47 protein-coding genes and 6 pseudogenes (2 of these 53 running past the window's edge) are annotated in these 57,671 nt (G+C 63.1%); 35 read left to right on the forward strand and 18 right to left on the reverse strand.

Annotated elements, in window-relative coordinates; translation table 11 throughout:
* From ACFQDL_RS02065 to ACFQDL_RS02135, 16 genes and pseudogenes are all read left to right on the forward strand, one after another.
* Positions 1-550 carry the 3' portion of a FemAB family XrtA/PEP-CTERM system-associated protein gene (locus ACFQDL_RS02065; RefSeq protein WP_379907577.1) on the forward strand. The gene continues 473 nt to the left of window position 1, outside the view, so only the last 550 of its 1,023 coding nucleotides appear in the window; its start codon lies off the left edge, out of view; its stop codon occupies positions 548-550.
* A complete protein-coding gene (gene xrtA / locus ACFQDL_RS02070; RefSeq protein WP_379907578.1) occupies positions 547-1,518 on the forward strand; it encodes an exosortase A in 972 nt (323 codons plus the stop codon). The genes ACFQDL_RS02065 and xrtA overlap by 4 nt, the downstream gene beginning before the upstream one ends.
* Before the next feature lie 13 nt (positions 1,519-1,531).
* Positions 1,532-2,086: an exosortase C-terminal domain/associated protein EpsI gene (locus tag ACFQDL_RS02075; protein WP_379907579.1), complete on the forward strand. Its 555-nt coding sequence runs from the start codon at positions 1,532-1,534 to the stop codon at positions 2,084-2,086.
* A gap of 28 nt (positions 2,087-2,114) precedes the next feature.
* Entirely contained in the window at positions 2,115-3,731 is a 1,617-nt protein-coding gene (locus tag ACFQDL_RS02080) for an acyl-CoA ligase (AMP-forming), exosortase A system-associated (RefSeq protein WP_379907580.1), read from the forward strand.
* A gap of 273 nt (positions 3,732-4,004) precedes the next feature.
* Positions 4,005-4,397: pseudogene (locus ACFQDL_RS02085) on the forward strand (pyridoxal-dependent decarboxylase, exosortase A system-associated); the annotation flags it as partial.
* A gap of 172 nt (positions 4,398-4,569) precedes the next feature.
* Positions 4,570-4,956, forward strand: a complete 387-nt coding sequence (locus ACFQDL_RS02090; RefSeq protein WP_379907581.1) for a type III PLP-dependent enzyme domain-containing protein — start codon at positions 4,570-4,572, stop codon at positions 4,954-4,956.
* Positions 4,957-5,300: 344 nt separating this feature from the next.
* A complete protein-coding gene (locus ACFQDL_RS02095) occupies positions 5,301-6,692 on the forward strand; it encodes a TIGR03013 family XrtA/PEP-CTERM system glycosyltransferase (RefSeq protein WP_379907582.1) in 1,392 nt (463 codons plus the stop codon).
* Positions 6,693-6,703: 11 nt separating this feature from the next.
* On the forward strand, positions 6,704-7,762 hold the full coding sequence (locus tag ACFQDL_RS02100) for an NAD-dependent epimerase/dehydratase family protein (protein ID WP_379907583.1): 1,059 nt from the start codon (positions 6,704-6,706) through the stop codon (positions 7,760-7,762).
* Positions 7,763-7,883: 121 nt separating this feature from the next.
* On the forward strand, positions 7,884-8,930 hold the full coding sequence (gene galE, locus ACFQDL_RS02105; RefSeq protein ID WP_379907584.1) for a UDP-glucose 4-epimerase GalE: 1,047 nt from the start codon (positions 7,884-7,886) through the stop codon (positions 8,928-8,930).
* 312 nt (positions 8,931-9,242) lie between these two features.
* Positions 9,243-9,698: pseudogene (locus tag ACFQDL_RS02110) on the forward strand (TetR/AcrR family transcriptional regulator); the annotation flags it as partial.
* Positions 9,699-9,819: 121 nt separating this feature from the next.
* Positions 9,820-10,890, forward strand: coding sequence for an efflux RND transporter periplasmic adaptor subunit (locus ACFQDL_RS02115; RefSeq protein ID WP_379907585.1), 1,071 nt, complete (start codon positions 9,820-9,822; stop codon positions 10,888-10,890).
* Between the two features lie 50 nt (positions 10,891-10,940).
* Positions 10,941-13,945: pseudogene (locus tag ACFQDL_RS02120) on the forward strand (efflux RND transporter permease subunit).
* 15 nt (positions 13,946-13,960) lie between these two features.
* Positions 13,961-14,956, forward strand: a pseudogene (locus ACFQDL_RS02125) (TolC family outer membrane protein); the annotation flags it as partial.
* Positions 14,957-15,030: 74 nt separating this feature from the next.
* Positions 15,031-15,270 carry a TolC family protein gene (locus tag ACFQDL_RS32900; protein ID WP_465264008.1) on the forward strand — a complete coding sequence of 80 codons (240 nt, stop codon included), beginning with the start codon at positions 15,031-15,033 and terminating at the stop codon, positions 15,268-15,270.
* Positions 15,271-15,684: 414 nt separating this feature from the next.
* The gene (locus tag ACFQDL_RS02130; protein WP_379907586.1) at positions 15,685-15,915 is read left to right on the forward strand and encodes a hypothetical protein; all 231 of its coding nucleotides are present in this window, start codon (positions 15,685-15,687) and stop codon (positions 15,913-15,915) included.
* A 23-nt stretch (positions 15,916-15,938) separates the two neighbouring features.
* Positions 15,939-16,484, forward strand: coding sequence for a hypothetical protein (locus ACFQDL_RS02135; RefSeq protein ID WP_379907587.1), 546 nt, complete (start codon positions 15,939-15,941; stop codon positions 16,482-16,484).
* 176 nt (positions 16,485-16,660) lie between these two features.
* Here ACFQDL_RS02135 and ACFQDL_RS02140 read toward each other — a convergent pair whose 3' ends face one another.
* From ACFQDL_RS02140 to ACFQDL_RS02160, 5 genes are all read right to left on the reverse strand, one after another.
* Complete coding sequence (locus ACFQDL_RS02140) at positions 16,661-17,302, reverse strand: hypothetical protein (protein ID WP_379907588.1); 642 nt, start codon at positions 17,300-17,302, stop codon at positions 16,661-16,663.
* Positions 17,303-17,331: 29 nt separating this feature from the next.
* Entirely contained in the window at positions 17,332-17,898 is a 567-nt protein-coding gene (dcd, locus tag ACFQDL_RS02145; protein WP_379907589.1) for a dCTP deaminase, read from the reverse strand.
* A 235-nt stretch (positions 17,899-18,133) separates the two neighbouring features.
* A complete protein-coding gene (gene apbC / locus ACFQDL_RS02150) occupies positions 18,134-19,225 on the reverse strand; it encodes an iron-sulfur cluster carrier protein ApbC (protein ID WP_379907590.1) in 1,092 nt (363 codons plus the stop codon).
* Between the two features lie 205 nt (positions 19,226-19,430).
* Entirely contained in the window at positions 19,431-20,222 is a 792-nt protein-coding gene (locus ACFQDL_RS02155; protein WP_379907591.1) for an AMP-binding protein, read from the reverse strand.
* Positions 20,222-22,651 carry an MFS transporter gene (locus ACFQDL_RS02160; RefSeq protein WP_379907592.1) on the reverse strand — a complete coding sequence of 810 codons (2,430 nt, stop codon included), beginning with the start codon at positions 22,649-22,651 and terminating at the stop codon, positions 20,222-20,224. Before ACFQDL_RS02160 ends, ACFQDL_RS02155 begins: the two co-directional genes overlap by 1 nt.
* 153 nt (positions 22,652-22,804) lie before the next feature.
* Here ACFQDL_RS02160 and ACFQDL_RS02165 point away from each other — a divergent pair, with 153 nt between their 5' ends.
* Complete coding sequence (locus tag ACFQDL_RS02165; RefSeq protein WP_379907593.1) at positions 22,805-23,272, forward strand: hypothetical protein; 468 nt, start codon at positions 22,805-22,807, stop codon at positions 23,270-23,272.
* Positions 23,273-23,412: 140 nt separating this feature from the next.
* On the opposite strand, the gene trmA is transcribed toward ACFQDL_RS02165, so the two are convergent.
* The 3 genes from trmA to ACFQDL_RS02180 form a co-directional block, all read right to left on the reverse strand.
* Positions 23,413-24,501, reverse strand: coding sequence for a tRNA (uridine(54)-C5)-methyltransferase TrmA (gene trmA / locus ACFQDL_RS02170; RefSeq protein WP_379907594.1), 1,089 nt, complete (start codon positions 24,499-24,501; stop codon positions 23,413-23,415).
* Between the two features lie 254 nt (positions 24,502-24,755).
* Positions 24,756-25,454 carry an HDOD domain-containing protein gene (locus tag ACFQDL_RS02175; RefSeq protein WP_379907595.1) on the reverse strand — a complete coding sequence of 233 codons (699 nt, stop codon included), beginning with the start codon at positions 25,452-25,454 and terminating at the stop codon, positions 24,756-24,758.
* Positions 25,454-26,005: a response regulator gene (locus ACFQDL_RS02180; RefSeq protein ID WP_379907596.1), complete on the reverse strand. Its 552-nt coding sequence runs from the start codon at positions 26,003-26,005 to the stop codon at positions 25,454-25,456. The genes ACFQDL_RS02175 and ACFQDL_RS02180 overlap by 1 nt, the downstream gene beginning before the upstream one ends.
* A gap of 134 nt (positions 26,006-26,139) precedes the next feature.
* Here ACFQDL_RS02180 and metG point away from each other — a divergent pair, with 134 nt between their 5' ends.
* The 7 genes from metG to ACFQDL_RS02215 all read left to right on the forward strand — a co-directional run bounded on the left by metG (position 26,140) and on the right by ACFQDL_RS02215 (position 34,322).
* Positions 26,140-28,182: a methionine--tRNA ligase gene (metG, locus tag ACFQDL_RS02185; RefSeq protein ID WP_379907597.1), complete on the forward strand. Its 2,043-nt coding sequence runs from the start codon at positions 26,140-26,142 to the stop codon at positions 28,180-28,182.
* Positions 28,183-28,573: 391 nt separating this feature from the next.
* A complete protein-coding gene (locus ACFQDL_RS02190) occupies positions 28,574-29,101 on the forward strand; it encodes a rhodanese-like domain-containing protein (RefSeq protein WP_379907598.1) in 528 nt (175 codons plus the stop codon).
* A 458-nt stretch (positions 29,102-29,559) separates the two neighbouring features.
* Positions 29,560-30,573 carry an amino acid ABC transporter substrate-binding protein gene (locus tag ACFQDL_RS02195; protein ID WP_379907599.1) on the forward strand — a complete coding sequence of 338 codons (1,014 nt, stop codon included), beginning with the start codon at positions 29,560-29,562 and terminating at the stop codon, positions 30,571-30,573.
* A 106-nt stretch (positions 30,574-30,679) separates the two neighbouring features.
* Positions 30,680-31,867 carry an amino acid ABC transporter permease gene (locus ACFQDL_RS02200; protein ID WP_379907600.1) on the forward strand — a complete coding sequence of 396 codons (1,188 nt, stop codon included), beginning with the start codon at positions 30,680-30,682 and terminating at the stop codon, positions 31,865-31,867.
* Between the two features lie 18 nt (positions 31,868-31,885).
* On the forward strand, positions 31,886-32,986 hold the full coding sequence (locus ACFQDL_RS02205; protein ID WP_379907601.1) for an amino acid ABC transporter permease: 1,101 nt from the start codon (positions 31,886-31,888) through the stop codon (positions 32,984-32,986).
* 19 nt (positions 32,987-33,005) lie between these two features.
* Positions 33,006-33,767: an amino acid ABC transporter ATP-binding protein gene (locus ACFQDL_RS02210; protein ID WP_379907602.1), complete on the forward strand. Its 762-nt coding sequence runs from the start codon at positions 33,006-33,008 to the stop codon at positions 33,765-33,767.
* Positions 33,768-33,980: 213 nt separating this feature from the next.
* Complete coding sequence (locus tag ACFQDL_RS02215; protein ID WP_379907603.1) at positions 33,981-34,322, forward strand: HopJ type III effector protein; 342 nt, start codon at positions 33,981-33,983, stop codon at positions 34,320-34,322.
* 164 nt (positions 34,323-34,486) lie between these two features.
* Here the strand turns inward: ACFQDL_RS02215 and dinB are convergent.
* Positions 34,487-35,555, reverse strand: a pseudogene (dinB, locus tag ACFQDL_RS02220) (DNA polymerase IV).
* Positions 35,556-35,669: 114 nt separating this feature from the next.
* On the opposite strand from dinB, the gene ACFQDL_RS02225 reads away from it, so the two are divergent.
* The 11 genes and pseudogenes from ACFQDL_RS02225 (at position 35,670) to ACFQDL_RS02275 (ending at position 44,312) form a co-directional block, all read left to right on the forward strand.
* Positions 35,670-35,843 carry a hypothetical protein gene (locus ACFQDL_RS02225; RefSeq protein WP_379907604.1) on the forward strand — a complete coding sequence of 58 codons (174 nt, stop codon included), beginning with the start codon at positions 35,670-35,672 and terminating at the stop codon, positions 35,841-35,843.
* A gap of 120 nt (positions 35,844-35,963) precedes the next feature.
* Positions 35,964-37,703, forward strand: coding sequence for a bifunctional ornithine lipid synthase OlsF (olsF, locus tag ACFQDL_RS02230; RefSeq protein WP_379907605.1), 1,740 nt, complete (start codon positions 35,964-35,966; stop codon positions 37,701-37,703).
* A 121-nt stretch (positions 37,704-37,824) separates the two neighbouring features.
* Positions 37,825-38,529, forward strand: coding sequence for a vWA domain-containing protein (locus tag ACFQDL_RS02235; protein ID WP_379907606.1), 705 nt, complete (start codon positions 37,825-37,827; stop codon positions 38,527-38,529).
* A gap of 59 nt (positions 38,530-38,588) precedes the next feature.
* Complete coding sequence (locus ACFQDL_RS02240) at positions 38,589-39,314, forward strand: DnaJ domain-containing protein (protein WP_379907607.1); 726 nt, start codon at positions 38,589-38,591, stop codon at positions 39,312-39,314.
* A gap of 200 nt (positions 39,315-39,514) precedes the next feature.
* Entirely contained in the window at positions 39,515-40,303 is a 789-nt protein-coding gene (locus tag ACFQDL_RS02245) for a capsular polysaccharide export protein, LipB/KpsS family (protein ID WP_379907608.1), read from the forward strand.
* The gene (locus ACFQDL_RS02250; protein WP_379907609.1) at positions 40,300-40,779 is read left to right on the forward strand and encodes a capsular polysaccharide export protein, LipB/KpsS family; all 480 of its coding nucleotides are present in this window, start codon (positions 40,300-40,302) and stop codon (positions 40,777-40,779) included. The genes ACFQDL_RS02245 and ACFQDL_RS02250 overlap by 4 nt, the downstream gene beginning before the upstream one ends.
* A pseudogene (locus ACFQDL_RS02255) lies at positions 40,767-41,548 on the forward strand (SDR family NAD(P)-dependent oxidoreductase). The gene ACFQDL_RS02250 and the pseudogene ACFQDL_RS02255 overlap by 13 nt, the downstream one beginning before the upstream one ends.
* Positions 41,549-41,576: 28 nt before the next feature.
* On the forward strand, positions 41,577-42,032 hold the full coding sequence (locus tag ACFQDL_RS02260; protein WP_379907610.1) for a hypothetical protein: 456 nt from the start codon (positions 41,577-41,579) through the stop codon (positions 42,030-42,032).
* 116 nt (positions 42,033-42,148) lie between these two features.
* Positions 42,149-43,087 (forward strand): LTA synthase family protein, encoded by a 939-nt coding sequence (locus ACFQDL_RS02265; RefSeq protein ID WP_379907611.1) that lies wholly within the window; start codon positions 42,149-42,151, stop codon positions 43,085-43,087.
* Complete coding sequence (locus tag ACFQDL_RS02270) at positions 43,084-43,695, forward strand: hypothetical protein (RefSeq protein ID WP_379907612.1); 612 nt, start codon at positions 43,084-43,086, stop codon at positions 43,693-43,695. Before ACFQDL_RS02265 ends, ACFQDL_RS02270 begins: the two co-directional genes overlap by 4 nt.
* 23 nt (positions 43,696-43,718) lie before the next feature.
* Positions 43,719-44,312 (forward strand): M28 family metallopeptidase, encoded by a 594-nt coding sequence (locus ACFQDL_RS02275; protein WP_379912819.1) that lies wholly within the window; start codon positions 43,719-43,721, stop codon positions 44,310-44,312.
* A gap of 140 nt (positions 44,313-44,452) precedes the next feature.
* On the opposite strand, the gene ACFQDL_RS02280 is transcribed toward ACFQDL_RS02275, so the two are convergent.
* From ACFQDL_RS02280 to pgi, 9 genes are all read right to left on the reverse strand, one after another.
* The gene (locus ACFQDL_RS02280) at positions 44,453-45,238 is read right to left on the reverse strand and encodes a methionyl-tRNA formyltransferase (protein ID WP_379907613.1); all 786 of its coding nucleotides are present in this window, start codon (positions 45,236-45,238) and stop codon (positions 44,453-44,455) included.
* A 27-nt stretch (positions 45,239-45,265) separates the two neighbouring features.
* The gene (locus ACFQDL_RS02285; RefSeq protein WP_379907614.1) at positions 45,266-46,624 is read right to left on the reverse strand and encodes an aminotransferase class I/II-fold pyridoxal phosphate-dependent enzyme; all 1,359 of its coding nucleotides are present in this window, start codon (positions 46,622-46,624) and stop codon (positions 45,266-45,268) included.
* Positions 46,621-47,790, reverse strand: coding sequence for a beta-ketoacyl reductase (locus ACFQDL_RS02290; RefSeq protein WP_379907615.1), 1,170 nt, complete (start codon positions 47,788-47,790; stop codon positions 46,621-46,623). The genes ACFQDL_RS02285 and ACFQDL_RS02290 overlap by 4 nt, the downstream gene beginning before the upstream one ends.
* A complete protein-coding gene (locus ACFQDL_RS02295; RefSeq protein ID WP_379907616.1) occupies positions 47,676-49,571 on the reverse strand; it encodes a zinc-binding dehydrogenase in 1,896 nt (631 codons plus the stop codon). Before ACFQDL_RS02295 ends, ACFQDL_RS02290 begins: the two co-directional genes overlap by 115 nt.
* Positions 49,469-54,382, reverse strand: a complete 4,914-nt coding sequence (locus tag ACFQDL_RS02300) for a beta-ketoacyl synthase N-terminal-like domain-containing protein (RefSeq protein ID WP_379907617.1) — start codon at positions 54,380-54,382, stop codon at positions 49,469-49,471. Before ACFQDL_RS02300 ends, ACFQDL_RS02295 begins: the two co-directional genes overlap by 103 nt.
* Positions 54,383-54,495: 113 nt before the next feature.
* Complete coding sequence (gene cpsG, locus ACFQDL_RS02305) at positions 54,496-55,932, reverse strand: phosphomannomutase CpsG (RefSeq protein WP_379907618.1); 1,437 nt, start codon at positions 55,930-55,932, stop codon at positions 54,496-54,498.
* Positions 55,933-55,999: 67 nt separating this feature from the next.
* Complete coding sequence (locus ACFQDL_RS02310; protein WP_379907619.1) at positions 56,000-56,719, reverse strand: UDP binding domain-containing protein; 720 nt, start codon at positions 56,717-56,719, stop codon at positions 56,000-56,002.
* Entirely contained in the window at positions 56,719-57,285 is a 567-nt protein-coding gene (locus tag ACFQDL_RS02315) for a hypothetical protein (RefSeq protein WP_379907620.1), read from the reverse strand. Before ACFQDL_RS02315 ends, ACFQDL_RS02310 begins: the two co-directional genes overlap by 1 nt.
* A 29-nt stretch (positions 57,286-57,314) precedes the next feature.
* Positions 57,315-57,671: the end of a glucose-6-phosphate isomerase gene (pgi, locus tag ACFQDL_RS02320; RefSeq protein ID WP_379907621.1), read on the reverse strand. The gene runs 1,278 nt beyond the window's last position; 357 of the gene's 1,635 nt are visible here — the last part of the coding sequence; its start codon lies beyond the right edge, outside the window — the gene reads right to left on this strand; its stop codon occupies positions 57,315-57,317.

The raw sequence follows: 57,671 nt of genomic DNA on the forward strand, positions 1-57,671 counted from the left end.
GATTGGTAATGAACATACCGCGGCCATCGAGCCGGACCTCGATCGGTTTTTTCACATATATTCCACCAGTGTCAGGAACCTGGGAACACCGGTGTTTTCCCGGCGTTTCTTCAAGGCCCTGCAGGCGGTTTTCAAGCACGACTGCGAGGTACTCAGCGTCCATCACCAGGGCCGGCCGGTCTGCAGCCTGATGAGTTTTTATTTCCGTGATGAGGTGCTGCCCTACTATGGCGGGGGACTGCCGGAATCCCGCAGCCTGAAAAGCATGGATTTCATGTACTGGGATCTGATGCAACGGGCCACGACCAGGGGGATTGGCATCTATGACTTCGGCCGCAGCAAAATTGACAGTGGCCCCTATCACTACAAGCGGCACTGGGGTTTCGTCCCTGAACCGCTGTGCTACGAATACCACCTGGTCCGGGCCACCCAGCTACCGAATCACAGTCCCAGCAACCCCAAATACCGCTACTTCATCAAGCTCTGGCAACGCCTGCCGCTGTGGTTGACCCAGCAGCTCGGTCCCTATCTGTCGAAGAACCTGGCATGACCACTCTCGATCCCGCCATGAACCGCGATACGGCGAGCCCCAGGCGTGAACAACGCAGAGCATTGTTGATGCTGATTCTGCTGATGCTGGTCTATGCGGCGGTCTTCTGGCCCAGCCTGGCCTCCATGGCGGCGATCTGGTGGCGTTCCGAAACCTATGCCCACGGGATGCTGATCCCGCTGATCTCCGTCTGGCTGATCATCCGCAAGCGTTCGCAATTGACCAGGCTCGATATGGGACCTGATTGGACGGCGCTGATTCCATTGCTGGGGTTGTGCCTTGTCTGGTTGCTCGGGCTGGCCGCCGATGTGCTGGTGGTGGAGCAGATGGCCACCACTTTGATCCTGATTACGCTGGTGATTGTCGCCCTGGGCAGAGCGGTCGCCCGGACACTGGCATTTCCCCTGGCCTATCTGATCTTCGCCGTCCCATTTGGCGATCAATTAACGCCATTTTTGCAACAGATCACGGCCGACATTACGGTCCAGGCGCTGCAGCTCAGCGGTATACCGGTCTATAACAACGGCCTCTTTATCGAAATTCCCAGCGGTCGCTTCGAAGTCGCCGAGGCCTGCAGCGGGCTCCGTTACCTGATCGCCTCGGTTGCCATCGGGACCCTTTATGCCCATCTCACTTATCGTCGTCTGCGCAGCCGCCTGGTCTTTATCGCCGCATCCGTGCTGGTGCCGGTACTGGCCAACGGCATCCGTGCCTACCTGATCGTGTTGATCGCCCACCTGTCCGATATGAAATACGCCACCGGGATCGACCACCTGATTTATGGCTGGTTTTTTCGGCCTGGTCATGCTGCTGATGTTCTGGGTGGGCAACTGGTGGCGAGATCCCGAGCCGGCAATGGGTCCGGTGCAAAACACCCGTTCCATGGGGCGCCTGCCGGAGGCGCGGCCGCGTTATCCGGACTATGCGACTTTGGCTGCCGCGCTGGTGATTTTACTTCTGATCTATAACTGGGGTCAGTTGGTGAAGCAGACGTCACAGCTTTCGTCCCTGGTCGAACAGCAATTTTCCCTGTTCCCCTGGGTCCGGCAACCCGCCGATGCGCTGGACTGGCGCCCGAACTTTGTCGGTGCCGACCGGACTTTCAAAGCCTCGTATCGATTGGACCACGGCCCCGCCGTCGGTCTGTACATCGCCGATTATCAGTCCGAACATCAGGGCAAGGAACTGATCAATGATATGAACCGGTGGTATGGCGCGAATGCCTGGACACCGGCGGGACGTGGCACTCGGACGGTCCCGGTCGGTTCCGACCGACTCGATGTCAAGGTGCTCGAACTGAGGGCACGGGATGGCAGCATGCGACGTATCTGGTACTGGTATCAAGCTTACCAGCAGCCGGTCGCCAATCCGCTACTGGTAAAATTGTTCCAGGCCCTGAACAAGCTGAGCGGTGCCCAGGACGTCGCCAGCGCTTACGCCCTGGCGGTGGATTACGAGGACAGTCGGTCCGCCGATGCCGTCCTCACCCGCTTCCTCAGTGACAACTGGCCCAAACTGGCGACTTCCACACCCTGACTTTGCTGGATAGATGATGGATACGCGCATGCACTATCTCCTGCATCACCTGATCGAAACCCGGGCCGCGCTTGCGCCTGCACAGCCCGCCCTGTATCACAGGCAGGAGCAGCTCTGTTACGGCGAGCTCTTTGCCCGGGTACAGCAGGTTGCCGGCGGTCTGCGGGTACTGGGCCTGCAGCGTCAGGAGCGAGTTGCCATCTACCTGCCCAAGCAGCACGAAACCGTAATCAGCCTGTTCGCCTCCGCCCTGGCGGGCGGGGTCTTCGTGCCCATCAATCCCGTATTGAAGCCGCCACAGGTCCAGCATATCCTCGCCGACTGCAATGTCCGCATTCTGATCACCAGTCGCACACGACTGCAGCAGTTGTCCCCCGTTCTGGCGCACCTGCGCGATCTGAAGCAGGTGGTTCTGGTTGATGATGCCCCGCCCGCAAGTCATGCCCCCTACGCCCTTGCCGACTGGCGCCAGCTACAGGATGCACCGGCCTGCAGCACGCCCCCCGCCTCCCTGACCGACAGCGATATGGCAGCCATCCTCTATACTTCGGGCAGCACAGGGAAACCCAAGGGCGTGGTGCTGTCTCACCGCAATCTGATGGTCGGCGCCCAGAGCGTTGCGGGCTACCTCGGCAACCAATCGGATGACCGAATCCTGGCCGTGCTGCCGCTGAGCTTCGACGCCGGCCTCAGCCAGATCACGACGGCGTTTGAGGCAGGTGCCTGCTGTTATCTGATGGACTTTCTGCTGCCCAAGGATGTGCAACATCAGGTCGCCCGACACCGGATAACCGGTATCACAGCGGTGCCTCCGTTATGGAGCCAGATCGCCTCGCTGAACTGGAACGAAGAAATGACAGGCTCGGTGCGCTATTTTGCCAATACCGGCGGACATATGCCGCGTTCCCTGCTGACCCGGCTGCGCACCCTGTTTCCCGACGCACGCCCCTTTCTGATGTACGGTCTGACCGAAGCCTTCCGCTCCACCTATCTGCCACCGGATGAGGTCGATAACAGACCCGGATCCATCGGCAAAGCGATCCCCAACGCCGAGGTGCTGGTGCTGCGAGAAGATGGAACGCCCTGTGAACCCCATGAACCCGGGGAACTGGTGCATCGCGGCCCACTGGTGAGCCAGGGTTACTGGAACGACCCGGAAAAAACCCGCACGCGTTTCAGGCCCTTTCCCGGACAGGCGGCGGGGCTGGTGTTCAGGGAGCTGGCGGTCTGGTCGGGCGATACCGTCATCCGGGATGAAGAAGGGTACCTGTATTTTGTCGGTCGCCGGGACGACATGATCAAGACCTCCGGTTACCGGGTCAGCCCCAACGAGATCGAAGAGGTCGCCTACCAGAGCGGGCTGATCCGGGATGCCGTCGCCATCGGCGTGCCCCATGCGACGCTGGGGCAGGCAATCCTGCTGATCGTGACGCTTCCGGCAACGACGGACGCGACGGCGTCCTGCGTCGACATCCTGCTGCAACGCTGTCGTGAACAGCTGCCGAACTTCATGGTACCGCGCAAGTGTTTCATTGAAGCCGAACTGCCGCGCAACCCCAACGGCAAGATAGACCGTCGCGCACTCGCCGAACGCCACGCGGATTTTTTCGATGATCATCCGGAGCCACCCCATGCCGAAGGTTAACCTGCCCCCAGGTCACAGCACCCAGTGGCCGGACATCCGTCACAACGAACTCCATATTGGCGGACTGCCCTTGTCCCGGCTGGCCGCGCAAATGCCCCAGACACCTTTCTACGCCTACGACCGTCGGTTGATTGCCCGGCGTATTGCCGAACTCCGCAGCCTGCTGCCTGGCGGCATCCAGCTGCACTATGCGCTCAAGGCAAACCCGATGCCGGCGCTGGTGGATTACATTGCCCCCTGGTCGACGGTTTCGACGTGGCATCGCACCGGGAGATGCTGGCTGCAATCAATAGCGGCAAAGCGGCCACCGAGATCAGCTTTGCCGGTCCCGGCAAGACCTGGCGCGAAATCGAAGCCGCCGTTGCCGCCGGTATCGTCATCAATGCCGAGTCTCTCACTCAGATCGAGCAGGCAGCGCAGGCCGGTGCTGCCCTGGGGATCTCGCCCCGAATCGCGGTCAGGCTGAATCCGGAGTTCGAGTTGAAAGCCTCCGGCATGCGCATGACCGGCGGCGCTAAACCGTTCGGGATCGATTCCGAGCAGTTTCCCGAACTGGTCGAGAGGATGCGGGAGCTGGGCCTGGAGCCGGAAGGGCTGCACCTGTATACCGGCTCCCAGAACCTGAATGCGGCCGCCATCTGCGAAGCGCAACAGGCGGCCATCGACCTCGCCTGTGAGCTGATCGAACGTTTCACGCTCGAGTTGCGTTTTATCAATATCGGGGGGATTCGGCGTTCCGTACTTCCCGGGAGAGCGCCCCCTGGACCTTTCCGGCATCAGCGACCAGCTGTATCGCCTGCAACGACAAACCCGGCAGCTTTCCCCAAAGACCTCACTGGTGCTCGAGCTGGGGCGTTACCTGGTGGGAGAAGCGGGAATCTATGTCTGCAGGGTGCTGGAGCGCAAAAGCTCCCGCGGCACGGTCTACCTGATCACGGACGGCGGTCTGCACCATCACCTGGCCAACTCCGGCAACTTCGGCCAGGTGCTGCGCAAGAATTATCCTGTACTGATCGGCAACCGCGTAGCGGGCGAAGAGCAGGAAACGGTTACCATCGTCGGGCCACTCTGCACCCCGCTGGATATCCTTGCCGAGAAAGTGATGCTGCCGAAAGCGCAACCGGGGGATTGGGTGGTCGTTCGCCAATCGGGCGCCTACGGCCTGACCGCAAGTCCACAGCAATTTTTGAGTCACCCTACGGCAACAGAAGTGCTGGTCGGCTAAAGGGATGGTGTTCGACGCTGTCAGGCAGAAGCCGACCGGCACCCTTGCGGCAGCCCTCCAGGGAAGCTGCTGTCGCCATTGGAGCCACATCGAACATAGACGATATTTCCGAATTTGGGCAGAAATTTTCTGTAAATCTTTTCACGCATTAAGGACGAGTCGTCGCTTGAAGGCTACTGACTCGACTTCTAGAATTTCCGATGTCGTGATAAGGATCATCCGATGTCGGCCCCGAACCCGCCGAAGCCGCGGGTTGGGACGAGGTGACAGCGGTGCGAAGTTGCCACCAGCATGCTATCGCTGAAATCTGGCTTAGTACAGACTAAGGACAGGGAGCAGTGAGCATGCCTGGTTATCCAGTCGGCAAGTTATCCGTTAAACACTCTTATGCTCTGTTGGCGATCAGCGAAGCCATTGCGATGTTGGCCTGCCTGTTCTTGAGCATGAAGGACGCTGGGCACAATTTTTTTGATCATCTGTTGTGCCTGGGCTGTATCGTCTTTGTCATCATAGGCTTTCTCAGCATGGCGGCCATGGGACTTTATCGCTCCCAACAGCGCGGCACCTCCAGTGAACAGGCGGCGCGTATCTTCCTGAGCTTCACCCTGGCATCCATCGCAGAGGGGGTGATCTTCTCCATTGGTCCGATGACCGAATTGCAGCCCAAGGTCGTCTTCATGGCGCTGGGTCTGTCGTTCATTACGGTATGCACGCTGCGCTATCTTTTCAACAAGCTCCATACCACCGACCTGTTCAAGCACCGTGTACTGGTGCTGGGCACCGGGGAGCGGGCCAACTTTATCCAGGACAGGTTGCGTCGCACCTCGGACCGCAAAGGCTTCAACCTCTTGGGCTACATCAGGATCGAAGGCGATACGCCCTGCGTCCCGCCAGAATATCAATTGTCTGTCGATCTCCGCCACTTGGTGGATTTCGCCGGACGACACGGGGTCAAAGAACTGGTCCTGGCTGCCGACAAGCACCAGGATCACCTGCCCATGCACGAACTCCACGAGTGTCGACTGGCCGGAATCAACGTCATCGACATCGCCAGTTTTATCGAGCGCGAGAGTGGAAAAATACCGTTGCGAATGATGCCCCCGAGCTGGATGGCCTATGGCCAGGGCTACCGGATCGGCCGCCAGTTCGTACGTATGGGCAAAAGGCTTTTCGACATTCTGATCAGCCTGCTGTTGCTGATGCTGGTCTGGCCGATCATGCTGATGACAGCCTTGCTGATCCGGCTTGAAGGTGGCCGCGGGAGCCCTGTCCTGTACCAGCAAACCCGAGTGGGTCTTCGGGAAAAACCCTTTAAAATCTATAAGTTCCGTAGCATGAAGGTCGATGCCGAAGCCAACGGGGCTATGTGGGCCCTAAAATGCGACCAGCGCGTGACCGCTACCGGATCGTTCATTCGCAAGTACCGTATCGACGAACTGCCCCAGCTCTTCAATATACTTCGCGGCGACATGAGCTTTATCGGTCCGCGCCCCGAACGTCCCGAGTTCGTCGAGACCCTCGCCCTCTCCCTCCCCTACTACCATGACCGCCATAAAGTCAAACCGGGACTGACCGGTTGGGCACAAATATGCTACAGCTACGGCAGCAGCGAAGAGGATGCCCTGGAAAAACTCCAGTATGACCTCTACTACGTCAAGAACTTCAGTTTCCTGCTGGACACCATGATTCTGATACAAACCGTCGAGGTGATCCTGTTTGGCAAGGGAAGTCGCTGAGTGAGGCCACCATGACCCGCTACCAACAGATTCAAGATGAACTCGGAGCCAACCCGAAAGTCTGGCTGATTACCGGCGTCGCCGGGTTCATCGGCTCAAACCTGCTGGAAACCCTGCTCAAGATGAAGCAATACGTCATCGGCCTGGACAACTTCGCCACCGGCTACCAGCACAACCTCGACGAAGTACGGTCCCTGGTTTCGGCCGAGCAATGGTCCGGCTTCCACTTCATCGAGGGGGACATCCGCAATCTGGAGGATTGCCGCCGCGCCATGCGTCACCCCACGGCCGGGTCCGGCGCTGCGGATTACGTCCTCCACCAGGCCGCTCTCGGCTCTGTCCCCCGGTCTGTCGCCGACCCGATTACCAGCAACGCCACCAATGTCACCGGCTTCCTCAACATGCTGGTGGCGGCACGCGATGCCGAGGTCAAAAGCTTCACCTATGCGGCATCGAGTGCCACTTACGGCGATCACCTGACGCTGCCCAAGGTGGAAGAGAACATTGGCAAGCCGCTGTCGCCCTACGCGGTTACAAAGTACGTCAACGAACTGTACGCCGACGTTTTCGCCAGGGTCTACAGCTTCAAGACCATCGGCCTGCGCTACTTCAACGTCTTCGGCAAACGCCAGGATCCGAACGGTGCCTATGCCGCCGTGATCCCCAGATGGACAGCCGCCATGATCGAGGGCAACGAGGTCCTCATCTATGGCGATGGCGAAACCAGCCGGGACTTCTGCTTTGTCGATAACGCCGTGCAGATGAATATCCTGGCCGCGATGGCGCCGGAAGAGGCCAGGAACGAGGTCTACAACGTCGCCCTGGGTGACCGAACCAGTCTAAACGTACTATTCAATGCCCTGAAAACAGCGCTGGGAAACTGCGGCGTGAGCTATGATAAACATCCAAGCTACCGTGATTTCCGCATGGGAGACGTACGCCACTCTCAAGCAGATATCAGCAAGGCCCGAACCAGGCTGGGATACGCTCCCCGGCACCGCATTTACGACGGCCTGGATCAGGCCATGCCCTGGTATGTGCAGTCTCTTGGCAGCCGTAGCCTGGAATGAGTCAAAGGCGAATTCCGGAGACAGTTTCGAATTCGCCCCTTCGGGGCTCCACCGACAATTGCTCCTGCATTGCCGGTACTTCCACCGTCCATGGCGGTCATTCCAATCGACAAGGAGATTTATGAATATACTGGTGACCGGCGGTGCCGGCTATATCGGATCACACACCCTGGTCGATCTGCTGAATGCCGGCCACGAAGTGGTGATGCTGGACAACTACTGCAACAGTTCGCCGCTGGCACTGGAGCGGGCAGCGCAGATCGCGGTCGATTGTCATCGCCGCGCACCGCAACTGCATGCCGTCGAAGGCGATGTCCGCGATCGGGCATTGCTGGATCGGCTGTTTGCCGAGTTCCGAATTGACGGCGTCATCCATTTCGCAGGTTTGAAGGCCGTCGGCGAGAGCATGGCGCAGCCACTGGCCTACTACGAGAACAATGTCACCGGCACCCTGACCCTGTGTCAGGCCATGCAGGCCGCCGGGGTATTCAACCTGGTGTTCAGCTCCTCGGCCACGGTCTACGGCGAGCCCGCCGAGATGCCGATCCGTGAGGACTTTGCCACCGGCGTGCCGGCCAATCCCTATGGCCGATCCAAATTGATGGTCGAGACGCTGCTGCAGGACCTGGCCCACTCGGATCCACGCTGGGCAATCGCCCTGCTGCGTTACTTCAACCCTGCCGGCGCGCACGCCAGTGGCCTGCTCGGCGAGGATCCGCAGGGCGTCCCGAACAACCTGGTCCCCTATATAAGCCAGGTGGCGATCGGCAAGCGTGAAAAGCTTTTCGTGTTCGGCGGCGATTTCCCGACGCGCGACGGCACCGGGGTGCGCGATTATATCCATGTGGTGGACCTGGCCCTCGGTCACCTCGCGGCGCTGAACTGGATACAGACACATCGAGGCGTGGGTATCTGGAACCTCGGCACCGGCCGGGGCTATTCGGTACTGGAGATGGTAAGGGCATTCGAGGCTGCGAGCGGTCAGGTGGTGCCGTACGAGATCGTTGCGCGCCGCCCCGGTGACATCGCAGAATGCTGGGCCGCCCCGCACCGGGCCGAACGAGAGCTGGGCTGGAAGGCGGTACGCGGGGTCGAGGAAATGATGGCCGATACCTGGCGCTGGCAGTCGATGAACCCGATAGGGTATGGCAAGCCGGGTGACGCCTGACGCGTCAAAAGCCGAAGAGCCGGCATGCCGAACTCTCTCGGCCATTGTCGGGTTTCAGCCCTCCGGGCTTCTTCCCAACTGCCTACGATCTACACGTCACGCGTAACGCGTAACCTTCTACACCTCAGCTGTCACGCCTGACCTTCTTGTCAGTCACGCCTACCGCCCCCACACAAAACCTCAATCTTTACGGGTTTAAATGAACCGGCGTTACCGCTAAAATGACCGCCTTATTTTGGAACGACCGGTCTAGTTAAAATGACGCGAGGGCGCAAACCCGCACACAACCGGGAACGGATTCTGGAAATGGGCATGGAGCTTTTCGAACGCAACGGCTATCACGGCACCGGACTGAAGGAAATTCTCGACGCCTGCCAGGTGTCCAAGGGTTCCTTCTACAATTTTTTCGGCAGCAAGGAAGAGTTCGCCATCGAAATGATCAGCCATTTCCAGGAAAAGGCCTTCGACAGCTGGAACCTCGCACTCGAGCACCCTCGCACCAGCTACGCCCAGCTGCTGCGTAGCAAGATCGAAAGCGAAATCGACGACAACCAGACCCACTGCTTTCGCATGGGCAGCCTGCTTGCCAACCTGTCCGGCGAAATCGGCGCGGCTTCCGATGCCTTCCGCCACTCCATCCTGGAAGCCACCGAGCGCATCATCGCCGCGATCGAGCTGGACATGCAGATCTGCCAGCAGGAGGGCACGGTACGCACGGACCTGTCGCCGCGGCAGCTGGCCGAGCTGATCTGGAACTGCTGGCAGGGCGCACTGCTGCGCATGCAGGTGCAGGATTCCACAGCCCCCTTGAGGACAGCGGTCCGCCTGCTCTGGGACCAGATACTGCCTCCTTTCAACAACCCCCTCATCAGGACACGAGTTCATTACCATGAAACCAAAACACCTGATTCTGCCACTGCTGCTGATGCTGCCTACCCTGCCGCTCAGCGCCCTGGCCGACGAACAGCCCCAGGACAAGCCCCGCGGATTGCCGGCCGAAGTCATCCACCTTCGCCCCGCGCCGTTGACGCCAACGATCGAGGCGGTCGGCAACCTGGAAGCCAACGAGCGGGTGATGATCCGCCCGGAGCAGGCGGGCCAGATTCGCGATATCCGCTTCGAGGAGGGGCAGTCGGTCAAGCGCGGCGAGCTGCTGTTCGAACTCGAGGCCTCGACCTACGAGGCGGCGCTGCAGCAGTCCCAGGCCCGGGTCAACCTGAGCCTGCTGGAGTACCGCCGTGCCGAAAGCCTGCTGCAGCGCAAGGTGGGCTCCCAGAACGACCGCGACACCGCGCTCGCGCAGCTGCGCGTCGACGAGGCCGAAGTGTCCCTGGCTCAGACCCGGCTCGCCAAGATGAGCATCCGCGCGCCCTTCGACGGCGTTGCCGGCCTGCGCATGGTCAGTCCCGGCGACTATGTCAGCGTCGGCCAGGACCTGGTCGAGCTGATCGACAGCGCCAGCATGAAGGTCGATTTTCGCATCCCGGAGATCTATCTGCCGGCGGTCGCCCCCGGCCAGCACATCAATGTACAGGTCGACGCCTATCCCGGCCGCCGCTTCGCCGGCGAAGTCTATGCGATTTCACCCAGCGCCGACGCCCGGGCCCACAACTTCGAACTGCGCGCCCGCATCCCCAATCCCGACGGAGTGCTGCGCCCCGGTCTCTTTGCCCATATCGAACTCGCGGGTGAAACCGACAACGCCGCACTACTGATCCCGGAGCAGGCGGTGATTCCCCAGAACGGCCAGGCCGCGGTGATGCGCGTCGACGACCAGAACAGTATCGAGGTGGTCAGCGTGGAGCTGGGCCAGCGTCGCCCGGGACAGGTCCAGGTGGTCTCGGGTCTTGCTGCGGGCGATGTCATCGTCACCGCCGGCCAGCTCAAGCTGCACCCCGGCATGCCGGTCACGCCGATCTTCGTTGACGGTTCCAACAGTACCGCCGGTCGGGAGCAGTAATCATGGTCCTCTCCGATATCAGCATCAAGCGCCCGGTACTGGCGACGGTCATGAGCCTGTTGCTGCTGCTGATCGGCCTGATCAGCTATGACCGCCTGACGGTGCGCGAATACCCCAAGATCGATCTGCCGGTGGTCACCGTCGAAACCACCTATCCCGGCGCCAGCGCCTCGATCATGGAATCCCAGGTCACCCAGGTGATCGAGGACTCGCTGTCCGGTATCGAGGGCATCGACTTCATGAATTCGATCAGCCGCACCGAGCAGAGCCAGATCACCATCACCTTCCGCATGGACCGGGACCCGGACGAGGCGGCCAACGACGTGCGCGACCGCGTCGGCCGGGTACGCGGCATGTTGCCGGACGATATCGACGAACCGGTGGTCTCGAAAACCGAAGCCGACGCCCAGCCGATCATCTACCTGGCCTTCTCGTCCGATCGCCACAACCCGATGGAGATCACCAGCATCGCCGACCAGCGGGTCAAGGACCGGCTGCAGACGGTACCGGGCGTGGCCAACGTGATGATCTTCGGCGAGCGGCGCTACTCGATGCGCATCTGGCTCGATCCCTTCCGCATGGCGGCCTACAACCTGGTCCCCCAGGATATCGAGGAGGCACTGCGGGCGCAGAACGTCGAGATCCCGGCCGGGCGCATCGAAAGCCAGGATCGCGAGTTCACCATTCTGACCCGCACCGATCTGAACCAGGTCGAGGAGTTCGAGCGCATCATCGTGCGCAATATCGAAAACTACCCGGTACGGATCCGCGATGTCGCCCGGGTCGAGATCGCCCCGCAAAGCGAGCGCATCATCACCCGCTTCCGTGGCGAAAGCGCGGTGGCACTGGGTGTCGTCAAACAGTCGACCGCCAACCCGCTCGACGTCTCCAGCGGCATCCGCACCGAGCTCGCCGCACTCGAGGCCACGCTGCCGGAAGGCATGGAAGTCGAGATTGCCTACGACTCCTCGGTGTTCATCGACGAATCGATCAACTCCGTCTACCAGACCCTGCTGCAGGCCGGTGCCCTGGTGGTGCTGGTGATCTTTTCTTCCTGCGCAACCTGCGAGCGACCCTGATACCGGTCGTGACCATCCCGCTGTCGCTGATCGGCGCCTTCGCGATGATGTGGCTGTTCGGCTTCACCATCAACACCCTGACCCTGCTGGCACTGGTGCTGGCAATCGGCCTGGTGGTGGACGACGCCATTGTCATGCTCGAGAACATCTACCGCCACGTCGAGGACGGGCTGGACCCGATCCAGGCCGCCTTCAAGGGCAGCCGGGAGATCGCCTTCGCGGTCATCGCCACCACCCTCACCCTGGTCGCCGTGTTCGCGCCGGTTGCCTTCTCCGAAGGCCGCTCCGGCCGCCTGTTCACCGAGTTCGCCCTGACCCTGGCCGGTGCCGTGGTAGTGTCCACCTTCGTCGCGCTGACGCTGTCGCCGATGATGGCGTCCCGCACCCTGCACCACGAAACCCGGCACTCGGCGGTCTTCAACCTGATCGAAGGCTGGCTGCTGGGCCTGACCCGCGGCTACAAGACGCTGCTCGGACGCGTCCTGCACTCGCGCCTGCTGACCCTGGCGATCATGGCCGCGAGCATCGCCGGCGGCAGCTTCTACTACATGCAGCTGCCCCAGGAACTGGCACCCTACGAGGACCGCGGCACCATCATGACCTTCACGATCGCCCCCGAAGGATCGACGCCGGCCTACGTCGACCGCTACGTGCGCCAGATCGAGGAGATCATCAGCGGGGTACCGGAGCAGAATCGCTACTTCACCGTGATCGGCTTCCCGACCGAAACCAACTCGCTGACCTTCGTCGGCCTCAAGCGCTGGGAAGACCGGGAACGCAGCCAGCAGGCGATCACCGAATCGCTGACGCCTCAGCTCTACGGCGGCGTCACCGGTACCATGTCGTTCGCGATGAACCTGCCGTCCCTGGGGCAGAGCCCGATTTCACGCCCGGTGGAATTCGTGATCAAGAGCCAGGCCGACTATGCCGAACTCAAGCGCATCAGCGACGAGCTGATGACGCGGGTGCGGCAGAACCCGGGCTTCATCCAGCCGGACTCCGACCTCAAGCTCAACAAGCCGGAGCTGCAGCTCGAAGTCGACCGCAACAAGGTGTCCGATATCGGCCTCGAGGTCGATACTATCGGCCGGGCGCTGGAAACCTACATGTCCGGCCGCAACGTCACCCGCTTCAAGCGCGATGGCGAGCAGTACGACGTTATCGTTCAGGTCGAGGACCGGCAGCGCCGCACCCCGGGCGATCTCACCGATGTCTATGTGCGCAGCCCCGACGGCGCCATGATCCAGCTGGCCAACCTGGTAACGGTCAACGAAACCGTGGCACCGAAGGAACTGAACCATTTCGACAAGGTGCGTGCCGTCAAGCTGCAGTCGGTACTGGCGCCCGACTACAGCCTCGGCGAGGCGCTGAGCTTCCTCGAGCAGAACCTGGCCGAGATCGCCCCCGAAGCGGGCTTCGACTACACCGGCCCCTCGCGCGAGTTCAAGGAGTCGAGCGCCAGCCTGCAGGTGATATTCGGCCTGGCGCTCTGCTTCATCTTCCTGGTGCTCGCGGCCCAGTTCGAGAGCTTCAAGAATCCGCTGATCATTCTGCTGTCGGTGCCGCCGGCACTGTTCGGCGCACTGCTGGCGCTCTATTACAGCGGCGGCTCCCTGAGCGTCTACAGCCAGATAGGGCTGATCACCCTGGTCGGCCTGGTGACCAAGCACGGCATCCTGATCGTCGAATTTGCCAACCAGCTGCAGGACCAGGGCGTGGAGCTGCGCGAGGCGATTCTCAAGGCCGCGGAGCTGCGTCTACGCCCGATACTGATGACCACCGGCGCGACGGTGCTCGGCGCCCTGCCGCTGGCGATCGCCTTCGGCGCCGGCGCGGAATCGCGCCAGCAGATCGGCTGGGTCATCGTCGGCGGCATGCTGTTCGGCACCCTGCTGACCCTGTTCGTCATTCCGACCGTGTATAGTTATCTGGGCAAGCGCACCTTCAGGGAAGTCGCGCCTGCTTACAACCTTTAAGAAAGGACGACAAGTGTGAAACCACTTCTCCCGCGCAAAACACTGCTGGCGCTCGGCATCTGCCTGGCGACCGGCACCGTCCAGGCCGGCAGCCTTGTCGAACTCTACGATCTGGCATTGAGCAACGATCCGCAGCTCAAGTCCGCCGAAGCTGCGATGCGCGCAGGCAAAGAAGCCCTGCCGCAGGCCCGCTCGGCGCTGCTGCCCAACCTGCAGCTGGGTGCCGACTCGACCTGGACCGATACCGACAACGCCGGCAGTTTTCACAGCGAAGGCGTCACCCTGAGCCTGAACCAATCGGTCTACTCCGCGGCGCGCTGGTACAACCTGCGCCGGGGCGAATCGCTGTCCGAACAGGCGGGCCTGGTGTTCGACCAGGCCCAGCAGACACTGATACTGCGCACGGTCAGCGCCTATCTCGACGTGTTGCGGGCGATGAACAACCTCAACAGCGCCCAGGCCGAGGAACGGGCGATTCAGCGTCAGCTCGACCAGGTCAATGCCCAGTTCGAGGTCGGCCTGATCGCCATCACCGATGTACAGGAAGCCCAGGCCAGCTACGACAACTCGGTGGTTCGCCGGATCGAGGCAGTGGGGGAGCTCGACAACAGCTTCGAGGCGCTGGACCGTCTCGCCGGCCAACCGTTTCGCACCGTCACGCACCTCAAGGCCGATTATCCCATCGACAGCCCGCAGCCGGCCGCACCGGAGCCCTGGCTCGAAAAAGCCTGGCAGAACAACCTGGGCCTGCTGATCGCCGACAGCAGCATCGAAGCGGCGCGCCGCAGCGCCCAGTCGGCACGCGCCGGCCACTACCCCACCCTGGACCTGAATGCCAGTTACGACACCAACGGCGGCAGTCTCGGCGTCACCGACCCGGGGGACACCAGCATTGTCGGCCTGTCACTGAATCTGCCGCTGTACCAGGGCGGTCTGACAAGCTCCCAGAGCCGGGAAGCCGAAGCCTTGCTGGACCAGGCGATGCAGGATCGCCAGGACAACCTGCTGGCCGTCACCCAGCAGACCCGCAGCTGCTGCGCAGCCTCAGAACCAATGTCGAGAGCGTCAAGGCGCGCGCCCAGAGCATCCGCTCCAGCGAAACCGCGCTCGAAGCCACTCAGGAAGGGTTCAACGTCGGCACCCGCAACGTGGTCGACGTGCTCAACGCCGAGCGCACCCTCTACTCCGCCCAGCGCGACTATGCCAACGCCCGGCTCGACTACATCACCAATCTGTTTAGCCTGAAGCAGCAGCTCGGCACCCTCAACCCGGATGACCTGGCCACCCTGGATCGCTGGCTGGAAGAAGATAACGGAAATGGGTGACAGGTGACGGGAACATCGTAGGGTGCCGGTGAACGGAGTGAACCGCACCGCCAGTCGCATCCGGGGCGGTGCGCCGGCATTTGCTCCTGCAAGGCCGGTCTTCCCGCCATCCATGGCGGTCGCTTCGCTTACCAGCACCCTACAGGTAACTCGTAACGCGTCACCAGCGAAAAACCGGCGCAGCGGCGCCGGTTTTTGATATCATGGGAACACTCAGTTTTCAGACAGCACGTAAACGCTGCCATCCTCGTCGTCATCGGGCGCAAGTCCGCGCCAAGGCATGATCATCGAGAACCCCTGCAGTGAAATGATCGCGCCCAAGACCGCTTGAGCGCATACTGAAGGCAATCGAAAGGTTGCATTGAAACCATAGCCGATTTTTCGAACCTTGGCCCCGGCAGCCGGAGGAACCTTATGAGCGATCTGCTGACCCGAATACTGGAAAAGGTGCGGGTCGCCTACGTGCAGGCCATGCAGGACGGCGAACATCAGCAGCCGTACCTGACGGCAGAGCGCCTCTGCCATGAGCAACTGCATATCGATGCCGACGCCCTGGCCCGCATTATCGACGAAGACCCGACCCTTCTCGCAGCCCGCGCCGGCGACCTGATCCAGGACCCCGCGAGAGCGACAACCCCTCGGTAGGTACGATCATCTGCTGCAACATCATGGCCGCCGCGCTCGACGGACTGCTGACGGTGGCGGTCGAACACGACTGGCTCGACGTCGACGAAGAGGGCAACGTCCTGGTCGACGACGATGAACTGGGCGAACAGTCCCCCAAACCACTGCAGGTCGACTACAGCCGCTCCGCCCAGGCCCTGGAGAACGCCGGCCAGCCAGGCGCAAGCCGCCTGACCCAGCTTTTCCAGGTTGCAGAGGCGGAATATGCCCGGTTGCTGGAAAACGAAGTTCATGATGCCTATCAGCTGGCACTGCGAACCTCGTCGGATTATGCCGTATTCGCACCCGAGGACATCGCGCCGCTGGTCGCCGAAAATCCCCTGCTGCTGGGACTGAGACCGGACGGCCTGGTGGACCCGGACCTGTTCGAAGGCGATCCCCCCGCCGGCATCATCATCAGCAGTCACCTGACCCACATGCTGCTGCAGCAGCTGCTGGAACTGGCCTCCGAACGCGGCGCCCTGGCACGCGACAGCGCCGGCCACCTGATCCTGCCGGACGACAACGAAACCAAGCCGCAGCTGCATTGAGGAGAGTGAGCAGCGGGCAGTTTACAGTCCGTAGGTTGGAATGAGTCCCGAAGGGCCGAATTCCGACGCTTGGTATCGGGTTACCACTATGCTTCGAAGGTTTAGCCCCGGAATTCGCCTCCGGCTCATTCCAGGCTACGGGCTTGCGCGTAACCCGCCACGCGTAACCCTTCAAATCAATGCATGGTGATACCGATCGGATGGACGCCGTGCTTTTCCTGGTCGAAAACGTCGCGCAGCTCGCGTAGCGGGCGCAGGCCATAGTCGCCCGGATCTTTCGGCAGCTCCAGCCAGTCGAGGGTCCAGATGCGCGTCATCAGCTCGTACTCGCCGATCAGCGCATCCAGAAATATCATCACCGCCTCGACCCGCGGATCGAGGTCCAGCTCCTTCGGCACATCCTCGAGGTAGACCTCGAGGCGCAGCTTGCCGTCGACCTGACGCAGCGCGAACCAGAAATCGCGCAACTCGCAGTACTCGTCACCGACGCTGATATGACTCGGCACCGGATCGTAGCGGTGATTGAAGGCCTTGAATTGAATCCCGCTGAGCTGGGGCGCGGCGCCCACCAGGTTCAGCACCGAGCCGATCGATTCTGGGTAGCCGTCACAGCCGAAGATCATCTCCACCGGCCCCTCGTCTTCATCGCGCTCGAAATGGAACGTCAGGTTGCGGTCGATCTTGCGCAGAATGTCGTTGTACTGGCTCAACAGCGCGTCGGCCTCGAAGTGGCTCTCCTGCTGACTGTGCAGCAGCAGGTCGATGGTCTGTTCGACCTGCTGCCAGAACTCGTGGATCTGTTTTCGATTCGGCTTCATCTAATCTGTCGGCTGGGCTGCATCGGGGGTCAGGTACGGGGTACCACGACCCCGGTCTGTCCCTGGTATTTGCCCTTGCGATCCCGGTACGAGGTTTCGCAAACCTCATCGGCACCGAGGAACAGCATCTGGGCAACGCCTTCGTTGGCGTAAATCTTCGCGGGCAGCGGGGTGGTATTGGAAAACTCGAGCGTCACGTGGCCTTCCCATTCCGGCTCGAGCGGCGTGACATTGACGATAATGCCGCAACGGGCATAGGTGCTCTTGCCCAGGCAGATGGTCAGGACATCTCGCGGAATGCGAAAGTACTCGACGGTACGGGCCAGAGCAAAGGAGTTCGGCGGAATGATACAGACTTCGGACTGCACATCAACGAAACTGCCCTCGTCGAACGCCTTGGGGTCGACGATCGACGAATTGATGTTGGTGAAGATCTTGAATTCGTCGGCGCAGCGCACGTCGTAGCCGTAGCTCGAGGTACCGTAGGAGACGATGGCGCCGTCGCCCGTGTGGCGTACCTGGCCCGGCTCGAACGGCGAGATCATCTCGCACTCTTGCGCCATGCGGCGAATCCAGCGATCGGATTTGATGCCCATAGGTTGTCCGTAGTTCGTAATATCTGAATGGCGCGCCATTCTACCGTTTTGCAACTGCGCTGGGTAGGGCAGTGAACTGATTGTGGGAGCGGCTAAAGCCGCCCCACGGAAATTTCGGCACCCGCCGTAGGAGCGCCGCCCCGGTGCGAACAGGTCCAGCTCGATGCCATCCCAATTCGCCGGGAGGCCCGGCTCCTACGGCCGGTGGAGACGTGACGCTGTTCGCTAACGACTGCTAATCGTTCTCGACCGAGATATTCGGGAAGGCCGGGCCCTGCGCCACATTGCGCACCGCCACCCGGCCGGCGATACGGCGGGCGATATCGAGATAGGCCTGCGCCGCGGGGCCCTGAGGATCGGCCACGACCGTCGGCATGCCGGCATCGGTCTGCTCGCGGATCTGCAGGGAAAGCGGTAGCGAACCGAGCAGCTCGGTATCGTACTGGGCCGCGATGCGCTCACCGCCGCCGGCACCGAAAATAGGCTCCTCATGCCCGCAATTGCTGCAGATATGGGTGCTCATGTTCTCGACCACTCCGAGCACCGGTATGTCGACCTTGCGGAACATCTCGATACCCTTTTTCGCATCCAGCAGCGCAATGTCCTGGGGCGTGGTGACGATCACCGCGCCGGTCACCGGCACTTTCTGCGACAGGGTCAGCTGAACGTCGCCGGTACCCGGCGGCATGTCGATAAAGAGATAATCCAGATCGTCCCAGAGGGTCTGGGTCAGAAGCTGCTGCAGGGCACCGCTGACCATCGGACCGCGCCAGACCATCGGCGTGGTCTCGTCGATCAGGTAGGCCATCGACATGGTCTGCAACCCCAGGGCCTGGATCGGCTTGAAATACTTGGCATCGTCGGATTCGGGATGGGTACCCGACGCGACACCGACCATCAGCCCGAGACTGGGGCCGTAAATATCGGCATCGAGCACCCCGACGCGGGCACCGGCGTGCGCCATGGCCAGCGCCAGATTGATGGTGGTGGTCGACTTGCCGACCCCGCCCTTGCCGGATGCGACCGCGACGATATTGCGCACGCCGTCGAGGTTGCGCAGATTGCGCTGCGCCCGGTGCGGCTGGATCTGCTGGCGAATCTCGACCTGCACGGAGGTGCCGGTTTCGTCGCCGATCAACCGGGCCAGCGTTTCGCCAAGTCCCGCGCTGATATCGGCACAGGGATAGCCCAGGGTCAGCACCACCTTCAAGACGCCGCCCTCCTCCTGCACATCCGTCAGGACCCCGGCACTGCGCAGATCCGTTTCCAGCCAGGGATCCCGATACCGACTCAGGGCTGCTTCGATGCGTTCACGATACTGCTGCATGACTGATTCCGCTCCTGTCGCCTGCCGGCGGCCAAATAATTTCTCAAACACCCGGCGCCTCCCGGTACTGAAACTGCTCGATCCAGGACAAGGGAAATAGGGGACAGACCCCAATTGGGGTCTGTCCCCTATTTCCTAGTTAATTGGTCGGGAATTATTGCTGTTTTCACCTCCAGCGTCCAGTACCGGGACGACACCGGCCCACTCAAGGCCGACATTCCGTCGCCACAGCAAGGTCCGCCCTCCGCTCGCCGGCTGCGTCAGAGCGCCAATCTCGATCGACAATCGTCAGGAAGCCATCGTCATCGAGAAAGCCCCTGTCGCCGGTTTTGTACCAGCGCAGACCGTCGCGCTGGATCAGTGCGCGGGCGCTGAGTTCAGGGTCATTGAGATAACCCTTCATGATCTGAGTACCGCCGATCAGCACCCGCCCGGCCTCGCCGTTCGGCAAGGCCTCCAGGGTCTCGGGATCGACAATGCGGAATGTCGAGCCCGGCAGCGCCAGTCCGACGGTACCGGACTTGCTGCCGGTCTGCACCGACCACCAGCGCGTATCCAGATGATCGGGCAGGTTGACGCTCGCCACCGGGGTGGTTTCGGTGCAGCCATAGCCTTCCAGCACCGGCACATGGAAGCGCAACTCGAAATCCCGCGCCACCGCAGCATCCAGCCGCCCGGCACCGGTCACCACCAGCCGCAGCGGGCCGAACATCAGCGGATGCAGACGCGGATGGCCGCTGTAGAGACCCAAGAGTGTCGAGGTGCCGCACATCAGCGTCGCCCGGTAGCGCGCCACCGCCTTGCCGATCCCGACGGCATCGGCGGGGTCCGGATGACAGACGACCGGAACACCCTCGACCAGCGGCATCAGACAGGTCACCGTCAGGCCGAAGGCCTGATACAGTGGCAGCGTCGCCATCCAGCAGTCATCGTCGCGCACGTTCAGCACATCGCCGATCTGGCGGATATTGGCGATAAGATTTCGGTGGCTCAGCATCACGCCCTCGGCGCCCCGTCGCTGCCGGACGAAAACAGGATCGCCGCGGTATCCCCGATCGCCCGACGGCGGCACAGCCAGTGCTGCAGCAGCCCCAGCGGCAGCAGCCGCACCGCCACCTGCATCGCCAGCGACCCGACGCGGCCGGACGAGGCTTCCAGATCCTCCAGATAAACGACCCTGCGCCCCTCCAACAGTGCAGCCAGCCCGGGGCCGCCGCCCTCGAGCCTTTTCACAAAGGCGCGTGCGGTGACGATCGTCCCGATGCCGGCCTGCTCGGCTGCGCTTTGCAGAACGGCCGGCGCGGCAGTAAAGTCGAGATTCACCACCGTTTTGCCCGCCATCAGCGCCGCCATATTGGCCATGGCACCGGCACTGGAAGTCGGCAGCAGCAGCCCCAGATTCCGCCCCGACAATCGCCGCAAACGCCGACTGAGGAGCGCACAGGCGCAGAGCAGCCACGGGTAGCTCAGCGGCGACCCGGTGCTATCACCGATGGCCCAGTGCGCCGGGGCCTGCCCGGCGGTGCGCACGAAGGCCCGCGGCACCGTCTCGAGACCGTCGGCATAGCGATTCCAGGCATGGATCGACAGTTCGAACACCCGCTTCTTGACCTGCCCAGCCCGGCTGTCGAGGGGCATCGGCGCACCGAAGGCTACGATCAGATCGCGCTTGAGCCCCATGCGCCGGCGCGCCTGCAGGCGGCTGCCGGAGCGCGAAAAGCGGCTGCCCCAGAGCCCGCGCAGATAAAAGGGCACGATCTTCGCGCCCGAGCCCCGGGCCACGGCAGCGCAGGCACGTTCGAAACCGCGTCTGAAGCTGCCCAGTTGCCCGGTATGACTGATGGTACCCTCGGGAAACAGACAGACCACCTTGCCGGCCTCGAGCAAACGCGCCACTCTTTGCAGCGCTTCGCGACTGTTGCCCGACGAGATCGGAATAACGCCGAACAGATCAAGAAATCCACGCAGATACCAGCGTTCGTAGATACTGCGCTCCATGACGAAATGCACATGGCGCGGACAGGCCATCTGGATCATCGCCCAGTCGAGCCAGCTGATATGATTGCCCAGCAGCAGGGTGCCGTGCCCCTCTTCCGGCAGGTGCTCGAAGCCCAGCACCTGCAGGCGATACTTGCCCCTCAGCACCGCGGCCACGAGCAGCCGGATCAGTGCCTCCGGTAAGAGCAAAATTGCCGCCAGGGCGCCGACCGTCGCGATGGCCGCCAGACCATACAGCAGCCAGTGACCGGGAATATCCCGGTAGGCGCTGATCACCGTCAGCACCAGGAAGCCCAGCATAGCGACGTTCTGAATGAAATTATTGCCCGCCAGTACTCGTCCGCTGGCGTGATGCTCGGCATTGAACTGGATCAGGGCATTGAGCGGAATCACCATCAGGGCGCCGCTCAAGCCAATCAGCAGAAACAGCAGTGCCGACAGGCCTAGGTGCGGAGCCCCCGGCAGCAGCAGCAACCCCAGCGCCACACCGCAGGCGCCGAGCGGAATCAGGCCGACATTGATATGGTGGCGCGACAGCCGGCCGGCCAGCACGGACCCGACCATGATACCGACGCCGGCCAGTGCCATGGCCCCCTGAATCACGAAGGTATTGAGCTCGCCCAGCTGCGCCTTGGCAAATGCCGGGAACACCGCCAGCATCACCTGGCTGATGGACCAGAACGCCGCCAGGCCGAGGATCGACAGCCAGATCGGACGGATCGAGACGATATGGCCGAGATTGCGCGCGAGGATGCACCCGCGCCGGTAACCCGGCCAGTCGAAGCGAAGGCGGCTATCGGTCTCGCTTCTGGCCGGCAGCCGGTGCGCCAGCCAGGTCTCCAGACAGGCGCCGGCAACCAGAAACCAACCCAGCGGCGCGATCTGCTGCACCAGCTCCGACGGGGACCGCGCCATGTCGCCATTTCCCGCCAGGCGCATCTCGAACAGCAGCGAAAATACCAGGATTCCGGACAGGATCGCGACCATGGTGGCCGCCTGCACCCAGCCATTGCCTTCGCTCAACTGGTCGGTTCCCACCAGCTCGCGGATGTAACCGTACTTCGCCGGCGAGTAGAGGGCGCTTTGCAGTGCGAGCACGAAGGTCAGGCCAAAGGCCGGCAGAAACCAGCCGAGGTAGTAGCAGCCCGTGATCATCAGCGTCACGACAATCGCCGCCCAGGCCGAAATGCGCATCACCCGATGTTTGGGATATTTGTCCGAAACATAGCCGGCGGGGGTGAACAGCAGAATAAAGGGCAGCAGAATCAAGCCATTGACGATCGCTGTCAGCAGGATCTGCTCGTTGCCGTCGTAGCTCTTGAAGAGACTGTTCTGGATGATGACCTTATGACCCAGGTCGACAAAGGCATTGATAAAGGCCACCGCGACAAAGGCGAGAAAACCGCGGACCTTCATAAGCTCGCTCATGACTACACCTCCCTGCCACCCACCCAGCCGCAAGATAGTGATACATTTGATGACTTGATTTCAAGCGCCGAAAACCTGTAAATTTTGCCAAACTCCCTCCATCGAGATTCGGCCCGGCCTGCGGCCGCCGACCTCCTTAAAAGCCGGTAATTGATGAGCGACGACAAAATAACAGAGTGGTTGCTGTCCTTCAGCATGGAAGAACTGCTCGATCTCGAGAAAAAACTCAAGCAGAAAATCCGGGCCCTGGCACGGGAACGCGCCAGGGAAGAGGAGCGGCGGAAACAGGCGGCCGAGGCAGAACGCCTGAAAGCCGAAGCACAGTCCGAGGCCGAGCGTCTGAAAGCCGAAGCGCGGGCCGAGGCCGAACGGCTGAAACAGGAAGCCGCCGAAGAGGAAGCCCGCCGGCAGCGGGAAGCGCAGGAACGTGACGCCCGGGAGCAGCCCGCACCGCAACGCCCGAAACCGCTGCCCACCAATCTCTACGCCAGCGTCGATCAGCTGGCCGCCAGCCAGGGCCTCGATATCAGCGGCCTGATGTCGGAAATCGCCAAGAAAACCGCCAAGAAGCCGGCCACGGGAAAACCGGTTCCCGGCAAGGGCGGCAACGGCCGCAGGTGATGTGCAAAGCAGGCGGCCGGATCGTTCAATGACACCGTCCGCTCTCCGGGTGCCGGTTAATTTCGTCAAGGTGACGCGTTACGCGTTACCTAGCGCAGGCGCTTTTTTCCCGTCACGCGTCACGCGTCACGCGTAATCCGTCACCGTTTTACCAGATAAACTCCGCATTCCAGATGATGCGTGTAGGGAAACTGATCGAAGATCGCGAAGCGTTCGATGCGATGGGTACGGGTCAGGTCCGTCAGGTTCTCGTTCAGGGTCTCCGGGTTGCAGGAGATATAGACGATATGCTGATATTCGCTGACCTGTAAAACCGTATTCGGATCAAGACCCGAACGGGGCGGGTCGACCAGCACGGTGGTGAAATCGCAACTCGCAAGATCGAGATGGGCGGTACGGCGCGCTTCGCGCTCACCTTTCAGTACCTGGGAAAAATCCTCCGACGACATCCGCACCACGTCGATATTGTCGATGCCGTTTTCGGCGATATTGAACTCCGCTGCACGCACCGACACCTTGGCGATCTCGGTGGCGACGACACGGCGGAAGTTCTGCGCCAGCGGCAGCGTAAAATTGCCGTTGCCGCAATAGAGTTCGACGAGATCCCCGCCGGCGTCCCGGGTCACGTCCAGTGCCCAGCCAATCATCGAACGGCAGACTTCGGCATTGGGCTGGGTAAAGCAGTTTTCCACCTGCTTGTAGCGATACTCCCGGCCGTTGATATCCAGGCGTTCGATCACAAAATCGCGGGACAGGACATGCTTGCTCTTGCGCGAACGGCCGATGATGTCGATATCGAAGCGTTCGGCGAGGACGCGGGCCCTGGCTTCCCAAACCTCGTCCAGCGGGCGGTGATACAGCAGCGTGACCAGCAGATCGCCGGACAGGGTGCTGAGGAAGTCCACCTGGAACAGACGGAAGCGCAGCGCGGGATCCGGACGGATGGCATCCAGCAGCGCGAACATCACCTCCTGAATGCGGCGAGACACCATCCGGCACTCACTCAGTGGCACCGGTGCGTGCTTGTTGCCGGGCTCGAACATCACATAGTCGAGATCATCACCGTCATGCCAGACCCGGAACTCGGCCCGCATCCGGTAATGCTCGGCCGGGGATTCGAATACCTCGATGGACGGAAGATCGAAAGCCGCAAACGCCTCGCGCACATGGTCGCGTTTCTCGGCGAGCAGCGCCTGGTACTGTGTAGGGTCAACGTCGGGTAGGGCCATCTTGAGTTATATCCGCAGATCTCTGAGGTGCCGGAACAGAGGCTGCCCGGGCGGGAAAAGCGCGGCATTTTATCAGGCAAGGGCGCCGGGGCAAAGAAAGCCAACGACACTGTTTATCGTTTATGGATCAGCAGTGACGCGTGACAAGGTTCGGTTCGGTGCGGTTCGTTCACTCCGTTTACCGGCACCCTACGGCAATCTCCGGGAAATAGCGGAAAATAGGGGTCTGTCCCCTATTTCCTCATAATTCCAAATCAGGCCGACCGCTTGCCCTGCTGCTGCAGCTGCAGCCGGTACTCATTGGCCATCATCTGCCAGCGGGACAGTTGCGTGTGCACACCGATTCGCTCCAGGTAGGATTCACTGAGGCGGCAGGAGAAATCGGCACCAAGACTGTTGGCGAGCGGCGGCAACAGCGCATCAGCCAGATGTACCGCACTGAGCGGCTCGAACCCGGTGGCCGGCGAGGTCCCCGGGAAATGATGCAGCAGCACCGCCTCGACCACTTTGAACGGCAGGTTCCAGAGGCCCAGCATGAAGGCGGCGGCTTCAGCATGGGTCAGCCCCAGCCGCATCTTTTCCATCGCATAGACCGGTTGCGACAGGCAAACCGATTCCGCCATCAGCGCCTGGTAGTCTTCCGGGTCCTTGTTGGCCAGCACCGCGATACCGAAATCGTGCAACAGGCCCGCCAGAAACGCCTGCCCCTGCAGGTTGCGGTCGAGGCCGGCGTCGGCCCCGATTTTCTGCGCCAGACGCGCCACCAGCATCGAACGCTGGTGAAGCTTGGCAAAGGAAAATGCAGTCCACTGTTCGCGCTGCCGGTAGCGGCTGAACAGATGCGTGGCCAGCATCAGGTCGCGAATCATCCTGACCCCGACAACGGTCACGGCCTCGTCGATCCGACTGATCTGGCGCCGCAGCCCGAACAGCGCCGAGTTGACCAGCTGCATCAGCTTGGCGGCAATGGCCGGATCCTGTTCGATGATGCGGGCGATATCCTGGCGTCCGATACATCGGAATTGAGGGCCTCGTTCAGCGCCCGGTAGGCGGTCGGCAGCGTCGGCAGACGGCCGAGACCGCTGACATAGTCGCGGATCGCGGATTTGTGCACCAGCGCCTCGATTTTCAGGGCGTACTCGATGGCGGCGACCAGTTCGGCACCATTGACGGTATCGGGCAATATGCGGTGGGCGACCTCAAGTGCCCGGGCAGAGCTGGCCGGCGTCATGTAGCCGCTGACCAGGATACGCACCACCCCGGGTTTCTCCTCCATCACCCGCTGCAGCAGTTCCAGGGCGCGGTAAGGTTGCTGCTGTGCGACGACGATCAGCACATGACAGCCGAACTGCCTGAGCTGCGACAGCACCTGTGTCTCATCGTCGAGGTTGAGCAGATCCCAGCCTTCATGCGCCCCGGCTTCATAGGCGATGGCGCGATGACTGGCCCGGGGATCGCAGAACAGGATCCGACAGGGCAGACAGGCTCTCGATGCCGTGCTCATAAAATCCCTCTTATTTTTGACGTTCGCTTCTCGGCAAGCTTGCAGTCAGCCGGACATCGGTTCATAAGACCGCGTAAAAGGCGTAGAATTCAGCCTCTTTAGTCTTCAGTCTATCAGGTTTCATTAGCCGAATTATGACCAACAGCAAGCGGAAGATCCTCGTTACCAGCGCCCTGCCCTACGCCAACGGCCCGATTCACCTCGGCCATCTGGTGGAATATATCCAGACCGACATCTGGGTACGCTTCCAGAAGCAGCGCGGCCATGACTGCACCTATGTCTGCGCGGACGATGCCCACGGCACACCGATCATGCTGAAAGCGGACCAGATGGGCATCAGCCCGGAGCAGCTGATCGCCAAAGTCAGCGAGGAGCACCAGCGGGACTTCGCCGGATTCATGGTCGGTTTCGACAACTACTACTCGACCCATTCACCCGAGAACCGCGAGTTCGCCTCGCTGATCTACCGGCGCCTCGATGACGGCGGCCATATCGCCCGCCGCACCATCACCCAGGCGTTCGACCCCGAGAAAAAGATGTTCCTGCCGGACCGTTTCGTCAAGGGCGAATGTCCCAAGTGCGGCGCCGCCGACCAGTACGGCGACTCCTGCGAAGCCTGTGGCGCGACCTACAGCCCCACCGAACTGAAGAATGCCTATTCGGCCGTCTCCGGCGCGAAGCCGATCGAGAAAGAGTCCGAGCACTTCTTCTTCAAGCTGGCCGATTTCGAACAGTTCCTGCGCAGCTGGGTCGACAGGCACGTGCAGGAGCAGATGATCCACAAGCTCAACGAGTGGTTCGACGCAGGCCTGCAGCAGTGGGACATCTCCCGTGACGCCCCCTACTGGGGCTTCGAGATTCCCGATGCGCCGGGCAAATACTTCTATGTCTGGCTCGATGCGCCGATCGGCTACATGGCCAGCTTCAAGAACTGGTGCGACAAGCAGGGTCTCGACTTCGACGAATACTGGAACGCCGCCTCCGATACCGAGCTCTATCACTTTATCGGCAAGGACATCGCCTACTTCCATACGCTGTTCTGGCCGGCGATGCTCGAGGGCGCCGGGTTCCGCAAGCCCAACGGGGTCTTCTGTCACGGCTTCCTGACCGTCAACGGCCAGAAGATGTCGAAATCCCGCGGCACCTTCATCATGGCCGAAACCTATCTCGACCACCTGCGCCCGGAGTACCTGCGCTACTACTTCGCCGCCAAGCTCGGTTCCGGCATCGACGATATCGACCTCAGCCTCGACGACTTCCGCATGCGCGTCAATGCGGACCTGGTCAACAAGGTCGTCAATATCGCCTCGCGCTGCGCCGGCTTCATCGCCAAGAAATTCGACGGCCAGCTCGGTGCCAGCCTGGTACAACCGGAACTCTACAGCGACGCTGTCAGGGCCGGCGAGATGATCGCCGACGCCTACGAGAAACGCGAATACGCCCGCGCGATGCGTGAAATCATGCATATCGCCGACCGCGCCAACCAGTACATCGATGCCGCCGAGCCCTGGGTACTGGCGAAGCAGGCGGGTCGCGAGCAGGAGGTACAGGACAGCTGCACCCTGGGGCTCAACCTCTTCCGTGTCATCATCAGCTACCTGGCGCCGGTACTGCCACAGGTCGCCGGCGAAGCGGCCCGGTTCCTCAATATCGACAGCCTGGCCTGGGATGCCATCGAAACGCCGCTGCTCGACCACCGCATCGACAAGTTCAAGCCGCTGATGCAGCGCGTCGAACCGGACGCGATCGAGAAGATGATCGAAGACTCGAAACACTCGCTGGCAGCTGCGGCCGCCGCCTCTGCGACGCCAGCCGAGGTGAAAAGCGCGCTGGATGACGAGCCGATCGCCGAGACCATCGAGTTCCCCGATTTCGCCAAGGTGGACCTTCGGGTCGCGAAAATTGCCAAGGCCGAGCATGTCGAGGGGGCCGACAAGCTGCTGCGCCTGACCCTGGACCTGGGCGGTGAAACCCGCAATGTTTTCGCCGGCATCAAATCCGCCTACTCGCCGGAACAGCTCGAGGGCAAGCTGACGGTGATGGTCGCCAACCTGGCACCACGCAAGATGAAATTCGGGGTTTCCGAAGGCATGGTGCTGGCGGCAGGTCCGGGTGGCAAGGATCTGTGGATCCTGGAACCCCACGAAGGCGCACAGCCGGGCATGCGGATCAAGTAACGCGTTAAGCGCTAAGCGCTAAGCGCGGATTGTCTGTACTGTCGATGCCCGGTCCAGCCGCCGCAGGTTGGTCCGAGGCGTTCATGTAGATTGGTCCGAGGCCGCCCCGCGGAAATGCCGGGTTGTAGGAGCAAGCCCGGCCGAGGCCCAACACCGACCGCAGGCCGCAAATCCGATCAAAAACTGCAAGCGGCACGCGGCGTTTTTCAAGCCGCTTGCCGCTCTCGCCTCTCGCCTCTCGCCTCTCGCCTCTCGCCTCTCGCTTCCATTGTTGGGCTTCGCTTCGCTCAGGCCAACCTACGTCCGAGCCCATAAAGCATCTATTGCTAATTTATGATTTTCTAATATACTGACAACTTCTTATTTGTCATTGCACCGGAGTTGTCTGAACATGAATGCCCAGGTCAAACGTCTCAGCGCCCAGGAATTCGCCAGCCTGAGGCAGCAGCAGAACTGCACCATCATCGATGTGCGCAGCGGCACCGAGTACCGCAGCGAACGCCTGCCCGACACCCTGCATATCCCGCTGCAGGACCTGCCGGGTGCCGACGCACAGCTTGGAAGACTCGACGATACAGCCCCGCTCTATCTGCTCTGCCAGAGCGGCAAGCGCGCGGAATCGGCGGCCGAGGTGCTGAGCCGGCAGCGCAACTGCCAGCTGGTGGTGATCGAAGGCGGCCTCAATGCGCTGAAGGAGCACAATGTCGTGGTCGAACGCTCGAAGTCCGGTTTGTCGCTGGAACGCCAGGTCCGTATTGCCGCCGGTTTCCTGGCCCTGCTCGGCGTCGTGCTGGGAACCCTGCTCCACCCGGCGGGCTACGCCCTCTCCGCCTTTGTCGGCGCCGGCCTGATGGTTGCCGGCATTACCAACTGGTGCGGCATGGCCCTGCTGCTCGCCCGGATGCCGTGGAATAGATGAAACCCGTCGGCATACGGTGCGCTTCGTTTCACGCAGCAGCACCCTACGGCGTTCGTTGAATCCGTAGGGTGCCGGTGAGCGCAGCGAGCCGCACCGGCTTTTGACGCCCGTCACGCGTAACGCGTAACGCGTCACCTTCCTTTATTTGCCTTCCTCCAAAAGCTGCACCATCTTGATAGTACAGAGCTTTCCGATACATCGGCCTTGTGCATGAAGCCAATCCTTGAACTATCTTTAGATCGATTAGGCATAAAACTGTAACACCTACGTTACAGGGTGCATTAACGGCTGAAGACCGGCGGCCCGCAATCGCTGCCGGCCAAAGCGCCTGATCAGGCGAAGGCTGCCGGGAACGGCACCGCGTTGCCTGGTCCAATCAGCAGCATCGGCCAGTGCCGGCGGCACCCGCCACCGGATGGCGATCCAGAGAGTAAAGGTCTGAGGAGGATCACTCAATGATGAAACGAACCCTAGCAGCGACGGCCCTGATCTCCACGACCCTTGCCGGTACGGCAATGGCCGAGGGCACGCTGGAGGCCGTCAAGGGGCGGGGCCTGCTGCAATGCGGCGTCACCAACGGTGTACCCGGCTTCTCGGTACCCGATGAGCAGGGCAACTGGCAGGGCCTCGACGTCGATGTCTGCCGGGCGGTTGCCGCCGCGGTCCTCGGCGATGCCACCAAGGTCAAATACATTCCGCTGACGGCCAAGGAGCGCTTCACCGCGCTGCAGTCCGGCGAGATCGACGTGCTGTCCCGCGTCACCACCTGGACCCAGACGCGCGACACCCAGTTGGGACTCAACTTCGCGGGTGTTACCTATTACGACGGCCAGGGTTTCCTCGTCAAGAAAGACCTGGGGCTCAAGAGCGTCAAGGAACTCGACGGTGCGACCGTCTGTGTCCAGTCCGGCACCACCACCGAGTTGAACCTGGCGGACTACTTCCGTGCCAACAGCCTCAGCTTCACCCCGGTGGTGTTCGATACCAACGAGCAGGCAGCCAGCAGCTTCGACACCGGACGCTGCGATGCCTTTACGACCGACCTCTCCCAGGCTTATGGCCTGCGTACCCGCATGAGCGATCCGGATGCCGTCGTGGCACTGCCGGAGGTGATCTCGAAGGAGCCGCTGGGTCCGGTCGTGCGCCAGGGTGACGACCAGTGGTTCAACATCGTCAAGTGGTCGCTGTTCGCGATGCTCAATGCCGAAGAGCTCGGTGTCACCTCGGCCAACGTCGACGAGATGAAGACCAGCGAAAACCCCAACATCAAGCGTCTGCTGGGCATCGATGGTCCCAAGGGCAAGGGGCTGGACATTGCCGATGACTGGTCCTATCAGATCATCAAGCAGGTCGGCAACTATGGCGAGGCCTTCGAGCGAAACGTCGGCATGGGGTCCGCGCTGAAGATCGACCGTGGCATCAACGCACTCTGGAATCAGGGCGGCTTTCAGTACGCGCCGCCGATGCGCTGAGGCCAGGCCGGGCGCCGGAGGGCGCCCGGCATAAAGACCTGTCCGGTGCCCTGCCGGATAGCTCCATTCCTCGAGGCGTCCAGGCGCCTCAACCGGGGAGTACAGCATGTCCGCAGAAAAGCCAAAAGCTGGCAAGGATACCCGTACCCGCTTCTGGAACGATCCCGGCAAGCGGGCACTGATTTTCCAGGCGCTGCTCCTCGGCGTCCTCGGATTCCTGATCTACAGCGTCGTCAGCAATACGCTCAGCAACCTCGAAACCCGTGGTATCACCACCGGCTTCGCCTTTCTCACCGAGGAAGCGGGCTTTGGCATCCCGCTCTCGCTGATCGACTACACCGCAGCCGACAGCTACGGCCGCACCTTCGTGGTCGGGCTGCTCAACACCATCCTGGTCTCGGCACTCGGCATTGTCGCCGCGACGATCCTGGGCTTCATCCTCGGGGTGTCGCGGCTGTCGGAAAACTTCCTCGTGGCCAAGCTGTCGTCGGCCTATATCGAGGTGTTCCGCAACATACCGCTGCTGCTGCAGATCTTTTTCTGGTATTTCGCGGTGCTGCGTGCCCTGCCGTCACCTCGCCAGAGTATCGAGGTGTTCGGCGGATTTCTCAATGTCCGCGGCTTTTCGGTGCCCCGTCCGGTACCGGAAGAGGGATTCGGGCTGGTGCTCGCCGCCCTGGCACTGGGCATCGTCGCCAGCGTCCTGCTCGTGCGCTGGGCCCACAAACGTCAGGACAGGACGGGCCTGATATTCCCCAGCGGTTGGGCCAGTGCCGGCCTGATCCTTGGCCTGCCGCTGCTGGCCTTTCTGCTCAGCGGCACGCCGCTGTCGCTGGATCGCCCCGAGCTGCGCGGCTTCAACTTCACCGGCGGCATGACGCTGCTGCCGGAACTGGTGGCGCTCTGGCTGGCGCTGACCATCTACACCGCGGCCTTTATCGCCGAAACGGTGCGCGGCGGCATCCTCGCCGTACCCGGAGGGCAGCTGGAAGCGGCCTCGGCGCTGGGACTGCCCAAGGGCCGCACGTTGCGGCTGATCGTCATTCCCCAGGCGATGCGGGTGATTATTCCGCCGTTGACCAGCCAGTACCTGAACCTGACCAAAAACTCGTCGCTGGCGACCGCCATCGGCTATCCCGACCTGGTTTCGGTCTTCGCCGGCACCACCCTGAACCAGACCGGCCAGGCGATCGAGGTGATATCGATGACGATGGCCGTCTACCTGACGCTGAGTCTGCTGACCTCGCTGTTCATGAACTGGTACAACAAGCGCATGGCGCTGGTCGAGCGTTAAGCCCCGGGGAGCGAAATCATGAAATACGATATCGAACCGACCCTGTCGCCACCACCCAGCACCGTGGGCGCCATCGGCTGGATGCGCAAGCACCTGTTCCACGGCCCAATAAGCTCGGCCGCGACCCTGATCATCGCCTTGCTGGCGGTCTATCTGCTGGGACCTGTCGTCAAGTGGGCCCTGATCGATGCCGACTGGGTCGGCGACAGCCGCGAGGCCTGTACCAGCGGCGGCGCCTGCTGGGTCTTTATCAGCAACCGCCTGGAGCAGTTCCTCTACGGCTTCTACCCGTCCGACGAATACTGGCGCCTGAATCTGGCCTTCGTGTTGCTGATCGCACTGATCGCCTGGCTGGTGATCCCGCGGCTGCCATTCAAGGGCTGGGTCTCGGCCGTTACCCTGCTGGTCTATCCGGTGATCGCCTACTTTCTGCTGATCGGCGATTCGTTCGGCCTGGAATATGTCGAAACCCATCGCTGGGGCGGCTTCAGCCTGACTCTGGTGCTGGCGGTCGTCGGTATCGTCGCGGCGCTGCCGTTCGGCATTCTGCTGGCCCTGGGCCGGCGCTCGGAGATGCCGATCGTCAAATCCCTGTCGGTGGTCTATATCGAGGTCTGGCGCGGCGTGCCGCTGATCACGGTGCTGTTCATGGCCTCGGTCATGCTGCCGCTGTTCTTTCCCGAAGACATCAGCTTCGACAAGCTGCTGCGGGCCCTGATCGGCATCATCCTGTTCCAGTCCGCCTACATGGCCGAGGTGGTACGCGGCGGCCTGCAGGCGATTCCCCGCGGCCAGTACGAGGCCGCCGATGCGCTGGGACTCAGCTACTGGAAAAAGATGATCCTGATCATCCTGCCGCAGGCGCTGAAACTGATGATTCCCGGCATCGTCAACACCTTCATCGCCCTGTTCAAGGACACCAGCCTGGTGGTCATCATCGGCCTGTTCGACCTGCTGGCGATTGTCCAGGCGGCCAGCAACGATCCCGACTGGATCGGTTATGCCACCGAGGGCTACATCTTCGTGGCGCTGATGTTCTGGATCTTCTGCTTCGGCATGTCCCGCTACAGTCAGCACCTAGAGCGCAAACTGCACACAGGCCATGGCAAGCGCGCCTGATCTATCCGGAGACGACAAGATGGCAGAGCCACAATCCAAATCACACTCCCTGGCCGTCGAGATGCGCGGTGTCAACAAATGGTACGGCGAGTTCCACGTCCTTAAAAATATCAACCTCAGGGTCGAGAAGGGAGAACGCATCGTCATCTGCGGGCCCTCGGGCTCCGGCAAATCAACGATGATCCGCTGCATCAACCGCCTCGAGGAGCACCAGCAGGGCGACATCATCGTCAACGGCGTCACCCTGACCGAGGATCTGAAGAAGATCGAGCTGATCCGCCGCAACGTCGGCATGGTGTTCCAGCACTTCAACCTCTTCCCGCACCTGACGGTGCTGGAGAACTGCGCTCTGGCGCCGATATGGGTGAAGAAGGAGTCGCGCAAGCAGGCGGAAGCCACGGCGATGAAATACCTCGAGCGGGTGCGGATTCCGGAGCAGGCGAAGAAATATCCGGGCCAGTTGTCCGGCGGTCAGCAGCAGCGCGTCGCCATTGCCCGCTCCCTGTGCATGAATCCGGACGTGATGCTGTTCGACGAGCCGACCTCGGCCCTCGATCCCGAGATGATCAAGGAGGTGCTCGACGTCATGATCGAGCTGGCGCAGGAGGGCATGACGATGCTCTGCGTGACCCACGAGATGGGCTTCGCCAAGACCGTCGCCAACCGGGTGATCTTCATGGACGCCGGCCAGATCGTCGAGGAGAACGAGCCTCACGAGTTCTTCAACAACCCGCAGCACGAAAGAACGCAGCTGTTCCTCAGCCAGATTCTGCAGCATTAGGTTGACCGTGCGTAGGTTGGAATGAGCTTGCGAATTCCGACATCCAGGCCAAAGGCCTGGCGAATGAGTGCCGAAGGCATGAATTCCACCGGTGCTTTCAGATTACTCCGTGGTTTGTTTTGGTTGAGCCTCCCGGTTGCTGGTACCCTTGGTGGAACGCCACCCGGTGGAATTCGCAGGCTCATTCCACCCTACAGTACTGGATACTTTTATATGTCACTACAAGCTTTTCTCTCTCGCCTCGGCACGGACGACAGCCTCGACTTCGAGGACAGCATGGCGGTCATTCAGGCCAACTACGACTATCAACCGACGGCGTTCGACAACGGCCCGGTACATAACGACGCTGGCCAGAACGAAGGCAGCTGCAAGATCTTCGCCTTCGCCAAACTCAACGGCCTGGACCAGGCCCGCACCCTCGCCTGCTTCGGCCGCTTCTACCGCGATGTGCTGAACACACCCGATGGCATCGACCACGGCAATATACGCGCCTTCATGGCCAGCGGCTGGGACGGCATCCGTTTCGATGGCGAGGCGCTGACGGCCAAGGGGTGACGGGTGACGGGTGACGGGTGACGGGTGACGGGTGGATTGTCGTAGGAGGCCGTACCCAAAGGGCACTTCCCCGGTGCGAACGACCACCGTGCCAACCCGGTTCGCCTCGGGGCGAGGCTCCTACGGAATTATCGACAATGCACTTCCCCGTGGGGCCGCTTCCATCAAAACAGCACGAGCTGTTCGGCCCCGGCCTCCTCGTCCTGCTCCTGCAGCCGGAAACCGACACCCATTAGCCTGACCGGGCGCTGGCCGCGCCCCAGGCCTCCCGGGTCAAACGCTCGAACAATGACTGCTCGGCGCCCGCATCGCCGCGTCCGGTCACCGCCTGCTCGGCGGTGGTCTGGGTGAAGTCGCCGAACTTGACCTTGACCACGGCGCCACAGATGCGGGCGGGCCTCGACAGACGCCGGTAGCGACCGTCGAGCCCCTCGAGCAGCACCGGCAGCTGCTGCAGACAGGCTTCGAGATCCGGCAGGTCCTCGGGATAGGTGTGCTCGACGCTCACGGATTTGCGTTCGCGGCTGACTTTCACCGGTCGCTCATCACGCCCCAGGCCAGCTCCCAGAGGCGCTGACCGAAGCGACCGAAACGCTGGATCAGCACCTCGGCGCCGCAGCGGCGCAGATCCTCGCAGGTGCGGACCTCCATCCGATGCAGCCGCTCGGCGGTCTTGGCACCGACGCCGTGGAGCTTCTCGACCGGCAGTGCCCGCACAAAGGACTCGACCTGGTCCGGGCGAATGACGCAGAGCCCGTCGGGCTTGTTCCAGTCGCTGGCGATCTTGGCGAGAAAGCGGTTCGGTGCGACCCCGGCCGATACGCAGATACCGACCTCCTCGCGCACCCTGCGGCGGATCTCCTCGGCCATGCGGGTGGCACTGCCCTGGCAGTGCCGGCTGCCCGACACATCCAGGTAGGCCTCGTCGAGGGACAGCGGCTCGATCAGCTCGGTGTAGTCGCGATAGATCGCCATGATCTGGCGCGAAACCTGACGATACTTTTCCATATCGCCGGCAATGACCTTGAGGTCGGGACAGAGCTTCAGCGCCCGGGCTGTCGCCATTGCCGAATGCACGCCAAAGGTCCGGGCTTCGTAGTTGCAGGTGGCGATGACGCCGCGCCGGTCCGCGCGACCGCCGACCGCCAGCGGAATACCGCGCAGGGACGGGTCGTCGCGCATCTCGACGGCAGCATAAAAGCAGTCACAGTCGCAATGGATGATTTTACGGATCACGCCGGCATTTCCTCGAATAACCACCTATTGACCGACATCTATTACAGGAATGCAATATCCCCCTATACTGCTAGCATTGTTTGAGGACGCAGTATCGCAAGGAGTCACAAGATGACGGATGAAGAACAGGAGTGGAACGGAATCGAACGACGCTCGGGCAAGGATCGCCGCCAGAACCCGGACCGACGGGAGGAAGTACGCTTCGAACCCGGCAAGCCGGGCCGGCGCAAGAACAAGGGACGGCGCAAGGAGGACGGAGATCCCTGGTCCAAAGGTACCGTCTGAGGGAACACAGCGCCTGTTGGCCGCCATCGTCGAACACTGTCATCAAAGTGTCAGACCGCATTAAGAGCGGCGTCATAATCCGGCCATAAATTAGGGGTCCTCCTTAAGAGGACTCCGATCATGCAGCTCAACGTCGAACAGGTCGTCGTCAACAAGTTCCCGACCTTTGCCGCCAAACCGGCACCCATTCGCCATTCCACCCTGTTTTGCCTGCGCCGGCTGGTGCGCGAAACCGAGATCAACCTCTTCCTCAGCGAGAATCACAGCTATACCGGATTCGAGTTCATCGACCGGGTTCTGGACTACTTCAATTTCAGCTACACCATCAGCCACAAGCACCGGCTGAACATTCCGTCGTCGGGCCGGGTACTGATCGTCGCCAACCATCCCCTGGGGGCGCTCGACGGCCTGGCGCTGCTGAAACTGGTCGGTGAGATTCGCCGCGACGTGCGGATCGTCGCCAACGACGTGCTGCTGAGCCTGGAGCCGCTGCAGTCACTGCTGCTGCCGGTCGACAACCTCGGCAAGTCGACCCGCAAACGCGATATTGCGCGCATCTCGGAGGCGCTGCAGGACGAGCAGGCGGTGATCGTGTTTCCGGCCGGCGAAGTGTCCCGCGCCGGCCTGACCGGCATCCGCGACGGCAAATGGAACGCCGGCTTCCTGCACTTCGCCCGCAAGGCCAATGCACCTGTCCTGCCGATGTTCATCGGCGGCAAGAACTCCTCCCTTTTCTACAGCATCTCGGCGCTCAACCGTTCACTGTCGACCCTGCTGCTGGCACGGGAAATGTTCAACAAACAGTCGGTCACCATCCCGGTACGCGTCGGCGAACCGATCCCGTTCAGCCAAATCGACTCCCTGCCGCTGTCGGGGCGGGAAAAGGCCCGGATCCTGAAGAAGCACCTTTACCGGATCGCACGCAACAAGTCGCCGTTGTTCATCACCGAGAAAACCATCGACCACCCGCAGGAACGACGCAGCCTGAAGCAGGAACTGAAGGCCTCCGAACTGCTGGGCGAAACCGGCGACGGCAAGAAGATCTACCTGTTCGACTACCGCAGCGACTCAGCGGTGATGCGCGAAGTCGGCCGCCTGCAGGAGATCGCCTTCCGCTGCGTCGGCGAAGGCACCGGCGAAAAGCTCGACCTGGACCAGTACGATCGCCATTACCGCCACCTGATTCTCTGGGACGACGAGGATCTCGAGATCGCCGGCGCCTACCGCCTGGTCGAAACCGCCGGCAAGCCCGAGCCGACCGAACAGCTCTACAGCGCCAGCCTGTTTCGTTACAACGAACAGATGCAGCCCTATTTCGCCCGCGGCATCGAGCTGGGCCGCAGCTTCGTGCAGCCACGCTACTGGGGCAAGCGCAGCCTGGACTATCTCTGGTACGGTATCGGCGCCTACCTGCGCCGCCACCCCGAGATCCGCTACATGTTCGGCCCGGTCAGCCTCAGCAACAGCTATCCGAAGGCCGCCCGCGACCTGATCGTCTGGTTCTACAGCCATTATTTTCCCGATACCGAATATCTGGGCCGGTCGCTGAGCCCCTACAACCTGGATCAGGATGTCCGGGACAATCTGCAGCGCCTGTTCCGCGGCGACGACTACAGGGAGGATTTCAGGGTGCTGAAGGAACAGCTGGAATTTGTCGGCGCCTCGGTCCCGACCCTCTACAAGCAGTACAGCGATGTCTGCGAACCCGGCGGCGTACGGTTTCTCGATTTCGGTGTCGATGCCGACTTCAACTACTGCGTCGATGGCCTGGTGCTGGTCGACCTGGACTACCTGAAGGCCCGCAAACGGGAGCGGTATCTGGGACCGCGTGACGCCTCACCAACCCGTAGCCTGGAATGAGCCAAAGGCGAATTCCGGGGAACATACTTCGACAGCAACCGACACCCCGGCGTCGGAATTCGCCCCTTCGGGACTCATTCCAACCTACAATTGGGGAAAGAACCCGAATTCGGGAGCCGACATGGGCGACGAGCGCAAATCACTTCAACGGGGGTCAAGCCGCCAGGAAATCGACCAGTTTCTGCACCAGGTCGCGAAAACGCCGAGCAGCGGCGGCACCGGCGGCCGGCTGGTATTCGCCCTCGATGCCACCGCCAGCCGCGAGCCCACCTGGGATCAGGCCTGTCAGCTGCAGAGCGAGATGTTCGAGCAGACCCGCAGCCTCGGAGGGCTTGCGGTCCAGCTCTGCTACTACCGCGGCTTTCGCGAATTCTTTGCCTCCGAGTGGCTCCGCGACACCGACCGGTTGCTGCGGCAGATGAACGGCGTGCGCTGTCTCGGCGGCCATACCCAGATCGGGCGGCTGCTGTCCCACGTGCGGGACGAAACCCGGCGCCAGCGCCTGCAGGCGGTGGTCTTTATCGGCGACTGCGTGGAAGAGAATGTCGACGATCTCTGCCAGCTGGCCGGCGAGCTGGGTCTGCTGTCGGTACCGGTCTTCATCTTTCAGGAGGGTAACGACCTCGTCGCCGCCCGCGCCTTCAAGCAGATCAGCCGGCTCTCCGGCGGCGCCTACTGCCGCTTTGATCAGCACAGCGCACAACTGTTGAAGGAACTGCTCGGCGCCGTCGCCGTCTATGCCTCAGGCGGGCGCAAGGCACTGGAGCATTTCAGCCGGGGCCGCAGCGAAGAGGTTCTGCGCCTGACACGGCAGCTGCGTCATTGACAGCAGCGCCCTCGCCTGTAGTCTCGGATTACCGACTTCGAAAGTGTGTGAGGACAGTCTTGAATCCCATTGGCCTGATCATTCTCGGCGCCGTCGCCCTGACCGGCTACCTCTGGGTGCAGTCCCGCCCGGCCGGGCAGCGTACCCGCGCCAAATGGCAACTGATCATTCTGCTGGTTGCGCTGATGCTGCTCTATCTCAGCGTCACCGGCCGCATGCACTGGCTGGGCGCCGTCGTTGCGGCGCTGCTGCCCCTGAGCCGCTACCTGGTGCCGCTGCTGCGCTATCTGCCCTTCCTGAAACGGCTCTACGATCACCAGACACAGCGCCGGCAGAGCGGCGGCAACAGCTCGCGAGTCCAGACCGCCATCCTCGAGATGAGCCTGGACCATGACAGCGGCACCATGGACGGTACGGTGCTTCAGGGTCCCTTGAGCGGACGCAGGCTCGACAGTCTCGGCGAGCACGATTTCATCGAGTTGCTGCAATACTGCCGGCGCCAGGATCAGGAGTCGGCGCGGCTGCTCGAGGCCTATCTCGACCGTCGTTTCGGCGACAGCTGGCGCGACGACGATCCCGGCGAACGCCAGGAGGCGCCGCCACAATCCAGCGGTTCGATGAGCGAACAGGAAGCCTATGCCGTGCTCGGTCTTCAGCCGGGCGCCAGCGAGGAGGAGATCGTCACGGCGCACCGGCGCCTGATGCAGAAGCTGCATCCGGATCGCGGCGGCAGCGACTATCTCGCGGCCCGGATCAACGAAGCCAAGGAACGGCTGCTGGGCTGAAGCCCCTTTCCTACGGTTCGGAAGTCCGCATCGGGTAAAGGCCCGAAGAGCCGAAACCCTGCATGCCAGGCGGCAAGCGGCAAGCGATCAGTGGCGTTTGAAACGGTTGGCTATTTTTTCCTCGGTTCAGCCCCGATTCCGGTCAGTTTCTGATATGATCGGCGCTTCCAGATCAGTGCGACGGGCCATCAGCACCTGCTATGAAAAGGCATTCATTTCTTCTGCTCCAGGGACCGGCGACCCCCTTCTTCGCCCGTCTGGCCGACACCCTGCTGGATCAGGGACATCGGGTTTTCAAGGTCAATTTCTGCAGCGGCGATGCGCTCTTCCGCACCCGTGCCGAATCCATCGTCTTTGACCGTCCGATCGAGCACTGGGATGCTTTTCTGGTCGACCTGCTGGACCGTCACGGCATCGACCAGGTACTGCTGTTCGGCGACTGCCGTCCGCTGCACCGACGCGCCATCGAACAGCTCAGGCAACGCTCGATCCAGTTCCATGTATACGAAGAGGGCTATTTCCGCCCCAACTGGATTACCCTTGAGTCCGGCGGCACCAACGGTTTCTCGAGCCTGCCGAAGGACCCCGAGTGGTACCGGAATCAGGCGGATCAGATACCCCACTACGACGACGGGAACCTGGTCGGGGGCTCGCTGAAGGTCAGGGCCCTGCAGGATATGGCCTATCATCTGGCCAACCTCGCCAATCCGGTGCTCTATCCCGAATACCGGACCCACCGGCCCCACGCGAGTCATATCGAGTATCTGGGCTGGGCCCGGCGCTTCCCGCAACTGCCCTGGCGCGAACGGCAGGCCCGCCGCATCTGCCAGCGCCTGCATGCCGAAAAGCGGCCCTACTACCTGTTCCCGCTGCAGCTGGATGCCGACTACCAGATCCAGGTGCATTCCGAATTCGGCGGCATTCGCGACGCCATCGACCGGGTGATGCACTCCTTGCCGCCGGCGCCAGCCGCAGATCCCTGCTGGTGATCAAGAATCATCCACTCGACACCGGGCTGATCGACTATCGCAGCCATATCGAGCATCGAGCCCGCAAGCTCGGTCTGGGCAAGCGCGTGGTCTTCATCGATGGCGGTCATCTGCCCACCCTGCTGCACCATTGCCGTGGCGTGATCACCGTCAACAGTACCGTCGGGCTTTCCGCACTTTTCCATGGCCGTCCGACCCTGGTGCTGGGCGAGTCGATCTACGACATCCCGGGGCTGACGCACCAGGGATCGATCGACGGCTTCTGGTCCTCGAAACAAGGCCCGGACAAGCAGCTGTTCCGAACCTTTCGCGACGTCGTGATCCATCGCACCCAGCTCAACGGCGGTTTCTACAACAGCCGCGGCATCGAGTTGGCGATCGCCGGATCCTTGCGCCGTCTGACCGAGAGCGTATCGCTGCCGTCCACCGCAGCGGCGCCCGCGATGTTCGCCGGTGAGCCCTCATGGGAGAGTTGAGCCTGCCCAGCCATGTGCTGATCACCGGCGCCAGCGGTGGCATCGGCGCCGCCCTCGCGCGCGCCTACGCCCGCAACGGTGTCAGCCTCAGCCTCTGCGGCCGCAACCGGGAACGCCTCGAAACCGTGGCCGCCGAGTGCCGCAGCCGCGGCGCCCGGATCGACCTCGCCATCCTGGACGTCACCGATATCGAACAGCTGCAGAGCTGGATCCGGCAACGGACAGCCGCCAGCCGATCGACCTGGTCATTGCCAATGCCGGCCGCACCCTGAATGTCGGCCCCAACGGCGAAGAGGAGAGCTGGAACGATACCCGTGCCCTGCTCGCGACCAATGTCGATAGCGCCCTGGCGACGGTGATTCCGCTGGTCGGGCCGATGCGCCGGCGCGGGCATGGCCAGATAGCGCTGGTCAGCTCGCTGGCCGCCTACCGCGGCATGCCGATCACCCCCGCTTACTGCGCCAGCAAGGCGGCGGTCAAGGCCTATGGCGAAGCCCTGCGCGGGCTGGTCGCTGCCGACGGCGTCCGGGTGACGGTGATCTGTCCCGGTTTTGTCGAGTCCGAAATGAGCCGCCGCTTTCCCGGCAGCAAGCCGTTCCTGATCAGTGCCGACCGGGCCGCCGCCCTTATCCAGCGGGGCCTGGCACGCAATTGCGCACGCATTTCGTTTCCGTTCCCGCTCAACCTCGGCACCTGGCTGCTGGCCATGCTGCCGGCGGGCTTTGCGGACTTTATCCTGCAACGTCTGAGCTACGGCCGTAGCCGCTGACCCTCCGTAGTAACGACTCATGACCCTGATGCAGTTTTCTTTCCTGGTCATCGCCGCCCTGCTGTCCATCGGCCTCGAGCGTTTTCGCCAGCCGCTGCGTCCGGGCCTCGGCGCCCCGGGTCTCCATCTGCTGGTCATGGCGGGGCTGTTTCTGACCGCCTACAGCCTGAGCCGGCGCTTCTACTTCTCGCTGCTGGCCGCCCTCTGCGCCCAGCTGGTGGTACTGATCGTCAACAACGCCAAGTACCGCTTCCTGCGCGAGCCGCTGGTGTTTGCCGACTTCGCGCTCTACTCCCGGCCATCCGCTTTCCGCGCCTCTACCTGCCCTTTGTCGGCGTTGGGCCGGCGCTGTTCGGAAGCCTCGCCATTGCCGGCAGCATCACGATCGCGATCCTGTTCGAGCCGGCCAGCGGGCTGCTCGCCGCAGCGCCGCTGGCGGATCGCCTGGCCACGCTGGCGCTGCTGCTGCTGTCGCTTGCGCTGATCGTCATCGGCGGGCGCCGCCGCGAGATCAGCCTCGATGCCGGGCGCGACACCCTCCGCTACGGCCTGCTGCCGACCCTGGCGATCTACGGCGCCCAGACCCGTGCGCCGGAAAAAATGGCGCCCGCTCCGCTACCGCAACCGGATGCACGCCCCAACCTGATCGCAATCCAGAGCGAATCGTTCTTCGATGCCCGGCGCCTGGATGGCAATATCCGCCGCTCCCTGCTCGGCACCTTCGACCGACTCTGCGATGAGTCCCTGGCCTGCGGGCGGTTGCGGGTGCCGGCCTGGGGTGCCTACACCATGCGCAGCGAGTTCAGCTTCCTGACCGGCCGCGCCAACGACAGCCTCGGTTTCGGCCGCTTCGACCCGCTGCGTTTTTTCAGCGGCCGCATCGAGACCAGCGGCATCGTCTCGATGGCTGCGCACCTGAAACAGCAGGGCTATCGCTGCATCTGCATCCACCCCTACCCGGTGGAGTTCTTCGCCCGGCATCGCATCTACCCGGAGCTGGGTTTCGACGACTTTATCGATATCCGCGCCTTCGAAGCGGCCGGTCGCTTCGGTCCCTACGTCTCCGACGAGGCGGTGTGCGACCGGATCATCCGCGAACTCGATGGCGCCGGACAACCGCTGTTCATTTTCGCCATCACGATGGAAAACCACGGTCCGCTGCATCTCGAAACCATTACGGCCGAGGCACGCAACCGTTTTTTCGAAAGCCCGACCGGTGGAGAAGACGACAATCTCGCGATCTATCTACGCCATCTGCAGAATGCCGACCGGATGCTCGAACGGCTGACGCAGCACCTTGCGCAGCACGATCCCGAGGCCGTGCTGAGCTGGTACGGCGACCATGTTCCGGGGATGCCCGACATCTACCAGGCCCGGGATTATCAGGACCCCTGCACCGACTATCTCGTCTGGTCGGCCGCCCGCACCGGGACCGCTCCGCGTGAACGGCGCGAAACCAGCGTCGAAGCCCTGCCGGCCCTGATGCTCAGCGCCACCCGGCAACAGAAGGACCAACAACAGAAGGAACAGTGCCGATGAATCAGGTGACCAGCCAGCCGCCGCGCCCAGGGGCCCATCAGCGCCTGTTCGACTGGATCAAGGGACTCGAGCGCGTACCGCAGCGCTATGCCGGTTCCGTCGGCGAGCGCCAGAGCGCGGAACTCGTCGCCGGCTGGATGCGCGGGCTGGGCCTGCCCCAGGTCGGCACCGAAACCTTCAGCCCGCCCAAGCGCTCCGGCCGCTCGGGTTACCTGCTGGCGCTGCACACCCTGATCGCCGGCATCGGCTGCCTGATCGGCGGCTGGTGGGGAACGGCGCTGCTGCTGCTCGCGGCCTGGTCGATCCGCGGCCCGCGCTGGGGCAATATCGGCGCCATTCTGCCCGGCATCCGCTCGGTCAATGCCGTGGGACACCGGCCGGCGACAGAGGCCAATCCGTTTCGCATCATCCTCTCGGCGCATATCGACACCAACCAGGCCGGGCTGATCTTTCACCCTGGATGGCCAACACCTTCGCCACCCGCGCCACCGCCAAAACCCGCGGCAAGCCGCCGAAGGGACCGAACAGCATTCCGGTCCGGCTGGCGATCCTGGCCTGCATCGTGCTCGGGCTGTCGCTGCTGTTTCCGCACTCGACACCACTGCTGATCGCCCGCTGGCTGATCGGCCTGGTGCTGCTGGTCGTCTGCGCCCTGGGGCTGCAGTGGGCCCTGGCCAAAACCACCCCCGGCGCCAACGATAACGCCTCGGCGGTCGCGGCGATGCTGCAGGCCGCGGAAGTCCTGAACCGGCAGCTGCCCGAAGACACCGAACTCTGGGTGGTCGCCACCGGTGCCGAAGAGATCGGCAGCCGCGGCATGCAGGCGTTCATGAACCGGCACCCGGACTGGCCGAAGGATCGCTGCTACTTCATCAATTTCGAGAGCGTCGGCAGCACCCACCTGCACTATGCCGTCAACGAAGGGGCCAGCAAGAAAACCCACTATTCGGACGCCTCCAACGCCTTCGCCGCGCGCCTGGCCGAATCCACCGACCAGGGCCCGATCACACCGATCGAGCTGATGATCGGCACCGACGGCCGGGTGCCGGCGCGGCGCGGCTACGAAGCGCTGTCGCTGGTCTCCCTCGAGGCCAACCAGGTGCCGCGCAACTACCACCGCCCCAACGACATCGCCGAATATATCGAACTCGACACCGTGCAGCGTGCCGGCGGTTTCGCCGTTGAGGCAGCCCTGGCCGCGGCGCAGGAAAAGCGGATCGGGTAGCGGCGGCGCAATTGCAAACAATTCCGTAGGATGGGTTGCGCCGCCTCCAAAGCCCGATGCCAATCGATAGAAATCCACCGCTGGCGGCTCCACCCATCCTACATTTTCGACCTCTGCTTTCTAATCCGCGACTAACCGTTTTATTCAGGTCTGTTGCGCAGGACACGCCAGTACTCCCTCAGCCCCAGCAGCCCGCGGACCTTCGCCACCGCGGCCCTGTCCGGCCAGCCGTCGTAGTTGCCCTGCCCCTGCTGCGCCTGGCCGCTTTGCCGGTCGTCGAGCTTCGCGATCGCATCGACCGCAAGCGCCGCTCCGATGCGGAACAGCTGTTCGTAACCGGCCATCAGGCTTTGGTCGTGGTTCAGCGTGCTGCCCTGTTGCGCCAGCACCGGCCCGGTATCGAGCTCGGCATCGAGGCGATGCAGCGTCACGCCACCCTCCGACTCGCCCCTGAGACGGGCATGGAACAGCGGATCGACGCCACGGTTACGCGGCAGCAGGGATGGATGAATATTGATGCAACCGAAACGGGGCAGGCTCAGCAGCGGCTCGCGCACGATCTGGTTGAAGTAGGCCGAGAGGCAGACATCGGGCCCGAGGGCACGGACAAAGGCCAGGCCGTCGGCATTATTGATATCGGCGATGTCGAGTACAGGGATGCCGAGCCTGCGCGCCTGGGCCTTCAGCCTTCGGCCTGGCGCCAGCAGCTCGAAACCGGAGGTGGCGAGCCAAAGATGCAGGGCGTAACGCAGCCCCGAGCGCTGCAGCAGACGACGGATATCGGCAAGCGGAGGCCCCTTCGCCGTCAGTACCCGGGTGGAATTGACGATGCCGACCAGCTCGATATGGGGTGCGGCAACCAGCACCTCGAGCACCCGACTCGAGTAGAGGCTCGAGTGGGTGCAGAGGATCAGTCTGCGCTTCATCCGGTGCGCACTCATGAAGCTTGCCGGTTAAAGCTGCTGCAGCGCTTCGGCGATGGCATCGACGGTGGTATCGATCTGCGCTTCGGTATGGGCGCAGCTGATAAAGAAGCGCAGCCGCGCCAGCTTCTCCTCGACCGCCGGATAGACGATCGGCTGCACGTTGATGCCGCGCTCGAGCAGCCGATTGGACAGTTTAACCGCCTTGATCGAGCTGCCGCAGAGCACCGGCACCACCGAATAACCGGCGCTGAGCCCGGTATCGAGGCCCCTTTCCTTTGCCCGCTCGAGAAAATAGCGGCTGCGCGCGCACAGCTGCTGCACCCGCTGCGGCTCCTCCTCCATGACCCTGATCGCCTCCAGCGAGGCCGCCGCCATCGGTGCCGGAATACCGACACTGTAGAGGAAACCCGGTGCCGAGAACTTCAGGTGATCGATCAGCGCCTGCTCACCGGCGATATAGCCGCCACAGCCGGACATCGACTTGCTCAGCGTCCCCATCCAGATATCGACGTCACGGCCGGCAATGCCGTAATGCTCGGCGATACCGTAGCCACGCTCGCCCATCACGCCAATGGAGTGGGCCTCGTCGACCATCAGGAATGCCTTGTGGCGCCGCTTGATATCGACAAAGCGCGGCAGGTCCGGGTGGTCGCCATCCATGCTGTAGATGCCCTCGACCACGATCAGCACCCGCTCGAATTCGTGACGGCGCTGCTCCAGCAGCCGCTCCAGCGCCTGCCAGTCGTTGTGGGGGAACGACAGCCGGAAGGCACCTGACAGCTGGATGCCCTGCAGCACGCTGTTGTGGATCAGCGCATCGTGCAGAACCAGATCCCGCGGGCCGAACAGGTAGCCGATCGAGGTCACGTTGGTGGCGTGGCCGCTGACGAACACCACCGCATCCTCGGCACCGTGGATGCTCGCCAGCGCCTGCTCCAGCTCGCGCTGAATCGGGCGCTCGCCGGAGACCGGACGACTGGCCGATACGGAGGTGCCGTAGCGGTCGATGGCGTCCTTGGCCGCTTCCGAGACCCGCGGATGACCGCTCAGGTCCAGGTAGTTGTAGCTGGAAAAGTTGATGCATTCGACACCGTTGACCACCGACGTCGCCGAAGCGGTGCCCTCGTGCAGTCGGAAGAACGGATTGTCGATCTTGAGCTCGTCCGCCGCCAGTTTCTGCACCAGCAGTTCCTTGTAGCCCGGCAGCTTGTCGAAACGGCACAGATCGTCCGACACTTCGCGACGCCTGCCCGCTGGCGCCCGGCGTACGGTTTCGGCGTCGCCCTGGGCGGCCGCCTTGGCACTGCGCTGCTCCAGCGCTTTCTGGATCAGCGTCTCCTTGGCCTTGCCACTGAGACCGAACAGGCCCTTGTTCAGTTTGTTCATTGCACCAGTCTCACGTCTGAAGATCCTTTTTCCAGCGCCGCGGCGATGCGCTGGGCCTCCTCTTCGGAGAAGGTGGAAGCATGTCGTTCCGCCATGCGGGCGACCTGGCCGGCGGCCTGGGTTGCCGTGTCGCCCGCCCCGGCATCATCCTCATGGCACAGCTGCGCCACGATGCGCTCGGTAATGCGGGTGATGGTCGGCCCCTGGGACAGCGCCATGGCCGGCATGCTGACGCCGAAGCGCCCTTCGATCGCCAGCGCCAGCTCGACCCCCATCAGCGAGTCCATCCCCAGTTCCAGCACCGACTGGTTGATGTCGATCTTCTCGGTCGGCAGTCGCAGGATCTGGGCGATCTCGTCACAGAGCATGCCGCTGACCATTTCCGTCACCTGCTCCGGCGCCATGCCGACGATCAGGGTGCGGATATCGTCGCTGTCCTCTTCGTCGTCGCCGTGGCGCGCATCGAGACGACGCAGCAGGTCGAACTTCGGCGCCTGTGCCGACGGCATCAGCCGCTGCATGTCGCGCCAGCTGAAGTCCATCACCGCGGCGCCGGCACAGTCCTGGGCCAGCAGCAGCTGCAGCATCTTCAGCGCCTCGGTCGACGTCAGGGCCTCGCTGCCCATGCGCGACTGCAGCGCCTCCTTGATCTCCTCGTTGCGGGCCAGGAAACCGACATCGTCGATCGCGCCCCAGGCCACATAGAGCCCGGGCAGACCGGCGGAGCGACGCTTGCGCGCCAGCGCCTCCAGATAGGCATTGGCGGCGACATAGTTGGCCTGCCCCGGATTGCCGAAGAAGGTGGTCACCGACGAATAGAGCACGAAGAAATCGAGTTCGAGCGAGGCTGTCAGCTCGTGCAGGTTCAGCGCGCCGAGCAGCTTCGGCGCCAGCACCCGGTCGAGGCTGGCCTTTTCCATATTGCGCAGCAGGCCGTCGTCGAACACCACCGCGGCATGAATGACGCCCCTGAGCGGCGGCAGTTCGGAGCCGAAGCCGGCGAACAGGCTTTCAAGCGCTACGCGATCCGTCACATCGACCGCCTTGACCGTCACCGCCACTCCTTCGGCCTCGAGCCTAGCAATGGCGGCTTTCGCTTCGTCGGTCCGGGCCCCGCTGCGGCTCGCCAGCACCAGATGACGCGCCCCTGCTCGGCCAGCCAGCATGCGCTGCGCAGGCCGAAGCCGCTCAGGCCGCCGGTCACCAGATAGCAGCCGTCGGCGGCCAGCGACAACGCCGGCAGATCGTGCACCGGCTGCGGTGAAGCCTTGGGCCTTTCGTCGAAACCGATCACGATCTTGCCGATCTGCTTCGCCTGCTGCATGTAGCGGAAGGCGTCGCTGGCGCGCGACGCCGGGAACAGCCGGTACGGCAGCGGCCGCAGGGCGCCTTCGGAGAAACGGTCCATCACCTCGCGGAACAGGCGCGCGCTGAGATCGGCACGTTCGACCATCAGCTGGTCGGCATCGATACCGTAATAGGTGATGTTGTTGCGGAACGGCCGCAGGCCGATCTTGCTGTTTTCGTAGAAATCGCGTTTGCCGAGCTCGCAGAAGCGGCCGAAGGGACGCAGGATCGCCAGGTTCTTGTTGATCGCCTCGCCGGCCAGGGAGTTGAGCACCACGTCGATGCCCTCGCCGCCGGTGATCTGCATGATCTGGTCGGCGTAGGCCAGGCTGCGCGAATCGAGGATATGGTCGGCGCCCATCAGGCGCAGGAAATCGCGCTTCTCGTCGGAGCCTGCGGTGGCGAACACCTCGGCACCGAGATAACGGGCGATCTGGATCGCCGCTATACCGACGCCGCCCGCCGCGCCATGGATCAGCACCCGCTCGCCCGGTTGCAGGCGCGCCAGATACTCGAGCGCATACCAGGCCGTGACGAAGACCGTCGGCACCGTGGCCGCTTCCGCGCAGCTCCAGCCATCCGGCAGCTTGGCCAGCGCCGAGGCGGGCGTCACGACACGGGTACTGAAGCAGGCCGAGGCAAAGCCCATGACCCGATCGCCCGAGCGCAGCTCGCTGACGCCCTCGCCCACCTCGACAACCTCGCCGGCGAACTCCATTCCCAGGGTCGGACCGGAGAAGCCGTTCTCCACCGCTTCATCGGACAGCAACCCCATGGCATACATGACGTCACGGAAATTCAGGCCGCTGGCCAGCGGGCGCACCGCGACCTCACCGGCCGCCGGTGCCTGGCGCGGCATCGCGAACCATTTCAGGTGCTTCAGCGGGCCCGGTTCGGCGAAATCCAGTTTCACTTCATCGGCATCGTTGAGCGTCGCTGTCGTCAGCGGCAACGGCTCCAGGCGAAGGCCGTAGAGCGCCTGCGGCGTCAGCAGCAGCTCATCTTCGTCAGCGGTCAGCAGCGTCTGTGCCAGTGCCGGCATCAGTTCGCCAATATCGGCCGCCGCCAGATCGATCAGGCGCGCATTGAGTTCCGGATGCTCGTTCATCAGCACGCGGCCCAGCCCCCAGAGCGGCGCCTGGGACGCGACCACTTCAAGATTGCGCACCTCGGCGCCAGGATCGTCGCAGAGCGCAGCGCCGCAGGTGATCAGCGACAGGTGGGGCGGATGCGACCAGGCGACCGCCTCCAGCGCCCGCACCAGCGTCAGCACCGGCGCACAGCGTTTGTCCTGCAGCGGCAACAGGCCTGTGGCGCCCGCCTCTTCGGAGTCCAGCCCCATCAACTGGACGACCTGGTCGCAGCCACCGGTCGCCGCGACGGCATCGAGCAGCTGCTCGACACTTTCGCGCGACAGCGGATCTACGCGGAACTCGCCGTTTTCCAGACCATAGCGCTCCGCCGCATGGGCCAGCAGCACCTGCTGACCGGCCGCCTTCAGCGCGTCGGCAAGCGGTTCGGCCAGGCCATTGTCGTCCGCCAGCAGCAGCCAGCGCTGCGCTTCGGCCTGGGGTGAGGGGTTGCGCTTTGCTCCACCCATCCTACATCGCCCGTGGGAGCGGCGCCCCCGCCGCGAAGTTTTTCATCGTCATTGGCCGCCAGCAGCACGTAACCGCCGGCGCCGTTACCGGCCGGCTCGTCGAGCTGCTGCGGCGAGCCGAAACCGCTCTGGCGCAGCAATGCTTGCCAGTCGCCGGCCGTCAGCAGCCGCGACAGCGGCAGACCGGCTTCGGACAAGTGCCACCAGTCCGGCAACAGCCCCCGGGTCAGATCGCTGAGACGATCCGGCGCCTGCTCGGCCAGCAGCAATACACCGTCCGCAACCAGCAGGCGACGCAGCGAGTCCAGGGTCACCGACAGATCATCGGCCTGATGCAGACCGCTGCCGGCCAGAATCAGATCGAACCGCTGGCCGGCGATATCGGCCTGATCGTCCAGCGCGGTATTCGGGTCGAAGCGGGCGAAATCGACGAAGGTGCTGTCCGCCAGCTCGACTTCGGCCCGCGCCAGCATGGCCTCGTCGGTATCGGTGAAGAGGTAGTCGGTCTGCCCGGCCGGCAGCAGCGGCATCAGCCGCCGCGCCAGGGCACCGGCACCGCCGCCGACCTGCAGGATACGCAGCCGGCGGTTGGCGGGCCAGTCAGCGACCAGTGATTTCAGCGCGGCCGCAACGGTAAGCTGCACCCCGTTGACGGATTGGGCCGAGTCGGCGAGATGCTCTTGCAGGCTGCTGCCCTTCGGCGGGTTCAGCAGCCCGGCCGCCTCCCGCTCGCCACGCAATACCTCGAGCAGGTGCAGCCCACAGCGCCCGGCCAGCAGCAGTTCCGGCAGATAGGCCGGATAGTCGCCCAGCAGCGCCAGCCAGAGCTGTCCGGCAGCCGGCCAGTCATCGTTGGCGAGGAGCCGGTAGTCGTCACCGTCGCGCAGCGCCAGCCCGTCGTCCTCCAGGATCTGCAGGTAGTGTTGCAATGCGGAGCGCTGCGACGCGACAAAGCCGCCCCGCTGCATCAGTTCATCGACGCTGAAGGGCTGGTCGAATCCCGTCAGCGACTGCAGGGCTTCATGGATGAAGGCGCTGGTCAGCATACCGAACAGCGGCTCCACCTCGGCGAAATGGCGTTCGCGCCCGGCGGCCAGCGGTGCCAGCTGCTCGCGCGCCGCAGCGGCAACCCTGTCCAGCGGCGGCAGGTCACTCTCCGCCATCGGCGCCTTCAGGCGCGCACGGTAGCGATAGGTCGCCGGCAGCCCCTGTTCGTGTGCGAAGTTGACGCTGCGAAAACGGCAGTCGTCGGCCTCGGCGATCACCCGTCCGCTGTCATCGCACAGGCGGAAGCGGCACAGTACCGAACGCGGGCTCCGCTTCAGAATTTCGGCGCTGAAATGGCTGATGCCCCGGCAGTCGCCATAGACACGCAGCCGGTCGACCCGGACCGGAATCAGGGCCGACTGCTGATGCTCGCCACTGCGGGCGGTGAAAATGCCGACCAGCACCTGGAAGCAGGCATCGAGAATGCCCGGGTGCAGCACATGGCGCTCCAGCTCCGATGCCACCGACCCGGGCAGCTCGAGCTTCGCCAGCGCGCCGAGGCCCGAGGTCCAGACATCGGCCACGCCCTGGAAGTCGGGCCCGTACTCGAGCCCCACCGCGCGGGCCAACTGGTAATGCTGCTCACCGCTCAGGCGCCCTTCGGCCCCGGCCTTGAGGGCTGCGAGATCAAGCTGCTGCTGTGAATCGAAGGCCGGCGCACCGGTCAGACGTCCCACCGCATGCAGTGTCCAGGGATCGTCGCTCAGGCGCACCCGGCTCTGGATGCTGAAACTGCCGTCCTTGGGATAGAACTCGAAGCGCAGGCTCTTCAGATGGTCTTGCTCGAACACCAGCGGCGCGCGGATCTCCAGCCCCTCGAGCTCGAAGGCATCGGCGACCGCGTCCCCCGCACTGAACCAGGCACGACCGGCGGCCAGCGCCATCTCGGCATAGCCCGCGGCCGGCATGACCACGGCGCCACCGACGACGTGATCGGCCAGATAAGGGACCAGCGCGGTATCCAGGACATTTTCCCAGACCGCCTCACCCGGCTTGATGCGATACCCCAGCAGCGGATGCTCGCGGCGGCGGTTGACCAGGTCATAGCCTTCACTGGTGACCTCGTACCAGTGGCGTTCGCGCTGCCACGGATAGGCCAGCGGCCGGACCGGTGTGCCCGGTTGCGGGAACTGCCGCGAAAGGTCCATTTCGGCACCGGCAAGCCAGGCGCCGTAACAGGCGGCCTTGAGATCGTGCAGATCGTTGCCGGACTTGCGGGCCAGCGTGGTCACGACCAGGCCGGCGGCATCGTGCGCCTTCAGGCACTCGCCGACATAGCCGCGCATGATCGGGTGCGGGCCGACATCGATAAAGAGGCGCGCACCCTCGTCAATCAACGACTCCACGGCCGCGGCAAAGCGTACCGGCTGACGGATATTGTCCCACCAGTATTCGGCGCCGAGTTGCTCACCGGCCAGTTCCGCACCGGTCACGGTCGAGATGAAGCGGATACGGCTCGGGCCCGGCTTCAGGCTCGCCAGACGCTCGAGCACCCGCTCCCGCACCGGTTCCATCAGCGTACTGTGAAAAGCGTAATCCAGGTCCAGGATGCGGAAGAACCGGCCCTGCTGTTCGAAGACCGGCGCAAGCCGTTCCAGGGCGCTCAGCTGGCCGGCCAGGGTCACGGCGCCGGGGCTGTTGATACCGGCGATCTCGAGCCGGCCGTTCAGGTCCAGTTCGTCGATCAGTGCCTGGATATCCTCGGCCGACATCGAAGCGGCGGCCATTCGGCCGCGGCCGCGGGTGGTGCCCTGGGCGGCACTGCGCTCGTAGATCACGTGAACGGCATCGGCGAGGCTCAGGGCTCCACTGGCCCAGGCGGCGGCGATCTCGCCGACACTGTGACCCAGTACTGCGCTGATGCGCACGCCCTGTGCCTGAAGGTAGCGCGTCAGGCCGACCTGCAGCGCGAACAGCGCCGGCTGGGCCACTTCGGTCTGCTCGTAGAGGTCAGGCGCATCGGACAGGAAGGCTTCGCGGATGCTGAGATCGGTGTACCTGCCCAGCAGCTCGTCGACCTCGTCGACGGCGGCGGCAAACATCGGTTCGGTTTCGAGCAACTGACGTCCCATGCCAACCCACTGGCAGCCGTTGCCGGAATAGACCAGTGTAACCGGCAGGTCCTGGCCTATATTCTCGCCGCTGAACAGCCCCGCAGGCTGTTCGCCGGCGGCCAGCTGCTGCAGCGCCGTACGGATAGCGTCGACGCTGCCGCCTTCCACGGCAACCGCCCTGGACAACAGCTGGCGGCGGTTCGCCTGGGTCCAGGCCAGGTCGTAATAGTGGGCATTCGGGGTCGACAACAGCTCGGCATACTGCCGTGCCTGGGCCGCCAGCGCCGCCTCGTTGCGGGCGCTCAGCAGCAGCGGCGGGACCGCTGAAATTTCGCTGCGGGGCGCCGGGTGTTGGGCTTCTGAACGTTGGGTTTCGCTTCGCTTCACCCAACCTACATTTTCGGATACATCGGTTGGGCGGTATTCGGCCAGCACCGCATGGGCGTTGGCACCGCCGAAGCCGAAGGAGTTGACGCCCATGATCAGGCGCTGATCGCCCTCGATCTCGGTGTACCGCTCAACCGGTTTCAGATTCCACTCGTCGAAGCGGATCTTCGGATTCGGGTTGTGCAGATGGATGGTCGGCGGCAGTGCGCGCCGCTTCAGGCAGTTGACCACCTTGACCATGCCGGCCATGCCGGAGGCCGTCTCCAGGTGACCGATATTGCTTTTCACCGAACCGATCGGCAGCGGATTGCCTTCGCCGCGGGCCTTGGCCAGTGCTTCGGCCAGGGCACGGGTCTCCAGCGGATCCCCGACGGAGGTTCCGGTGCCGTGAGCCTCGAGGTAGGTCAGTGCGGACGGCGACAGCTCGATCTCGCCATAGACCTTGCGCAGCAGGCGAGCCTGGGCTTCGGAGCTCGGCACCGTGATGCCGTTGGTGCGGCCATCCGAATTGACGCCGGTATTCAGAATCACCGCATGGATGGGGTCGCCGTCACGCTCGGCGTCCTTCAGCGGCTTTAGAAAGAAGACGGCGCAGCCTTCGGAGCGCACGTAGCCATTGCCGCTCTCGTCGAACGTCTTGCAGCGGCCATCGGGCGACAGCATCGAGGCGCGGGAGAATCCGATAAAGGGGAATGGGTGCAGCAGCAGGTTGACGCCGCCGACCAGGGCGCTGGAGGATTCGCCTTCCCAGATCGAGCGGCAGGCCTGGTGCAGTGCCACCAGCGACGACGAGCAGGCGGTATCGACCGACATGCTCGGCCCGTGCAGGTCGAACACATAGGAGATGCGATTGGACGCAATGCTGCCGGTATTGCCGGTCATGGTATAGGAGTCGGCCTGCGACGGGTCGTCGATGCGGCGCTGGGAGTAGTCGGTGCCGGCGATACCGACATAGACGGCGCAGTCGCTGCCGGCCAGGCGCGCGGGATTCTGGGCGCCGTCCTCGAGCGCTTCCCAGGACAGTTCCAGCAGCAGGCGCTGCTGCGGGTCCATCTGGCTGGCTTCGCGCGGCGAAATGCCGAAGAACTCGGCATCGAACTCCTCGATCCGCGACAATACACCGGCCGACCAGACATAGCTCTTGCCGGCCTCGGACTTGCGGGGATGGTAGTAGGCATCCTTGCCCCAACGGCTGTCGTCGATTTCGTCGACCAGGTCGCGACCGTCTTTCAACGCGCGCCAGAATTCATCCGATGTCGACTGATCACCGGGCAGGCGGAAGGCCATTCCGACGATGGCAATACTTTCCTTACTACGACGCAAAATTAAAATCCCTAACTATACTAAGCTGACATCTGCGCTGTACCGGCAGATACCCTCTGAATCGCACCAGGAAAGGGCGGACCAAAACGGCTATGGTACCAATTTAACCGGTATCAAGGAATGGACTTTGCGGACGGGGATGGTGCCCCGGGGACAGGAGGTCCCCGGGAGCGGAGAACTGTTTCAGCGGCGTAACAGTTCGAGGATTTCAGCGGTTTTTCTTCCATCAGCGCCTGGTCGGCGCGACTCTCGACATTCAGCCGCACCACAGGCTCCGTATTGGAGCTGCGCAGGTTGAAGCGCCACCGGGGAAACTCCAGGCTGATGCCATCCGTCTGGTCGATCGACAGAGCGTCCGGCTCGTAAAATTCGCGCACCCGTTCGATCGCGGTCGCAGGATCCGCCAGTTTGCTGTTAATCTCGCCGGAGCTCGGAAACGCCGCGATGCGCTCGGCCACCAGCTCAGACAGCGGCTGCCCCTTGATACTCACCAGTTCCGCCACCAGCAGCCAGGGAATCATGCCGCTGTCGCAGTAGGCAAAGTCGCGGAAATAGTGGTGCGCACTCATCTCGCCGCCGTAGACCGCATCCTCGTGCCGCATCCTCTCCTTGATAAAGGCGTGACCTGTCTTGGACTGCACCGGTACCCCGCCGGCGGCTTCGACCAGGTCGATGGTGTTCCAGGTCATGCGCGGGTCGTGAATCACCCGGGCCCCCGGCTGTTTCTGCAGGAAAGCCTCGGCCAGCAGGCCGACGATATAGTAGCCCTCGATAAACTGCCCCTTCTCGTCGAACAGAAAGCAGCGGTCGAAATCTCCGTCCCAGGCGATGCCCATATCGGCGCGTTCGGCCACCACCACATTGGCGGTCTGAGCCTGGTTCTCGATCAGGATCGGATTCGGGATACCGTTCGGAAAGGTCGGATCGGGCTCGTGGTGCACCTTGACGAACTCGACCGGCGCCCCGGCCTCCTTCAGCTTGTGCTCGATCGCATCGAGGGCCGGGCCCGCCGCGCCGTTACCGGCATTGACCACCAGTTTCAGCGGCTTGAGCTTCGCCGGGTCGATATAGGCCAGCATCCTGGCGGCGTAGGCATCCTTCAGGTCCTGCCGGCTGTAGCTGCCCCGCTCGCCGCTGAGCTGTGGCCAGTCCTGCTCCTCGGCCAGGCGCTGCATCTCCTTGAGCCCGGTATCGCCGGAAATCGGCCGGCTGCCCTCGCGCACCAGCTTGAGGCCGTTGTAGTCGATCGGATTGTGCGACGCCGTCACCTCGATGCCGCCATCGACGCCCAGGTGCACGGTCGCGAAATAGATCTCCTCGGTGCCCACCATGCCGATATCGATCACATCGACACCGCCGTCCTGGAGCCCGCGCGCCAGCGCCTGCTTCAGCACTTCCGAGGTTTCGCGGATATCGCCGCCGACCACGACGGTCTTCGGCTGCAGTTGCTGGGCGTAGGCACGCCCGATACGGTAGGCGATATCCTCGTTCAGCTCGTCCCCGAGCCGGCCGCGGATATCATAAGCCTTGAAACAGGTCAGTTTTGTCACGTTTCGAGTCCGATTCAGTTTTTGATAAGTGACGCGTTACGGGTTACACGAAACGCGTCACCAATATTCACACCCGCCCGATGCCGTAATACGCAAACCCGTACTCGCGTACCAGCCCCGGGTCGTAGACGTTGCGGCCATCGACGATCACCCGCGCGTGCATCGACTGCGCGAGACGTCCGAAATCCGGCGACCAGTACTCGGGCCACTCGGTCACCAGCAGCAGTGCATCGGCACCTTCGGCCGCCTCGTAGTTGTCGTCGCAGCAGGTCAACTGCGGATGGGCGCCATAATGCTTCCTGATCTCGACCAGGGCCTCCGGATCATGCAATCGCACCCGCGCTCCCTGTGCCAACAGGGCATCGATAATCCGCAGCGACGGCGCATTGTCGATACTGGCCACGCCGGGTTTGAACGCCAGCCCCCAGAGCGCGACGGTTTTGCCCCTGATATCGCACTGGTAATGCTGCCAGAGCTTGCGGAACGGCAGCTCCATCTGGCGCTGGTTTTCGATCAGCACCGTTTCCAGCAGACTGGAGCGGCGCTTTTCGCTCAGCAGCTCCGCCAGTCCCTCGATGTACTGGGTGAAGTGCTGGCCGCCGAAACCGCATCCCGGCGCCAGGTAATGGGTGCCGATACGCTCGTCGGTGCCCATGCCCTGCCGAACGACCTCGATATCGACGCCGAGCAGGTCCGCCAGGTTCGCCAGCTCGTTGATATACCCGAGCCGCAGCGCCAGCATGCCGCTGATGGCGAACTTGGTGAACTCGGCCTCCCGGCGGGTCATCAGCTGGACCTTGCGCACGGTACCGGTAAAGGGCCGGAGCAGCCCCAGCAGCCAACGCCGCGCCGACTCATCCTCGCAGCCGAGCAGCAGCGCATCCGGCTGACCGAACTTCGCCAGCGCGTTTCCTCCTGCAGCGAATCCGGCAGGCAGACCACCGCCTGCCCGGCGTCCAGATCCAGCAGCGACTGCAGCCGGTCGCTGGCACCAATGCCGAAATTGCTCTGATTGACCACCAGGCAGGGCTTGGCGCCGCCCTCGGCGATACGCCGGATCAGGTCGACCGCTTCATCGAGCCTGTCCGGTGCCATCCCCAGCCAATGTACCGGGGCGGAAAACGCCTCGTCGGCGGGCACCGCGCGCAGCCGGCCGCTGCCGTACCCCTCCTGCAGCAGTTCCATCAGCCCGGGCTCGGCGCTGATCGCCTTGTGACTGGGATAGATGCTCTTGCCCGCCTCCGTCCGGCCCCAGACTTCGCCGGCACAGAGCTGTACTTCGTTGCCAAAAGCGGCGAGCTGCGCCGCGACCACCCAGGCCGCCAGCTCGTCGCCCCATACAGAAACCTTCATCGAATCACCGCCTTGAATGGTTGCAGCTGTCAATGCCCGTCGGGCTTGTTGTCACGCAGGCGCCTAATCTCCTGCAGCAACCCCTCGGTGGAGGCATCCAGCCCCTCGTCCGCCGCGGCGGAGCCCAGGACCTCCAGCATCCGGTTCGCCATCTTCTTGCCGAGCTCGACGCCCCACTGGTCGAACGGATTGATGCCCCAGATCACCGACTGGACGAATACCTTGTGCTCGTAGAGCGCGATCAGGGCACCGAAGGTGCGCGGCGACAGCTCCTCCAGCATGATGACGGTGCTGGGCTGGTTGCCGCTGTAGTGCTGCCAGGGCGTCGGCGGTTCCGTATCGAGGGCGGCATCCCCCAGCGCGAGCACCCGTGCCTGCGCCAGGCA

Source organism: Marinobacterium aestuariivivens (genome assembly GCF_042661465.1).
GTDB lineage: Bacteria > Pseudomonadota > Gammaproteobacteria > Pseudomonadales > Balneatricaceae > Marinobacterium_A > Marinobacterium_A aestuariivivens.

What these genes read in the sequence shown, in the direction of transcription:
- ACFQDL_RS02210 (WP_379907602.1), top strand. Translation starts at nt 33,006, where the DNA reads ATGGCAGAGCCACAATCCAAATCACACTCCCTGGCCGTCGAGATGCGC.
- ACFQDL_RS02175 (WP_379907595.1), bottom strand. Translation starts at nt 25,454, where the DNA reads ATGCAGCTGGTCAACTCGGCGCTGTTCGGGCTGCGGCGCCAGATCAGT.
- dcd (WP_379907589.1), bottom strand. Translation starts at nt 17,898, where the DNA reads ATGGGCATCAAATCCGATCGCTGGATTCGCCGCATGGCGCAAGAGTGC.
- ACFQDL_RS02205 (WP_379907601.1), top strand. Translation starts at nt 31,886, where the DNA reads ATGAAATACGATATCGAACCGACCCTGTCGCCACCACCCAGCACCGTG.
- apbC (WP_379907590.1), bottom strand. Translation starts at nt 19,225, where the DNA reads ATGCAGCAGTATCGTGAACGCATCGAAGCAGCCCTGAGTCGGTATCGG.
- ACFQDL_RS02235 (WP_379907606.1), top strand. Translation starts at nt 37,825, where the DNA reads ATGGGCGACGAGCGCAAATCACTTCAACGGGGGTCAAGCCGCCAGGAA.
- ACFQDL_RS02285 (WP_379907614.1), bottom strand. Translation starts at nt 46,624, where the DNA reads ATGAACAAACTGAACAAGGGCCTGTTCGGTCTCAGTGGCAAGGCCAAG.
- ACFQDL_RS02195 (WP_379907599.1), top strand. Translation starts at nt 29,560, where the DNA reads ATGAAACGAACCCTAGCAGCGACGGCCCTGATCTCCACGACCCTTGCC.
- ACFQDL_RS02225 (WP_379907604.1), top strand. Translation starts at nt 35,670, where the DNA reads ATGACGGATGAAGAACAGGAGTGGAACGGAATCGAACGACGCTCGGGC.
- ACFQDL_RS02115 (WP_379907585.1), top strand. Translation starts at nt 9,820, where the DNA reads ATGAAACCAAAACACCTGATTCTGCCACTGCTGCTGATGCTGCCTACC.
- ACFQDL_RS02155 (WP_379907591.1), bottom strand. Translation starts at nt 20,222, where the DNA reads ATGCTGAGCCACCGAAATCTTATCGCCAATATCCGCCAGATCGGCGAT.
- ACFQDL_RS02130 (WP_379907586.1), top strand. Translation starts at nt 15,685, where the DNA reads ATGAGCGATCTGCTGACCCGAATACTGGAAAAGGTGCGGGTCGCCTAC.
- trmA (WP_379907594.1), bottom strand. Translation starts at nt 24,501, where the DNA reads ATGGCCCTACCCGACGTTGACCCTACACAGTACCAGGCGCTGCTCGCC.
- olsF (WP_379907605.1), top strand. Translation starts at nt 35,964, where the DNA reads ATGCAGCTCAACGTCGAACAGGTCGTCGTCAACAAGTTCCCGACCTTT.
- ACFQDL_RS02295 (WP_379907616.1), bottom strand. Translation starts at nt 49,571, where the DNA reads ATGGGTGGAGCAAAGCGCAACCCCTCACCCCAGGCCGAAGCGCAGCGC.
- ACFQDL_RS02100 (WP_379907583.1), top strand. Translation starts at nt 6,704, where the DNA reads ATGACCCGCTACCAACAGATTCAAGATGAACTCGGAGCCAACCCGAAA.
- galE (WP_379907584.1), top strand. Translation starts at nt 7,884, where the DNA reads ATGAATATACTGGTGACCGGCGGTGCCGGCTATATCGGATCACACACC.
- ACFQDL_RS02160 (WP_379907592.1), bottom strand. Translation starts at nt 22,651, where the DNA reads ATGAGCGAGCTTATGAAGGTCCGCGGTTTTCTCGCCTTTGTCGCGGTG.
- ACFQDL_RS02135 (WP_379907587.1), top strand. Translation starts at nt 15,939, where the DNA reads ATGGCCGCCGCGCTCGACGGACTGCTGACGGTGGCGGTCGAACACGAC.
- ACFQDL_RS02180 (WP_379907596.1), bottom strand. Translation starts at nt 26,005, where the DNA reads ATGAGCACGGCATCGAGAGCCTGTCTGCCCTGTCGGATCCTGTTCTGC.
- ACFQDL_RS02215 (WP_379907603.1), top strand. Translation starts at nt 33,981, where the DNA reads ATGTCACTACAAGCTTTTCTCTCTCGCCTCGGCACGGACGACAGCCTC.
- ACFQDL_RS02165 (WP_379907593.1), top strand. Translation starts at nt 22,805, where the DNA reads ATGAGCGACGACAAAATAACAGAGTGGTTGCTGTCCTTCAGCATGGAA.
- ACFQDL_RS02095 (WP_379907582.1), top strand. Translation starts at nt 5,301, where the DNA reads ATGCCTGGTTATCCAGTCGGCAAGTTATCCGTTAAACACTCTTATGCT.
- ACFQDL_RS02310 (WP_379907619.1), bottom strand. Translation starts at nt 56,719, where the DNA reads ATGACCCGCCGGGAGGCCGAGTTCACCAAGTTCGCCATCAGCGGCATG.
- ACFQDL_RS02265 (WP_379907611.1), top strand. Translation starts at nt 42,149, where the DNA reads ATGGCGCCCGCTCCGCTACCGCAACCGGATGCACGCCCCAACCTGATC.
- ACFQDL_RS02190 (WP_379907598.1), top strand. Translation starts at nt 28,574, where the DNA reads ATGAATGCCCAGGTCAAACGTCTCAGCGCCCAGGAATTCGCCAGCCTG.
- ACFQDL_RS02315 (WP_379907620.1), bottom strand. Translation starts at nt 57,285, where the DNA reads ATGAAGGTTTCTGTATGGGGCGACGAGCTGGCGGCCTGGGTGGTCGCG.
- ACFQDL_RS02270 (WP_379907612.1), top strand. Translation starts at nt 43,084, where the DNA reads ATGAATCAGGTGACCAGCCAGCCGCCGCGCCCAGGGGCCCATCAGCGC.
- ACFQDL_RS02245 (WP_379907608.1), top strand. Translation starts at nt 39,515, where the DNA reads ATGAAAAGGCATTCATTTCTTCTGCTCCAGGGACCGGCGACCCCCTTC.
- ACFQDL_RS02080 (WP_379907580.1), top strand. Translation starts at nt 2,115, where the DNA reads ATGCACTATCTCCTGCATCACCTGATCGAAACCCGGGCCGCGCTTGCG.
- ACFQDL_RS02140 (WP_379907588.1), bottom strand. Translation starts at nt 17,302, where the DNA reads ATGAAGCCGAATCGAAAACAGATCCACGAGTTCTGGCAGCAGGTCGAA.
- ACFQDL_RS02280 (WP_379907613.1), bottom strand. Translation starts at nt 45,238, where the DNA reads ATGAAGCGCAGACTGATCCTCTGCACCCACTCGAGCCTCTACTCGAGT.
- ACFQDL_RS02200 (WP_379907600.1), top strand. Translation starts at nt 30,680, where the DNA reads ATGTCCGCAGAAAAGCCAAAAGCTGGCAAGGATACCCGTACCCGCTTC.
- metG (WP_379907597.1), top strand. Translation starts at nt 26,140, where the DNA reads ATGACCAACAGCAAGCGGAAGATCCTCGTTACCAGCGCCCTGCCCTAC.
- ACFQDL_RS02260 (WP_379907610.1), top strand. Translation starts at nt 41,577, where the DNA reads ATGCAGTTTTCTTTCCTGGTCATCGCCGCCCTGCTGTCCATCGGCCTC.
- ACFQDL_RS02290 (WP_379907615.1), bottom strand. Translation starts at nt 47,790, where the DNA reads ATGCTGGCTGGCCGAGCAGGGGCGCGTCATCTGGTGCTGGCGAGCCGC.
- xrtA (WP_379907578.1), top strand. Translation starts at nt 547, where the DNA reads ATGACCACTCTCGATCCCGCCATGAACCGCGATACGGCGAGCCCCAGG.